40 protein-coding genes and 2 pseudogenes (1 of these 42 cut by a window edge) are annotated in these 45,464 nt (G+C 61.8%); 20 read left to right on the top strand and 22 right to left on the bottom strand.

Features of this window, described 5'->3' with window-relative positions:
* Nucleotides 1–93 (top strand): annotated as a pseudogene (locus AAFO90_RS06815) (IS5/IS1182 family transposase); the annotation flags it as partial.
* 33 nt (nucleotides 94–126) lie between these two features.
* Nucleotides 127–1,371: pseudogene (locus AAFO90_RS06810) on the top strand (IS66 family transposase); the annotation flags it as partial.
* 331 nt (nucleotides 1,372–1,702) lie between these two features.
* On the opposite strand, the gene AAFO90_RS06805 reads toward AAFO90_RS06810, so the two are convergent.
* The 4 genes from AAFO90_RS06805 to AAFO90_RS06790 all read right to left on the bottom strand — a co-directional run bounded on the left by AAFO90_RS06805 (nucleotide 1,703) and on the right by AAFO90_RS06790 (nucleotide 7,194).
* Nucleotides 1,703–2,506, bottom strand: coding sequence for an IclR family transcriptional regulator C-terminal domain-containing protein (locus AAFO90_RS06805; protein ID WP_027264361.1), 804 nt, complete (start codon nucleotides 2,504–2,506; stop codon nucleotides 1,703–1,705).
* Between the two features lie 144 nt (nucleotides 2,507–2,650).
* The gene (locus tag AAFO90_RS06800; protein WP_027264360.1) at nucleotides 2,651–4,765 is read right to left on the bottom strand and encodes an acetate--CoA ligase family protein; all 2,115 of its coding nucleotides are present in this window, start codon (nucleotides 4,763–4,765) and stop codon (nucleotides 2,651–2,653) included.
* Nucleotides 4,766–4,788: 23 nt separating this feature from the next.
* Nucleotides 4,789–5,955, bottom strand: a complete 1,167-nt coding sequence (locus AAFO90_RS06795) for an acyl-CoA dehydrogenase family protein (protein ID WP_027264359.1) — start codon at nucleotides 5,953–5,955, stop codon at nucleotides 4,789–4,791.
* Between the two features lie 30 nt (nucleotides 5,956–5,985).
* The gene (locus AAFO90_RS06790) at nucleotides 5,986–7,194 is read right to left on the bottom strand and encodes a CoA transferase (protein WP_027264358.1); all 1,209 of its coding nucleotides are present in this window, start codon (nucleotides 7,192–7,194) and stop codon (nucleotides 5,986–5,988) included.
* A gap of 162 nt (nucleotides 7,195–7,356) precedes the next feature.
* Here AAFO90_RS06790 and AAFO90_RS06785 point away from each other — a divergent pair, with 162 nt between their 5' ends.
* From AAFO90_RS06785 to AAFO90_RS06760, 6 genes are read left to right on the top strand one after another with little or no spacing between them, the layout of a single operon-like run.
* Nucleotides 7,357–8,772: an acetate--CoA ligase family protein gene (locus AAFO90_RS06785; RefSeq protein ID WP_223228102.1), complete on the top strand. Its 1,416-nt coding sequence runs from the start codon at nucleotides 7,357–7,359 to the stop codon at nucleotides 8,770–8,772.
* The gene (locus AAFO90_RS06780; RefSeq protein ID WP_027264356.1) at nucleotides 8,769–9,440 is read left to right on the top strand and encodes an acetate--CoA ligase family protein; all 672 of its coding nucleotides are present in this window, start codon (nucleotides 8,769–8,771) and stop codon (nucleotides 9,438–9,440) included. The genes AAFO90_RS06785 and AAFO90_RS06780 overlap by 4 nt, the downstream gene beginning before the upstream one ends.
* 59 nt (nucleotides 9,441–9,499) lie before the next feature.
* The gene (locus AAFO90_RS06775) at nucleotides 9,500–9,937 is read left to right on the top strand and encodes a MaoC/PaaZ C-terminal domain-containing protein (protein WP_051372686.1); all 438 of its coding nucleotides are present in this window, start codon (nucleotides 9,500–9,502) and stop codon (nucleotides 9,935–9,937) included.
* The gene (locus tag AAFO90_RS06770) at nucleotides 9,934–11,076 is read left to right on the top strand and encodes an acyl-CoA dehydrogenase family protein (protein WP_027264354.1); all 1,143 of its coding nucleotides are present in this window, start codon (nucleotides 9,934–9,936) and stop codon (nucleotides 11,074–11,076) included. Before AAFO90_RS06775 ends, AAFO90_RS06770 begins: the two co-directional genes overlap by 4 nt.
* A gap of 47 nt (nucleotides 11,077–11,123) precedes the next feature.
* Nucleotides 11,124–12,296 carry an acetyl-CoA acetyltransferase gene (locus AAFO90_RS06765; protein ID WP_027264353.1) on the top strand — a complete coding sequence of 391 codons (1,173 nt, stop codon included), beginning with the start codon at nucleotides 11,124–11,126 and terminating at the stop codon, nucleotides 12,294–12,296.
* A gap of 4 nt (nucleotides 12,297–12,300) precedes the next feature.
* The gene (locus tag AAFO90_RS06760; protein ID WP_027264352.1) at nucleotides 12,301–12,705 is read left to right on the top strand and encodes a Zn-ribbon domain-containing OB-fold protein; all 405 of its coding nucleotides are present in this window, start codon (nucleotides 12,301–12,303) and stop codon (nucleotides 12,703–12,705) included.
* Nucleotides 12,706–12,788: 83 nt separating this feature from the next.
* Here the strand turns inward: AAFO90_RS06760 and AAFO90_RS06755 are convergent, their stop codons facing one another.
* The 5 genes from AAFO90_RS06755 to AAFO90_RS06735 all read right to left on the bottom strand — a co-directional run bounded on the left by AAFO90_RS06755 (nucleotide 12,789) and on the right by AAFO90_RS06735 (nucleotide 19,115).
* Complete coding sequence (locus AAFO90_RS06755) at nucleotides 12,789–14,732, bottom strand: TRAP transporter fused permease subunit (RefSeq protein ID WP_223228103.1); 1,944 nt, start codon at nucleotides 14,730–14,732, stop codon at nucleotides 12,789–12,791.
* 89 nt (nucleotides 14,733–14,821) lie between these two features.
* Entirely contained in the window at nucleotides 14,822–15,793 is a 972-nt protein-coding gene (locus tag AAFO90_RS06750) for a TAXI family TRAP transporter solute-binding subunit (protein WP_027264350.1), read from the bottom strand.
* 45 nt (nucleotides 15,794–15,838) lie between these two features.
* The gene (locus AAFO90_RS06745) at nucleotides 15,839–16,567 is read right to left on the bottom strand and encodes a CoA-transferase (RefSeq protein WP_271109726.1); all 729 of its coding nucleotides are present in this window, start codon (nucleotides 16,565–16,567) and stop codon (nucleotides 15,839–15,841) included.
* Nucleotides 16,568–16,602: 35 nt separating this feature from the next.
* Nucleotides 16,603–17,541: a CoA-transferase gene (locus AAFO90_RS06740; protein ID WP_027264348.1), complete on the bottom strand. Its 939-nt coding sequence runs from the start codon at nucleotides 17,539–17,541 to the stop codon at nucleotides 16,603–16,605.
* A gap of 146 nt (nucleotides 17,542–17,687) precedes the next feature.
* On the bottom strand, nucleotides 17,688–19,115 hold the full coding sequence (locus AAFO90_RS06735) for a hypothetical protein (RefSeq protein WP_027264347.1): 1,428 nt from the start codon (nucleotides 19,113–19,115) through the stop codon (nucleotides 17,688–17,690).
* A 485-nt stretch (nucleotides 19,116–19,600) separates the two neighbouring features.
* Between AAFO90_RS06735 and AAFO90_RS06730 the strand changes: the two genes are divergently transcribed.
* From AAFO90_RS06730 to AAFO90_RS06720, 3 genes are read left to right on the top strand one after another with little or no spacing between them, the layout of a single operon-like run.
* Entirely contained in the window at nucleotides 19,601–21,055 is a 1,455-nt protein-coding gene (locus tag AAFO90_RS06730; protein ID WP_317512631.1) for an MmgE/PrpD family protein, read from the top strand.
* On the top strand, nucleotides 21,055–22,113 hold the full coding sequence (locus AAFO90_RS06725; protein WP_027264345.1) for an acyl-CoA dehydrogenase family protein: 1,059 nt from the start codon (nucleotides 21,055–21,057) through the stop codon (nucleotides 22,111–22,113). The genes AAFO90_RS06730 and AAFO90_RS06725 overlap by 1 nt, the downstream gene beginning before the upstream one ends.
* Nucleotides 22,110–23,258, top strand: a complete 1,149-nt coding sequence (locus AAFO90_RS06720) for an acyl-CoA dehydrogenase family protein (protein ID WP_027264344.1) — start codon at nucleotides 22,110–22,112, stop codon at nucleotides 23,256–23,258. Before AAFO90_RS06725 ends, AAFO90_RS06720 begins: the two co-directional genes overlap by 4 nt.
* 40 nt (nucleotides 23,259–23,298) lie before the next feature.
* Here the strand turns inward: AAFO90_RS06720 and AAFO90_RS06715 are convergent, their stop codons facing one another.
* Together AAFO90_RS06715 and AAFO90_RS06710 are read right to left on the bottom strand one after the other, a co-directional pair.
* Complete coding sequence (locus AAFO90_RS06715) at nucleotides 23,299–24,117, bottom strand: IclR family transcriptional regulator (protein WP_071974435.1); 819 nt, start codon at nucleotides 24,115–24,117, stop codon at nucleotides 23,299–23,301.
* A 34-nt stretch (nucleotides 24,118–24,151) separates the two neighbouring features.
* Nucleotides 24,152–24,634, bottom strand: coding sequence for a MaoC family dehydratase (locus AAFO90_RS06710; RefSeq protein WP_036051571.1), 483 nt, complete (start codon nucleotides 24,632–24,634; stop codon nucleotides 24,152–24,154).
* Between the two features lie 320 nt (nucleotides 24,635–24,954).
* Here AAFO90_RS06710 and AAFO90_RS06705 point away from each other — a divergent pair, with 320 nt between their 5' ends.
* The 8 genes from AAFO90_RS06705 (at nucleotide 24,955) to AAFO90_RS06670 (ending at nucleotide 33,332) form a co-directional block, all read left to right on the top strand.
* Nucleotides 24,955–26,067, top strand: a complete 1,113-nt coding sequence (locus AAFO90_RS06705; protein WP_027264341.1) for an acyl-CoA dehydrogenase family protein — start codon at nucleotides 24,955–24,957, stop codon at nucleotides 26,065–26,067.
* Between the two features lie 16 nt (nucleotides 26,068–26,083).
* On the top strand, nucleotides 26,084–27,310 hold the full coding sequence (locus AAFO90_RS06700) for an acyl-CoA dehydrogenase family protein (protein ID WP_027264340.1): 1,227 nt from the start codon (nucleotides 26,084–26,086) through the stop codon (nucleotides 27,308–27,310).
* 49 nt (nucleotides 27,311–27,359) lie between these two features.
* Nucleotides 27,360–28,505 carry a TAXI family TRAP transporter solute-binding subunit gene (locus AAFO90_RS06695; protein WP_027264339.1) on the top strand — a complete coding sequence of 382 codons (1,146 nt, stop codon included), beginning with the start codon at nucleotides 27,360–27,362 and terminating at the stop codon, nucleotides 28,503–28,505.
* A 68-nt stretch (nucleotides 28,506–28,573) separates the two neighbouring features.
* The gene (locus tag AAFO90_RS06690; RefSeq protein ID WP_027264338.1) at nucleotides 28,574–30,541 is read left to right on the top strand and encodes a TRAP transporter fused permease subunit; all 1,968 of its coding nucleotides are present in this window, start codon (nucleotides 28,574–28,576) and stop codon (nucleotides 30,539–30,541) included.
* A gap of 1 nt (nucleotide 30,542) precedes the next feature.
* A complete protein-coding gene (locus tag AAFO90_RS06685) occupies nucleotides 30,543–30,956 on the top strand; it encodes a PaaI family thioesterase (protein WP_036051569.1) in 414 nt (137 codons plus the stop codon).
* Nucleotides 30,957–31,016: 60 nt separating this feature from the next.
* Nucleotides 31,017–31,793 carry a 3-oxoacyl-ACP reductase family protein gene (locus AAFO90_RS06680; protein ID WP_027264336.1) on the top strand — a complete coding sequence of 259 codons (777 nt, stop codon included), beginning with the start codon at nucleotides 31,017–31,019 and terminating at the stop codon, nucleotides 31,791–31,793.
* Between the two features lies 1 nt (nucleotide 31,794).
* Nucleotides 31,795–32,190, top strand: a complete 396-nt coding sequence (locus tag AAFO90_RS06675) for an OB-fold domain-containing protein (protein WP_027264335.1) — start codon at nucleotides 31,795–31,797, stop codon at nucleotides 32,188–32,190.
* The gene (locus AAFO90_RS06670) at nucleotides 32,187–33,332 is read left to right on the top strand and encodes a thiolase (protein WP_027264334.1); all 1,146 of its coding nucleotides are present in this window, start codon (nucleotides 32,187–32,189) and stop codon (nucleotides 33,330–33,332) included. Before AAFO90_RS06675 ends, AAFO90_RS06670 begins: the two co-directional genes overlap by 4 nt.
* Before the next feature lie 68 nt (nucleotides 33,333–33,400).
* On the opposite strand, the gene AAFO90_RS06665 is transcribed toward AAFO90_RS06670, so the two are convergent.
* The 8 genes from AAFO90_RS06665 to AAFO90_RS06630 form a co-directional block, all read right to left on the bottom strand.
* Nucleotides 33,401–34,534 carry a C4-dicarboxylate TRAP transporter substrate-binding protein gene (locus AAFO90_RS06665; protein ID WP_027264333.1) on the bottom strand — a complete coding sequence of 378 codons (1,134 nt, stop codon included), beginning with the start codon at nucleotides 34,532–34,534 and terminating at the stop codon, nucleotides 33,401–33,403.
* 66 nt (nucleotides 34,535–34,600) lie between these two features.
* The gene (locus AAFO90_RS06660; protein ID WP_027264332.1) at nucleotides 34,601–35,908 is read right to left on the bottom strand and encodes a TRAP transporter large permease; all 1,308 of its coding nucleotides are present in this window, start codon (nucleotides 35,906–35,908) and stop codon (nucleotides 34,601–34,603) included.
* Between the two features lie 10 nt (nucleotides 35,909–35,918).
* A complete protein-coding gene (locus tag AAFO90_RS06655; RefSeq protein ID WP_027264331.1) occupies nucleotides 35,919–36,440 on the bottom strand; it encodes a TRAP transporter small permease in 522 nt (173 codons plus the stop codon).
* A 41-nt stretch (nucleotides 36,441–36,481) separates the two neighbouring features.
* Nucleotides 36,482–37,258 (bottom strand): enoyl-CoA hydratase, encoded by a 777-nt coding sequence (locus tag AAFO90_RS06650; protein ID WP_027264330.1) that lies wholly within the window; start codon nucleotides 37,256–37,258, stop codon nucleotides 36,482–36,484.
* Between the two features lie 28 nt (nucleotides 37,259–37,286).
* Nucleotides 37,287–38,441: an acyl-CoA dehydrogenase family protein gene (locus AAFO90_RS06645; RefSeq protein ID WP_036051565.1), complete on the bottom strand. Its 1,155-nt coding sequence runs from the start codon at nucleotides 38,439–38,441 to the stop codon at nucleotides 37,287–37,289.
* Between the two features lie 5 nt (nucleotides 38,442–38,446).
* Complete coding sequence (locus tag AAFO90_RS06640; RefSeq protein WP_027264328.1) at nucleotides 38,447–39,622, bottom strand: acyl-CoA dehydrogenase family protein; 1,176 nt, start codon at nucleotides 39,620–39,622, stop codon at nucleotides 38,447–38,449.
* Nucleotide 39,623: 1 nt separating this feature from the next.
* Complete coding sequence (locus AAFO90_RS06635; RefSeq protein WP_027264327.1) at nucleotides 39,624–40,814, bottom strand: CoA transferase; 1,191 nt, start codon at nucleotides 40,812–40,814, stop codon at nucleotides 39,624–39,626.
* Nucleotides 40,811–41,581, bottom strand: coding sequence for an enoyl-CoA hydratase-related protein (locus AAFO90_RS06630; protein ID WP_223228104.1), 771 nt, complete (start codon nucleotides 41,579–41,581; stop codon nucleotides 40,811–40,813). The genes AAFO90_RS06635 and AAFO90_RS06630 overlap by 4 nt, the downstream gene beginning before the upstream one ends.
* Before the next feature lie 223 nt (nucleotides 41,582–41,804).
* Here AAFO90_RS06630 and AAFO90_RS06625 point away from each other — a divergent pair, with 223 nt between their 5' ends.
* The gene (locus AAFO90_RS06625) at nucleotides 41,805–42,770 is read left to right on the top strand and encodes a nitronate monooxygenase family protein (RefSeq protein WP_027264325.1); all 966 of its coding nucleotides are present in this window, start codon (nucleotides 41,805–41,807) and stop codon (nucleotides 42,768–42,770) included.
* A 71-nt stretch (nucleotides 42,771–42,841) separates the two neighbouring features.
* On the opposite strand, the gene AAFO90_RS06620 is transcribed toward AAFO90_RS06625, so the two are convergent.
* The 3 genes in view from AAFO90_RS06620 to AAFO90_RS06610 are tightly spaced (at most 27 nt apart) and all read right to left on the bottom strand, a layout consistent with a single transcriptional unit that may run on beyond the window.
* Nucleotides 42,842–44,038: a phenylacetate--CoA ligase family protein gene (locus tag AAFO90_RS06620; protein WP_223228105.1), complete on the bottom strand. Its 1,197-nt coding sequence runs from the start codon at nucleotides 44,036–44,038 to the stop codon at nucleotides 42,842–42,844.
* Between the two features lie 27 nt (nucleotides 44,039–44,065).
* Complete coding sequence (locus AAFO90_RS06615; RefSeq protein WP_027264323.1) at nucleotides 44,066–44,875, bottom strand: enoyl-CoA hydratase/isomerase family protein; 810 nt, start codon at nucleotides 44,873–44,875, stop codon at nucleotides 44,066–44,068.
* 27 nt (nucleotides 44,876–44,902) lie between these two features.
* A protein-coding gene (locus AAFO90_RS06610; RefSeq protein WP_027264322.1) for an acyl-CoA dehydrogenase family protein crosses the window boundary here: on the bottom strand, nucleotides 44,903–45,464 show its 3' portion. It continues 590 nt past the right edge of the window; only the last 562 of its 1,152 coding nucleotides appear in the window; the start codon falls outside the window, past its right edge; its stop codon occupies nucleotides 44,903–44,905.

The raw sequence follows: 45,464 nt of genomic DNA, 5'->3' as shown, positions 1-45,464 counted from the left end.
TCGAAGGATTGGGAAAAATCCATCGCCAGCGCGGCAGCTTGGGTCACAATCGCACACATCCGCCGCGTCACGCGGATGCTCGCAAGACAATGAATTCACTCGAAAAGTTTTGAATCAGACTCTGAGAGCCTCCCCCGGATCGAGCAGATGATCGAGCCGGCCAGCCTGGAGTGTCCCTGCGGCTGCGGCACGATGCACCGGATCGGCGAGGACCGCAGCGAGCGGCTGGACATCGTGCCGGCCCAGCTCCGCGTCATCGTGACGGTTCGACCCAAGTATGCCTGCCGTGCCTACGCCGAAGGGGTCACCCAGGCGCCAGCCCCTGCCTTCCTGATCGAGGGCGGGCTGCCGACCGAGGGCGCCATTGCGTATGTGCTCGTCGCCAAGTTCGCCGACCATTTGCCTCTCTATCGCCAGAGCCAGATCCTCGCGCGTTCCGGGATCGACCTTCGGCGCAGCACGCCCGCCGATTGGGTCGGCACCGCGGCCTTCCACCTTGCCCCGGTGGTCGACCGGCTCGCCGAGCACCTGAAGGGCTCGGGCAAACTCTTCATGGACGAAACGACGGCGCCGGTTCTGGAGCCCGGGCGAGGCAGGACGAAGACTGGCTTCCTCTGGGCGCTGGCCCGAGATGATCGGGGCTGGGGCGGCGATGACCCGCCCGGCGTGGTCTTCACTTACCGCCCGAGCCGCGCCGGCGTGAACGCGGAGCAGATCCTGCAGGGCTTCGACGGCATCCTGCAGCTGGACGGCTATCCCGGCTACGATCGGCTGACGCGCCCCTCGCGCAAGGGCGGCGCGCCGATCACGGTTGCGCACTGCTGGGCACATGCCCGCCGGAAGCTGAAGGAAGTCTTCGACCGTGATGGATCGGAGATCGCCGCCGAGGGGCTGCGCCGGATCGCCGAGTTCTACCGGATCGAAACCGAGATCCGCGGCATGGGACCGGGACAGCGCCTGTCGGCGAGACAGACACGCACCGCGCCGCTGGTGGCCCAGTTCGGCGAATGGTTGCAGAGCCAGCGCCGCCGGATCTCCGCCAAGTCCCGCCTCGGAGAGAAACTCGCCTATATCCACCGGCAGTGGGACGGGCTACAGACCTTCCTGCAGGACGGACGCGTCGAGATCGACTCCAATGCCGTGGAGAATCTCATCAGGCCGATCGCCCTGACGCGGAAGAACGCACTCTTCGCCGGCCACGACGAAGGTGGTCGGACCTGGGGCCGCATCGCCTCGCTCATCGCCACAGCAAAGATCAACGAAATCGTACCCTTTGTCTATCTCAAGGCGACGCTCGAGGCGATCGCGGCAGGGCATCCCGCGAACCGGATCGACGAGTTGCTACCCTGGAACTTCAAGCCGTCGAGCTGAACTCCGGTGGGGCGTAGACGCCGCTTACGATCAACACGATGATGGTCGGCCTCTTTCGCGGCGCCTCTCTTCAAGCCGGTATTCTTGGGGCGGGCCGAAACCGTGGTCGCACTGCTCTGGGCAGCGCATCCTACACCGCCCGGCCTTCGGGGATGCCGGTGCTAACGACGCCCCGCCGGTCAGGCTCAACCTTGAGCCTGACGCGAAGAGGCTATTTCCGCCGCCTGAAAACGGACCCTGACATTGGCAAGTGGCGCGTTTCGTCCGCGCCCCCCAAGTCCCGTCTTCGTCAAGCCGGGCCATTTTTTACGGCGCTGGCTGATCCAGGCGGTCAGGCGGTCAGGGACTGTTGACCCATCTTCTTCAGATTTCGAACGATTTCTTCGTGCATGATCCCTACGATCTCTTTTTCGGATCTCAAGATAACATCAGTTGGAGCGCCAACCCCGACAGCGAAAAGCCGCGAGTTCAGATGGTTAGGAAACGGCATGGAAATCAAGCCGCTCCCTTGAACCACCTGATCGGTTGAGAGGTAATAGCCCTTGGCACGGGTTTCTGCCAACGAGGCCACGAAAGCTTTCACATCCACTGCCGGTTTGTCGGGCGCGCGATAGGCGTTGATCCTGCGGAACAGACTGCGCACTTCGTCGTCACTGAAACGACTCATCAGAACGCGCCCGACACCTGAGTTACCCAGCGGACGACGTGTCCCGAGCGATATGTGGTGGATCGGCGAATCTTTCGGGCGGACAACTTGCACGTACTCGGCTTCGTCCCCATTCTTGGTTGCCAGAACCACCACATGCCGTGTGCGTTCCGAAATTGCCTTGAGCAGCCGGTGGATGGTGCCTTCGCCGAACAGATCTGGATTCATCCACGACCCTAAAAGCGGAACGCGCTCGGTGGGAAAATAACTCTTCTTTCGGGCATCGTGGGTCAGAAATCCAAGCTTCACCAAGCTTTTGAGCAGCGCCGAGGTACTTGACTGCGGGTACCCCAGTTCCTTGGACACTTCCACGACCGAAAGCGGTCGCTGAACTTCATCGAAATACACCAAAGTCTGACAGGTGCGCGCCACCGATTTCACAATTTGATCGCCGCCTGTTCTTGCTGAAGTCTGATGCGCGGTTTCCATGATCTCCTCCCTTCGTGTGCAGTTATATGCACAGCGTTCCATACGGAAGGATGGCCGCGCTTGTAAATTCTGTCAACTGTTAGAAAACTGCCGGGGGCACGCCGCAAGCGGCTTGGGGATCAGGAAAGATTTCGGGTTCGGTTGTCAGTGGCCTCCTCGATTGGCGGGTATGATCACACCGTCAGCGGCGACGGCTCCCTGCCCGCTTGCTCCGACGATCAATGGATTGACATCAATGGTCTCAAGCGCGGCCCCGTGATGGGCGGCAAAAGCAGACAGTCGGGCAAGGGCGCCGGCGAGGGCGTCGATGTCGCGTTCGGGCGCGCCCCGGAATGCGTCCAGCAGTTTGCGGCTGCGGATTTCGTCAATCATACGGCGCGCTTCGACAGGTCCGAATGGTGCGACGCGGAAAGACACGTCTTCGAGGGCCTCGACAAACACCCCGCCCAGACCGAACATGACCACCGGGCCGAAAGCCGGGTCCTGGGTCACGCCGAGTATAGCCTCCAGTCCAGGTGCTGCCTGTTCCGCCACGACCAGCCCGTCGATCCGCGCACCGGGCATCTTCTCGGACGCCAATTCCAAGATTCGTGCCCCGGCAGAGCGGACATCTTCGGCCGAACGCAGATCAAGCGCGACGCCCCCGATGTCGGATTTGTGCAAGATGTCGGGCGAGGCAATCTTCAGCACGACCGGGAATCCCATTTCTTGCGCTGCCTGAGCTGCCGCTTCGGGGGTGGTGGCCAGGGTTTCGCGCACGATCCCGATTCCGGCCTCTGCAAGCAGGGCCTTGGCCTCGATCTCGTTCACAATTCCGTCCGGCAACGGCGACAGGTTGGAGAGTTCGGGTATCGGGTCCTTTTCGCCTGCCCGCGCGAAGGAACGGGCAAAATAGCGCAATGCGGCCATCGCCCGGACTGCACGGGTCGGTTCCTCGAACACGATGAACCCCGACTTTTCGTACGCGGCGCGCCCCTCTGGCTCTGTCAGCGAACAGAACAGCATTGGCCGATCGGGATATTTCTCGCGAATGCGCTCCAGTCCGCGCCGAATGGCTTCGTTCAGGTCGGCGACAAGTCCGACCGTCGACATGAAGATGATGGCCCCATCGATCTCGCCGTCACCAAACAACACATCCATGTTGGTTTCCAGAAGATCGATCTGGTTGACCAGCTGCGCCGTCACATCGACCGGGTTTCGGACACCGGCAAATGGCAGCACCTCTTTCAGCTTTTTCTGTGCATGATCGGGAAGCGCAGGCACGTCCAGTTTCAGCTTTTCGGCTTCGTCGGCCATCAGCACCCCGACCCCGCCCGAGACTGTCACAAGGCCCAGCCGGTCGCCCTGCATCATCGACGCGGATTCGGCACAGGCATAAGTCACATCGAACATTTCATCGACCGATTGCGCCCGGTAAACGCCGTACTGCCGGAACGCCGCGTCATAAACCGCGTCTGCCCCAGCCAATGAGGCGGTATGCGACTGCGCGGCCTCTGCTCCGACCGCGCTGCGCCCGACCTTCATCATGACCACCGGCTTTCCCCGGGCCCGCGCCAGCTCAAGTGCCTCGACCAGCCTGTCGCGATCGGTTGCCCCTTCGAGATATCCCATGATGACGCGGGTATCGTCATCCTGCGCGCAATAGGCCACGGCATCGGCAAAATCGACATCGCAGGAATTGCCCGTCGTCGCCCAGATATTGACCCCAAGTCCGCGCATTCGAACGAGCGTCATGCAATACGAGCCGAACGCGCCGCTTTGACTGACGATCGACACGCCGCCGGGTTTTGGCAGGTGTTTTTCGACCCCGGGCGTGAATGTCGCATAGAGGTTGTGGCGCACATTCGCGATGCCAAGGCAGTTCGGCCCCACAAGCCGCATGCCGCCCTCGCGCGCGATGTCGACCATGCGCGCCTGAAGGGCGGCCCCGTCGGCATCGACCTCCGAGAACCCCGAACTGAAGATCACCGCCCCCCGCACACCTTGGGCCGCGCACTGTTCGACCGCCTGAACGGCCAGCGGCGCGGGCAGCGCGATCACGGCCAGGTCCGGTGTCGTGGGTGCCTCCGAGATCGACGGATACGCCGTCAGGCCCTGCACCTCTGGCGATTTCGGGTTGATAGGCAGGATCGGGCCGTCGAAACCGTGCCGCTTGAGAAAATCCACCGGCCTTCCGCCGATGCGCTTGGGATCGCTTGAGGCGCCAATCACCGCTACCGAGCGAGGGTTGAAAATGGCATCCATTCCATGAATTCGCATGGGACTTCCTTTGATGTTCGTAACTAGTAGGATTTTGGCAGGCCGAGGGCATGTTCCGCGATAAACGAAAGCACCAGCTGCGGGGTGACCGGCGCGATGCGGAACAGGATGGCCTCGCGAACAAGACGCTCGACATGGTATTCCTTGGCGTATCCGAACCCCCCGAAGGTCAGCTGCGCGGTCTGTGTCGCCTTCACCGCCGCTTCGGCGGCCAGATATTTTCCTGCGTTGGCTTCATTTCCGCAGGGCTTGCCCGCGTCGTAGAGCGCGCCGGCGTGCATCGCCATCAGGTTGGCCGCCTCCAGTTCCGCCCAGCTGGCGGCCAGGGGGTGCTGTACACCCTGATTCTGACCGATTGGTCTGCCAAAAACGACGCGCTCATTGGCGTAATCCGCGGCGCGCCGAAGCGCATTCCGCCCGATTCCGACTGCTTCAGCGGCAATTAGAACCCGTTCGGGGTTCAGCCCGTGCAGGATCTGACGAAAGCCCTGGCCTTCTTCGCCGATCAGATCCCCGGCGGGGATCGGAAGCCCGTCGATGAACAGTTCGTTCGAGTCGACACATTTGCGGCCCATCTTTTCGATCTCGCGCACGGTGACGAAAGATCGGTCCAGATCGGTGTAAAAAAGGCTTAATCCTTCTGTCGGTTTCTTGACGTCCTCAAGCGGGGTCGTGCGCGCCAGCAACAGGATCTTGTCGGCCTCCTGGGCGGTTGAAATCCAGACCTTCTGGCCGTGCACCACATATCGGTCACCCTGTCGCACGGCGCGTGTTTTCAGTTTGGTGGTGTCCAGACCGGTTGTCGGCTCGGTCACCCCGAAACACGCACGTTCATCGCCTGCCACCAAAGGCGGAAGGTATTTCTTTTTCTGGTCATCGGTGCCGAATTTCACGACTGGGTTCAGACCGAAGATATTCATGTGAATCGCCGATGCGGCGCTGTTGCCGCCGCCGGATTCCGCAATGGCCTGCATCATGATCGCGGCATCGACGATGCCAAGACCGGCACCTCCGTACTCTTCGGGGATTGCAATCCCCAGCCAGCCATCGCGGGCCAGCTTTTGATGCAGCTCTCGCGGGAAACCGCCTACGCGATCGCGTGTCAGCCAGAATTCGTCGTCGAATTCTTCGCAGATCCGCAGGATCGCATCGCGGATTCCCTGCTGTTCGGATGTCATCTGATAGGTCATGATTTTCTCCTCACGTCTTGCAGACCCGGCTCAGCGGCCCGGTTCGGCCACAGTGCCTTGTTCGATTAGGGTGTCGATTTGCCCGGTGTCGTACGCGAGCTCTTGTAAAATCGCCCGGGTGTCAGCACCCAGTTCGCGGCGCCCAAGCCAGCGCAGCCGTCCCGGCGTCTTGTCCAGCTTTGGCACGGGTCCGACGACCTTGGTGTCGTCGCCCTCCACCCCAACAATGTCCCTTCGCGCGGCGATCTGCGGATCGGCCAGGATGTCATCGACGTCATAGACCATCGCAGCCACGGCATCGTGGGCCTGGAAGATGTCAATCGCCTTCTGCGCGTCATGCTGTGCCACAAATGCGCCGAGACGGTCCACAATCTCGTCCATGTGCTCCGCGAAGCCATCGAGGCTTTGGAATTGCGGCTGTTCCGCCCATTCCTTTCCGCCCGCGGCTTCCAGAAGCCGCCGCCCGGTCGCGGCACTGCCTGCGCTGATTGTGACCCATTTCCCGTCGCGGGCGCGAAACACCCCCGCCGGGGCGTAGGAATTGGGCGCCTGGAGCCCGTTTCGGTCAACCGGCAGCCCCGCGCCGGTTCGCGTCGGAACGTGATAGTCGATCAGGCGCAACAGCGGCTCGAAAATAGCCAGGTCCACCACTTGCCCCCGGGCGCGGCCGTTCTGCACCGCATGCAGCGCCATCATCGCGCCGTAGGCCGCCATCAGGCCTGTGGTCGAATCCGCAGCGGGAAAGCCGGGGTGCATCGGCGCGTTGTCGGCAAAGCCGGTGATGTGCGCCAGTCCGCTCATGGCCTCGCCGGCCCGACCGAAACCCGGCCACGAGGCGCGCGGCCCCGTCTGGCCATAGCCCGAGATCCGCACGATCACCAGATCGGGGTTCCACTCATGCAGGACCTCTGGGGCCAACCCTGCCCGTTCCAGAACACCGGGTCGAAAGTTCTCGATAAGCACATGGGCGTTTTCGACCAGCCGGCGCAGAATGGCGCGGCCGTCTTCACTCTTCCAATCCAGCGCCATCAGACGCTTGTTTCGTGCCAGGGTCTTCCACCAGGCGCCAACGCCATCACTGGCCCGCGCGCTCAGTACCCGCAGCATGTCACCCTGCCCCGGACGCTCGATCTTGACCACGTCGGCGCCAAAATCGGACAGCAATGCGCCGCACATCGGTGCTGCGATCACATGCCCCAGTTCAATCACCCTGACATCGCTCAGTGGCCCATTTTCCATTTTCACGTGTCTGCCTCGTTCTGCGAATTTTCCGACGTCAAGCCCTAGTTTGCGGCTCTGAAAGCCTCATTCTGCTCGGAACTAGAATCCATTGCGAGAACAATCGAACAACCGTTAGATCGCCGAAACGAGCCGATGTTTTTTCACTTGACGGAGGAAAGAATGGCAGAGCCAAACACGAATCGAATGACGGCATGCCGGCCCACGGTAGCCGACGCACTGGACGGGTTGTTCGACCCTCGCACCATTGCGGTGGTCGGCGCGTCCCGCACCAAGGGCAAGTTGGGGCAGGCCGTCATGGCCCTGCTGAAGAGCAACGGTTACAGCGGCACGATTATCCCCGTGAACCCTTCGGGCGGCGAGATCGAAGGCCTTCCGGCTGTGCGCAGTCTGGACGAGATTGACAGCCCGATCGACGTGGTTGTGCTGGCAACGCCGGTCGGGGTCGCGCTGGACGCTCTGGAGACCTGCACCAGGCTCGATGTAAAGGTCGTGGTCGGGGTCACCTCGGGCTTTTCCGAAGCCGGGGAAGAAGGGCATGACAACGAAGAGCGCTTGCGCCGGATCATGCAAGACGCGCCCTTCAGACTGGTCGGACCGAACTGCGAAGGCGTGGTGCGCCCCGCGGCGGACCTGCAACTGACCTTCAGCCCGATGTTCAACGATCTTCGGCCTGGTCCCGTGGCCATGATTTCCCAGTCCGGCGCGCTTGCGGGCCTTATGGCGTTGCGCCTGGGCGAACGCGGCGTGGGCATCAACGCCATCGTTTCCAGCGGCAACGAAACCGACCTGACCGCAGCGGACCTGCTGGATTATCTGGGCAACGACCCCCAGACGCGGGTGGTTCTTTGCTACGTCGAGGAACTGCGCGACGGACGCCGTTTTTCCGAAGCGGCCCAGCGGCTGACACAGGCGGGGAAGCATATTGTCGCGGTCAAGGGTGGGCGCAGCCGCGCCGGGTCACGCGCGGTCCAGTCGCATACCGGCGCCATGGCCGGGGACGACCGGGTGATCAGCGCGGTCTTTCGCGAAACCGGTGTCATCCGCGCCCGTGAATCCGTCGCCGCCGTCGATGCCGTGACGGCGCTCGCCGCGGGTCGACGACCTGCCGGAAACAGGGTCGGGATCATTTCTGTCACCGGCGGGCTTGGCGTCGAAATGACCGACTTGGCCGAAAGCGCCGGCTTCGAGGTTCCGGTGCTGGATGAAACGACGCAGACGGCGCTGTCGCGCTATGTGCCCTTTTATGGGTCGGTGACAAACCCGGTCGATCTGACCGGTGTGGTTTTGGCGAATCCCACATATGTCGGACGCTGTCTGGAGGCCGTTGCCGCCGATCCGGGCGTGGATATTGCCATCGCAATTATCACATTTGTGCCAGATCAGCAGTTCATCGAGGCCTTGGCCGAGGCGTTCGACAGCACAGACAAGCCGATTCTGATCGTCTGGACCGGTTCGGCACGCAGCAATGCCTCGGGCGAGGCGCTGCGCGAACGAGCCGTTCCTGTCTATGATTCGCCCGCTCGGGCGGCATCGGGCCTCGCCGCACTCGCGGTCGCGACAGGAGAAGTGGCATGACCCAAAGAGAAACGCTGGAAAACTGGCAGCGTGCCGGGCGCACGGTTATCCACGAGGCCGATGCGAAGGATCTGCTGCAACGGATTGGAATCCCGGTGCCCCGACGTGACCCCGACCACGGGCGCTGTGTCGCCAAGCTGTGTCACGATGACTATCCGCATAAGTCCGATCACGGGCTCGTCCGTTTGGGTCTTTCCCCCGACGAGGCGAAACAGGCCGCCGCGGAAATGGCGGAACGTTTTGCGGGCGGCACGGCGCTGATCGAGGAAATGGAAGAAGGGTCCGTGGCCGAATGGATTATCGGCTGCAAACGCGACGACACCTTTGGTCCGATCGTTCTGGCCGGTCCTGGCGGCATCCTTGTAGAACTGATTGATGCCGCCGAAATCAGGCTTGCGCCCGCCACCCCGCAAACTGCCGCGGCCATGCTGCGATCGGGTCCGGGGGCGCGGTTGCTGACTGGACTACGCGGCGCAGAACCGGCCGACAAAGATGCCCTGGCAGACCTGATTTCACGCATATCTGTTTTCTTTGCCGAGAACGCCGATCTGATCTCGGAAATTGAAATCAACCCTGTGATGGTTCGGGCCGACGGGAAGGGATTGGTCGCCGCCGATGCCTTGATCGTTTTGTCATCAAAGGCGGACGGACAGGAGAAATCAACGTGATACGTCACCCTTTTGGAGAGTTGTCACTTGGCCAGACCGGCATTTCGAGCGGTCGGACGATGACCGAAACCGATGTCGTCAATTTCTGCATGTTGACCGGGAACTGGCTGGAACTTCACTCCAACGTCGAGCACGCCAAATCGTCTCTGTATGGCCAGCGCCTCGTGCAGGGCAGCCTCGTGTTCTCGATCGTCAATGCGATGATCCCCTTCGACAGTTCCGTGCTGGCCGCTTTCTATGGCTGTGACAAGCTACGCTTTTTGCGGCCCACTTTTATCAACGACACCCTTTGGGCCCGCACCGAAATCATCGACCTGAAGGACCATGACGAAAGGCACGGCGTCGTGACCAGCAAACTGGAAGGCATCAACCAGCGGGACGAAACGGTCCTGCGCTGCGAGTTCAGCCTGCTGATCCGCAAGTCGCGTCTGGATCGCCCCGGAGAACCGGCCAAAATCCGTGCGGCGCACGACAAGACACAAGGACAGAGCGCATGAACTTTCTGACACCCGAGCAAGAGATGTGGCGCGCCACCGTCGAGCGTTTCGTCGACGAAGAGATCGGCCGCGATTATATCCGCAATTGCGACCGCGAGCGCAAATACCCCTACGAAGCCTATGAAAAAGTGGCCAAGCAGGGCTGGCTCGGCATCCTGTTTTCAGAAGAGAGCGGCGGTCTTGGCGGTGACATCATGGATTATGCCCTGATGTGCGAAGGGTTGGCCAAATACGGCTTTGACTTCTCGACCGGGTTGATGGTGGCGACGTTCACCGCGATGAATGTCGAGAAATTCGGCACGCCCGAGCAAAAAGAGCGGTACATCCAGCCCTTCCTCAATGGCGACATCCGCTTTTCGATCTCGATTTCCGAACCGGGCGCGGGGTCGGATGCGGCATCGACAAAGACCCGCGCGCGGCGCGACGGCAACGGCTGGGTCGTCAACGGGCAGAAACTGTGGTGCTCGGGCGCTGCGGCCGATAACGCAATCCTTGCAATGCTGACCCGGACCGACCCCGACGCGCCCAAACACAAGGGGCTGTCGGTTTTCCTGATCCCCAATGACACCGAAGGTCTGGACATCCGCAAGCTGCCGACCATGGCGCGCCGCGCAACCGGCACCACCGAGATTTTCGTGGACGACGTGAAACTGCCGGCCGATGCGCTGCTGGGCACGGAAAACGATGGCTGGAAGATCATCACCGACCATCTGGAACTGGAACGCGTGGCCGTGGCCGCCGCCTATGTGGGCAATGCCCAGACAGCCGTAGACGATGCTCTGCGCTACGCCCACGAACGGATTCAGTTCGACAAGCCGATCTTCGACTTTCAGGTGATCCGCCACATGCTGGCCGACATGCAGACCCAGGTCGATGCCGCCCGGCTGTTGGTTTATCGCGCCGCCAGCCTGGCCGCAGCCAAGACGCCCTGCACGCGAGAGGTCTCGATGGCAAAGCTCTATGCCTCCGAGACGCTGCAGACGGTGACGCGCAACGGAATGCAGATCCTGGGTGGCCACTCGATGCTGCCCGAAGCAGATATGGAGCGGTATTTCCGCGAAGGGATGCAAAGCACCATCGGCGGCGGAACCTCGCAGATTCAGCGTACGCTCATCGCCAAGACCATGCGCCCGGGCTAACAGTTCGGGGCGCACCGGGACAGCCCGACAAGAAGGAGAAAGAGCATATGAAGAACGGACGAGAACCGGTGGTCGTCGGCATCGCCGACGCGCCGCTGAAGGACGGCAAGTTCGTCACCAAGGCTTCGGTCCTTGGTCATGCCGCATTTGTGGCAAAAGCCGCCGTCGAAGAAGCAGGACTGAAGTTGAGCGATGTCGACGGTCTTCTGACGGCCGGCATGTGGGGGGTCCCCGGCCCCGGCCAACTGGCCACGGTGACGCTGGGCGAATATCTGGGCATCATGCCGACATTCGTCGATGGCACGAATATTGGCGGTTCGGCATTCGAGGCCCATATCGCACATGCCGCCATGGCTCTTCGCGAAGGCTATTGCGAGGTTGCGCTGATTGTCTACAGCTCGGACCAGAAATCCCTGCGCAGCCGCAATCTAGGGGGTCGGCCTTCAGTCCTGTCCATGCAGCATGAAACGCCTTACGGAATGCCCACGCCTGTGGGCGGCTATGCGATGGCCGCACAGCGCCATATGCATGAATTTGGCACCACGTCCGAGAATCTGGCCGAAATCGCCGTCGCGACGCGGAAATGGGCACAGTTGAACCCCGAGGCGACGCGTCGCGATCCGCTGTCCATTGACGACGTGCTGTCCAGCACGATGATCTCGGAGCCGCTGCATCTGCTCGATTGCTGTCTCGTCACCGACGGGGCCGGCGCCCTCGTCATGACCACCGCCGAGCGGGCCAAGGACCTCAACACCCGTCCCGTCGCGGTCAAGGGCTATGGCGAGGCGCATACCCACTGGGCCATCGGCGAAATGCCGGACCTCGCCCGCCTGCTTCCCGCGCAAAAGGCCGGGGAACGCGCAATAAAAATGGCCGGGGTGAGCCATTCGGATATCGACCTGGTCGAGATCTATGACAGCTTTACCATCACCGTGCTGCTCTCGCTCGAGGCTCTCGGCTTCTGCAAGATCGGCGAAGGCGGGGATTTCGTGTCGGGCCAGCGCACGGCACCAGGCGGGGCGTTCCCAATGAACACCAGCGGCGGCGGCCTCTCGGCGCTGCATCCGGGCATGTTCGGAATGTTCCTGCTGATCGAGGCCGTCCGGCAGCTTCGCGGCGAAGGCGGCGAGCGCCAGGTCAAGGGCGCCGAGACCGCTCTGGTGCATGGTACCGGGGGTACGCTTTCCTCAGGTGCGACCGTGATTTTGCAGAAGGGCTAAGACGATGAGCATTGAAAAACCGCTTCCGGTGATCGACCATGACAGTGCCCCCTATTGGGAGGCCACGCGCGAGGGCCGCCTCGACATCCCGCTTTGCGGCGATTGCGGCAAACATCATTTCTATCCCCGCTCTATTTGCCCGTATTGCCATTCCGACAATCTGCGCTTCAACACCGTGAGCGGACGCGGCAAGGTGCATACCTTCACCATCGCGCGCCGTCCGGCAGGGCCGACTTTCGCGGATGACGTGCCATATGTCGTGGCATTGATCGAGCTGGAGGAAGGCCCCCGGATGATGAGCCGGATCCAGACCGGCGACCCCGAGAAGGTTCATATCGGGGCCAAGGTGGAAGTGACGTTCGTCAAGGCAACCGACGAAGTGACTTTTCCCTACTTCAAAATGACCTGAGGCCAGAGGCACCGCCACTTCGGGGCCGAATGTGGAAGAGCCGTCGCAGAGGTTGTCTGCGGTGGCTCTTCGCTTTTCGGAGGTCACCCGGCGCGGCCGGGCTGCGGTGCTCCGCGCAAAAACCGCCACGCCAAGAGCCCGGCCAGCGCCAGCCCACCAACGATGTCGGCCGCAGGCGCGGCGTAAAACAGCAAGCCGGCAGCCGACAGGAACAGCAACCGGCCGATGACCGGCACCTTTCCACGAAACCAGCCGCTTGTGCCGACGCTGACGGCAAAAACCGCGGCGCAGGCCACGCCCATATCCAGTAGGATTTGCACCGTGCCGCCCTGGGCCAGTATGCCCGGCCGGAACACAAAGAGAAACGGCACCACATAGATCGCTCCGGCCAACATCAGCGCGCGACCCGCCACCCGCCAGAAATTGGCCCCTGCCAGGGCGGCGGCGGCATAGACACTGGCGCAGACCGGTGGCGTGATGGCCGACAGGATCGCATAGTAGAAGACAAAAAGATGAGCCGTCAGTTCGGGTAGGCCAAGCCGCACGAGACTGGGCGCGGCGATTGCCGCCGCCAGCACATAGGAGGCCGTCGTCGGCACGTCCATACCCAGCAAGATCGCCAGCACCGCCGCCAGCAACAGGGCCACGATCAACCCCTGACCGGACACAGAGAACAACAGGTTCGAGACTTTGACCCCGGCACCCGTCGCCGTCAGAACCTTGACGACGATGGCGGCGCAGGCTAGCAGCGCGGCGATCATCACCAACGCCCGCCCTGCTTCGATCATCCCCTCATAGAGGTCGCGCGCCAGCTTGGCCCAAGAGGCCAGCACGCCCTGCTCTCTTCCGTCACGCGCGAACGGGCGCACCACCACACAGGCCAAAACCAGTATGATAACAGCACCGGCACCTGCAAAGCTCGGCGTGTAGCCGTTGAACAGGAAGTAGACCATCGCCGCGATGGGAAGAAACAAGGGAATTGACTTGTCCGGTGCGAGGAATTCCGCCGGTTCGGGCATTTCGCTCCTCGGTGTCGGTTGCAACCCTGTGCGACGCGCATAGAGATCCACCCCGAGCCATACCGCCAGGTAGTAGAGAAATGCCGGACCGATCGCCGCAACGACAATGTCGGTATAGGGAATGTTCAGGAACTCAGCCATGATGAAGGCCGCTGCCCCCATCACCGGCGGCGTAAGCTGGCCGGCGGAGGAGGCAACGGCCTCGACCGCCCCGGCAAAGGCCGGTGGATAGCGCAGCCGCTTCATCGTGGGAATGGTGATCGAGCCGGTCGCCATGACGTTGGCCACTGCCGAACCGGTCACCGTCCCGAACATCGCCGAAGACAGGGCACAGACCTTTGCCGGGCCGCCATACGTTCGACCGGCGATCCACGTTGCCATTTTCATGAAAGCATCCGTTGCCCCGGTCGACAGCAGGAGCGCCCCCAGAAGCACATAGATCACGATGACCCGTGCCCCGATATCCGCAAGGTAGCCGAACAGGCCGGTGGTCGAGCTGTAAAATGTCTCGACAGCGGTACGTGCCGAAACGCGCGGCGGGCGCCAGGCGCCGTCGATCAGGTCATAGCCGAAATAGAAATAGATCACGGTGCAAAGGGCCAGCAGCGGCAGGAACCATCCGATCACCCGGCGCGCGGCCTCGAGGGTCAGCAGAACAGCTATCAGACCTGCCGCCTTGTCGATCGGCCCATAGCGCACCATGATATCCGAAAAGCGATCCCGGTTCAGGATCACGTAGAGGCAAACCGCGAACGCCAGTAGTCCCAGCATGATGTCCACAGCCCGTTCAATCCCGCTTCGCGCACCGGTCCGCGAGGCGCGTGCCGCATAAAGAAAGAACGCGCCGCCGATACCGAAACCGATAAAGATCGGCCGCTGAACCAGCGGTTCGAACTGCCCGAATAAGGCATTGTAGAAATGCAGAGCGACGAATGCCGCCAACAATACTCCAAGCGCCTGCCCTCCGCGCCGTTCCCAATTGGGTATTGCGGTCGATGTCTGCGTCATGTTCTCTCCGAGAGCGGTAACGGCGGGGTGCCCGCAGCACCCCGTCTGGATCAGCCTATGGCCGCCGTCGTGACGGCCCGCGATTCCGGTCAGCTTCCGGCCGCCTCTCTCCAGTAACGTTCCGCACCTGGATGATAGGGTATACCGGTCTCGATTGTGGCGACGGCATCGGCGGCGATGTCGTAATCCGCAAGCTGCGGCCAGGCTTCGACCAGCAGGTCCATGTTCTGGTGGATGCTGCGAGCGATGTCATAGGCGCTCTGGTCATCCATGACGCCGGTGCGGGTCAGGAAGAAGACGTTGAGCTTGGGTACCCGCATTTCCTCGGATCCCGGAATAAGCCCTGCGGGAAGAGTCGTGAAACCGACGCCCTCCATGGCTTCTGTCGCCGCTTTCTCCTGCTCTTCGGTGAAGCCGATCAACCGCATCTTGGTGCTTGTCATCAACTCTTGCAGGGTTGCATCGACAGAGTTTGCGGCCCCGTATTTGCTATAACCGATGATCTGGCGGTTCTTGATGCCTTCCACCGCGTCGCCAACGGCGCCATGCACCAGGTCCGCGTTGATATCGAACATGGACAGGACACCGGTCGTCAACGTCTCGGCCGCCGATCCGCGGATGCCGGGATTGAACTTCTTTCCGTCCAGTTCGTCCAGCGTCGTCACACCAGACTCTTCGGTGACCGCGATCAGCAGGATCGAGGCGCTGTAAGGATAAAGCGCAACCGTATCTGGGATTGCGTTACCTTCGAACTTGCCGGTCCCGTTTCTGGCGGAGATCAGAATGTCGGTGGTGGCAAGCCCAAGGTCGATCTCGTCGCGCGCCAGCCGCAGCACATTGTCCACGCTGGCCCCGGTTTCGATCACGCTGACATTGGTGCCTTCCATGCCGGTCTCGATCGCCTTGCTCATCGCAACCGAAATGGTGAAATGGCTCGACGTCGGGCTGGTCGTGCCCATCGTGAGATCCTTGGCAGATGCCGCGCCGCCAAGGGCTATCGCGCCCATGGCCGCGATAGCACCCACCGCCGCCCGGTATCCGGTCAACTTGCGTTGGATCATTTTATCCTCCCGTTTTTGCCTTTAAAGTAACGTCAGCCCGGTCGCTTAAGCACGCAGGGCCCCCGATGTATCGATCCGCTCTCTCAGAACGCGCAATTCTTCCTCCGTTGGTGGCCGCGTTTGCGGCACCTCGCCTCTGATCGCCAGATCGAACCCCGTATGACGCTGGACCTCTTCGGGCGTATTTCCCGCATGCACCGATTTCAGTCGCATTCGCAGCGTCGTCTTGTCGAAATCCATAACCGCTCGCGGTGTCACCACCAGGCGCGGTCCTTCATTGACCAGCCCGGCGTCGCGTTTCGCGGCAGGCCCGGACAGATGTCCGGGTATTGTGATGAAATCGACCGTTTCCACAAAGTTTCGCGCCGTATGCACGGTGGGGCAAATGTAATACCGCGACGAGGTGTGGCAGTATGACAGGTTTGCTGCCCCCGGCCCGCGCATCTTTGGTGCGTGCAGCGTGCCGCCGACGTGGTGCAGGTTGATGTTGCCGTACACATCGTGCTGCAAGCCACTGTGAAAGAAAAAATCCAGCCCGTGATGGCTGTGGCCGAACAACTCGATAAAGGTCTCGGCGGCCTCGCAGCGGCCGAGCGCACGATCGTCCAGCATCGACGGATACAAACGCCCCGGCTCGGGGTTGAAGAACATCTCGCCGCCGACCGTCAGGTTCGGTGCATGCAGCTCGCGGGCTAGCGCAATGGCCGCCATCGGCACCAACGCGGCTGCACCCGCCGCACCCAGTTCTCCGTCGGCCAGATCGCGGGCCAACACGACGACCATCTGTTCAATTGGGGAAACCGCTGCACTCATTCGTTCCGTGCCTCGGCTTCGAGCACGGCGAAATACCCGGCTCCCCCGACCGCTTCGATGTAGTCGCTCTGGTTTTTCGGTCCGGTCACATGGCGGGCGATATAGGTGTCCAGCCCCGTGCTGTCGCCGGTCCGGGCGGCATCCCCCAGATCGGCGTAGGCGTCGATATGGTCCTCGTCCATCGCATAGTTGGGAAAGCTCGCGGTTGGGTGCGCGCCATAGGGCACCTCGACCACGGCATCGACATAATAAGACGGCACGGTAACCCGCGAGGGATCGTCCAGAACGACCTCGTCCGGCACGATCCGGTCCACGCTGGCAATGACCATGTCAGACGCGCGTGCCATCAGCTGATCGGCGTAGACCATCGTGCTGAGATGGCGCAGGTTTCCCCAACGGTCGGCTTCCTGCGCGTGCAAGAACGTCACTCTGGGGCGGATCGGCCCGACGGCGTGAATACGGCGGCCGGAGAACGGGCAGTCGATTTCGTGCAAAAGCGGGTTGTGCTTCAGAACGTCCGATCCGCGCAGCGCGTCGATTGGCTGGAACGGCACGCCATGAGCCGACGCCATCAGCCCGCCCACCACGGTCAGCGCATCCAGCGCGTGCGCGGTCACCTGCCCTGCCTCGACCGCGCGGCGGAAATTGGGGCAAAGCCGGTTTTCCAGCGTAACGCCGGGAATAAAGACCTGTGCGACCGCGCCTGCCGCAATCATCAGGTCGACATCATACCCCGCGCCCGGCGAGGAATACACATGCAGACCATCTGCGCCCGCGGCCAGCAACGCGCGCACCAGTGCGACAGGGCGGCTTTGCTTGAACAGACCACCGAGACAAAGCTCGGGGCGTTCTTCCAAAGCGCCTCGTGCCAGCCGGGCTGCGTCTTGCAGGCCTGTGACCTTGCTGCGACGTGTGGGTTTCGCTTGGCCTTCCATCGTTGGGCGTGCCACTCCGATAGTGATTGCGCTGACCCATCCTAGTTGACGCTATGGGGTCCATCACCTTCCGACTAGCGCAAAGCCTGATCGAACACATATGTGGAAATGCTTGCGCCCGGTTCCTGACAGGCAATTGAGACCGGTCAGAACCACCCTGCCGCGACACCGCCGCCAACGATGAGCGTGATGAGGAGGATGCTCGCAACACCGAAGATCCCGTTCCACCGCAAGCCGATGGTCAGCGGCCGCTCGCCCACGATGGAGGAGGCGTAGACCACCGCCGTGATGGCCGGTCCCATGCAGATGATGCTGCTCCAGCCACCAGCCAGTGCAAGGCCCAGAGCAAGCGGCGACAAACCTTCCACGCCGACGCGGTTGACCACCTCTGCCAGCAGGACCACCGAGATCATCGGATGCACGCCCAGCAGCCCCGTCAGAAACACCGTCATGATCAACAGCACGACGGTCAGCACAGGCCGCGTTGCGATCCAGCCAAGATGGTCGGCAATCCATTCGACCGGAACGACCTCCAGCGCGACGAGGCCGATGAACCCCGCCGACGCGATGACGCTCATTTCGGTCGCGAAACCCGGTGCCTGGGTCACAAACCGGCGCGATATACCGGCAAGGCTGCCACTGCCGCTGCGCATAACCGACCAGAGCAGCGCATAGATCGGCACGATGGTGATCAGGACGGTCTGGAAACTGTACTGGGTCAACCGGTCCAGCGTGACCACGGCGGCGCCCAAAAAAAGCACATGCCCGGACACGATCAGGACGGCCCAGGGGCTCCAGTCCGGCAAGTCACCGCTCAGGGCCGGTGCCCGGCCGCGCGCCGAGGGCGGGCGCCACCATTCCACCGTGTCGAACAGCCATCCCAGAAGAAACAGAATCCCGGCCAGAGCAATCCCGTAAGGCGCCAGGGTCGTCCATTCGAGCCCCGGTATTGTGAGAATCATCAGATTGAGAGCGATTCCGAACGGCGTCCAGAACGCGATCGAGGAAAACCCCCGCATACAGGCGCTCACCATCCTGCGCTTGCGAGCCTGGAACACGAATTCGTCCATCTCGTGCCGATGCGCCGCCAGCCCTTTCATTATGATCTCCAGCATCACCCCAAGCCCGCCGAGATTTAGAAGCACCCCGAACAGATGCCCGCCCGCACCCAGAGAGGCGTAGCGACGGGTCGGCGGCTGCAGTGTCAGGAATTCACCGGCAACCTCGACAATCGGGTCTTGGGTGGCCGCGATGCGCAGGAAGGCGACAGCCGTCAGCAGAGCGGACAGGAACACGACGCGCCCCGCCGCCTGGACGAAGATGCCGGGGTCGATTCCATTGGCCAGCGCCAGAAGGGCGATCGCGAGCGAGAAGAAAAGCAGCACCCATCCGACACGGGCGATGTAGCGGGACGAAATGGCAAGATAGATGCAGAAAAACGGCGCGGCAGCGATGGACGCGACGGCGGAGGGCAAGACACCCTGAATGATGGCAGCGCCAAGACAAATCAGCAGACAAATGGCCGTAAACCTGTTGCGCTTGCCGGAACGTTTCAGGCGCTCGACAGGCGACATCTGCCCCCCCTTTTCCGAAGGCGCTCGTTGTGTCTGTGACGCAACGGCAGATGCGGTCTTTCATGGCACGACGGCGGAAATGCGATGCCGACAATTTCCCATTCACAGGCAAGGACACACAAGGTGCTCATCTTGTCGGCGCAGGGCGGACTAGCCCGGATTTGTGGTGGCACTGACCGCCTTGGTTCCGGGCCTCCGAGGATACATCGTCTGGCGGTCAATGACACAACGATGCCTCGAAATGTCTCTCCGCACATGCGTGCTTGTCTGCCCGACTTTTCACGCCGATACCCTCAACCACGTCTGTTCTTCTTTCCGAAGTTCTACGGTCACGTCCAACGCCCGATCCTGCACGGAAACAGAGGAAGGATGAGCACCCAGAATATCCAACGGCAGCAAGGATCACAACGCAAGCATCCCGCTCCAACACATATGTGCGAAAGAGTGGGGCCGAGAGTTGATAGCGCCCGCCTTGATGAGGCAATATGCAGTGTCAGAGAAAGAAGTGGATGATCAGCGATTTCACCATCCGTTTGTCGCGGTTCGTCGCCGCGCCGCACCGGCTGAGCGTTGCAGACGCCGAGCAGGCCGCGCTTTGCGTTGAGGATACCATAGCCGCCATCTATGGCGGGTGGCATGAACCGGTGGTTCGCCGGCTGGCGGCGCTTGACGCGGGCGGACCGGCAGTCCCGGCAGGAGCTGCTGAAGGTGGCAGTCCCGAACAGGCCGCGTTCCTGAACGCGGTTGCCGGTCATGCGCTCGATTTCGACGATGTCCATACGGTCAGCGTCACCCATCCCAGTGTTGTAATCGTGTCGGCGCTGCTGGCCACCGTGGATGTCCGGCCGGACACGGCCGGCCGCATTGCCCCCGCGCTTGCGGTCGGAACAGCCGTCAATGTCGCGCTCGGTCAGATCCTGGGTTTTGGCCACTACAACAAGGGCTGGCACGCAACGTCGACCATCGGGGTTCTGGCATCGGCGGCAGCGGTCGCGCATCAGCTTGGGCTCGACGACGACGCAGTCCGCAACGCCCTGTCCCTGGCCGCGTCGCTGGCCGGGGGAATGCAGATCAATTTCGGCGCCATGGCGAAACCGATCCAGGCCGGAAACGCCGCCCTTGTCGGATTGCGGGCCACCCGGATGGCCGAGGCCGGCATCACGGGCGCCCCGGACATCTTCGCGGCGCGCGGCTTCTTCGACCTTTATGCCGGCCCGGACGGGATTGCGGCCGACCCCGCAGCGGTGGAACCGCGGATCGATCTGGGCACGGTGTCCCGCAAGCTGTATCCCTGCTGCTACCTCACCCACAGGATGATCGCCGCCGGGCGGCACCTTCACGCCGAACGCGGCGGCGAGGCGGTGCCCGAAGGATCGGTGATTGAAATGACAGTGCCCGAAAGCGTCATGGTCCCGTTGCATGTCACCGACCCCAAAGATGGAATGCAGGCCAAGTTCTGTGCCGCCTATACGCTCGCCGTGGCCCTGCAGCAGGGCCAGGTCGGGCTGGTGGATTTCGAAGGGGACAGCCCCCATCGCCCCGCGGTGCGCCGGCTTATGGACATGGTGCATATCCAAACCATGCCGGAAGCGGGGCGGGATCACGCTGGCGTGGACCATGGGACGGTCCATGTCCGCCTGCGCAAAGGGAACGTAACCCTGGCCGAAACCTCGGTCGCGGCGCACCCCGGCTCTCCCTCGGATCCGGCAACCCCTGCCGCGATCGGCGACAAAATCGCCGATTGCCTCGGAAAATATCGCAGGGACGGGGGCGCGGCGCCCTCTGCCAGTGCGTTCCGCCGGGATCTGCGCACGCGGCTGCATCTGCCGCCACTGCGAGAGGCGTCGGCCCCCGACGGGCAAAAAAACCATGCGCGGCAGGACAAGCCCGTGAAGGAAATGTCCAGCGCCGATCAAACACCGTCTGAAAGGACCGTCTGATGGAATCGATGATTCATGACATGGCAGAGCGACTGTTCCGCGACCATGTCACCCACCGCATGCGCGAAGACGCCGCCTCGGGACAATGCCCCGAGGCGCTCTGGACGCAGATCGAGGAGGCAGGGTTAACCATGGCGCTGGTGCCAGAGGACGCAGGCGGTTTCGGCGTGCCACCGGCCGAGGCGCTCGGTCTTGTGCGTATTGTCGGGGCGCATGGCCTGCCCTTGCCTCTGGCTGAAACCCTGATCGCAAACGCCGTTCTGGCGGCCGCGAATATGGCCCTTCCCGGTGGCAGGCTGACCATCGCCGAAGGCGAAGCGCTGCGGTTGGAACGGCGCGGCAAGAAGATCCATGCGAGCGGGCATCTGACACTGGTGCCCTTTGCCCGCTGGGCGAACCGGATCGTGACCATTGGCGTCCTGGACGGTGTCGATCACGTCCTGTCCCTGCCGGTGAAGGATCTGATCGTTGACCCGGCGCAGGATTTTGCCGGGATGCCACGCGACGACATCGAACTCGATTATACCCTGACAGAGACCGATGTCACCCCCTTGCCACGACCCGTGGGAGGGATGCGCGGGCTTGGTGCACTTATCCGCAGTCTTGCCACCACCGGGGCGATGGAGACCATCCTGAAGATGAGCGTTCAATACGCCAACGACCGGGTGCAGTTCGGACGGCCAATCGGCAGGTTCCAGGCGATCCAGCACAATCTTGCGACAATGGCCGGAGAAACCGCAGCCTCGCGCACGGCCGCCGAGATGGCGGCCGGCAGCTATGACACACCGGCCTTTGCGCTGGCCGTTGCCGCCGCCAAGGCCCGCGCCGGAGAAGCGGCCGAGAAGGTCGGGGCCCTGGCCCACCAGATTCACGGGGCCATCGGTTATACCCAGGAACACGCGCTTCACCATTTCACCAAACGGATTTGGGGCTGGCGTGACGAGTTCGGCACCGAGCTTGACTGGACCAGGGAACTTGGGCGGGCCGCCCTGTCGAGCCCCCACGACACCTTCTGGCATTTCATCACAGACAGCGCTGCAAAAGGGACCCAGGCATGACCCTCACCGCTTTTTCTCCCCCCCCGCCCGGCGCCGACTATGACGACCTCCGGCAAGAGGTCCGCGCGTTCCTGGCCGACGAACTGGCCGATTTCCCGCCCATAAAACGCGCGCAGTCGTGGAATGGGTTCAGCCGTGATTTTTCACGAAAGCTGGCGCAGCGCGGCTGGGTCGGCATGACCTTCCCAAAGGAATACGGCGGCCACGCGCGCAGCGCGCTTGAGCGGTATGTCGTGTCCGAAGAGCTACTGGCCGCCGGTGCCCCGGTGATTTCGCACTGGATCGCAGATCGGCAGAGCGGTCCGCTCATACTTGCCAAGGGCACCGACGATCAGAAACGCCGGATCGTGCCGCGCATCGCCGCGGGCGAACTGTGTTTCTGCATCGGGATGAGCGAGCCGGATTCCGGCTCGGACCTGGCGGCGACGCGCACGATGGCCACCGAGGTCGACGGGGGGTTCCGGATCAACGGCACGAAGGTCTGGACGACCTATGCGCATGTCGCCGATTACATGATCCTGTTCTGCCGCACCGGCAAGAGCGACGACCGCCACGGCGGGATGAGCCAATTTCTGGTCGATCTCAAGGCCACCGACAACATTCAGATCACCCCGATCATCGACTTGGGCGGTGAGCATCATTTCAACCAGGTGGTATTCGACGATACCTTTTTGCCCTCCGATGCGCTGCTGGGCGAAAAGGGCGAGGGCTGGTCGCAGGTCATGAGCGAACTGGCGTTCGAGCGCAGCGGCCCCGAGCGGTTCCTGTCGTCGTTTGCCCTGATCGAGGAACTGATCCGATTGCTGCGCGACGACGCAACCGAAGCGCAGCAGGCCGAGATTGGCCGTTTGTCCGCGCATCTGATGGTGCTGCGGCAGATGTCACGATCGGTGGCCGGAATGTTGAACGAAGGAGAGAACCCGTCACTTCAGGCTGCCATTGTCAAGGATCTGGGAGCGCTTTTCGAACAGGACATTCCGCGCCTGGCCCGAAGTCTTGTGTCGCGCCCGGCGGTGCCTGGCGGGAGCGATAGCTATGCGGCTGTTCTGGCGTATACCGAACTCGCCGTTCCGTCGTTTTCGTTGCGCGGCGGCACACGCGAAATTCTTCGCGGTATCATTGCGCGGGGACTCGGACTGAGATGATCCCGCCTGCGGAATGACAACAACGGCGGGCGGCACACGTCTAGTGCCGGCCGGTTTCCCCAACCTCCGAACGATAGCCGAGTGCTCGGGAGAGCTGTTCAGCGGCCGTTTTGGCAGCGGCAACATATCGCTTCTTGTTACGCTTGGCGCGCTCCAGAGGAGCACCAATCACCAATGCTCCTGCCAAGTGTCCGTCGGCGCGAAAGACCGGAACCCCGAACCCCGCTGCATCTACATGCGCGGTTCCAGCTGTACTGGAATACCCGGTTTTGCGAATCTCCGAAATTAACCCGCGCAGTTCATTTTCATCGGTGATCGAATTAGGCGTCAGCGGCTTTAATTCAGTGCGCCGAAAATAATCGTCCAGTTCCTGCTGCGTGTCAAAGGCCAGCATGACCAGCCCCGATGCCGAACAGAACAATGGCCGGTTGATCCCCTGTTGGGCGACATACCGAACGGGCTGGGGGCTTTCGATGACCGACGAATAAATGACTTTCTCGCCGTCCCGGACAGCAAACAGGATGGTTTCACCGGTCTGGTTAACCACATCATTCATCACCCCGCGCAGGACCGATTCGAACGGGTGGTTGGTCAGAATTGACTGGGCGAACTGAAAAATCCTCGGACCCAGAAAGTAATTGTCTTCCTCGCGCATCAGATACCCCTTCTCGGTGAGGGGCCGAAGCAGCACCAGCAAACTGCTCTTGGGGCAATCAATCGCGATGCTGAGTTCCGAAAGAGACATGTGACGTTTGCAGCGCGCCAAAAGATCGAACAACGCAAGGATACGCGTCAAGGACCGGGGCCCTTCCGATGTGCGCCCGGCGGCTTCGGCTGGGCCAGATTGCGCGGTTTTCATAGTCATGTCTCCAGTGCCGCTATCCGGAACAGGCCTATGCCTTTCCTGGCTCTTTATCCGTCATGCGGGCCTTGATCATCCGCAACGGCGTATACTCCAATACCTGTTCTCCGGTTTGCTTGAACACCTTGTTTCGCGTCCGCACCAATCCGCGGTTCGGACGGCTCTTCGACCGGCGCGATTCTGTTACCTCGACCTCACAATGGATGGTGTCCCCGGCAAATGTGGGCCCCATGACCTTCAGTTCCATGTCCAGAAAGGCAAAGCCGGTATGTTGCATTGTGGATTGGGTCAAGAGCCCTTCCATAAAGGTATAGACCAGCGCACCGGGCGCGGCGAAACCGGGGATATTGGATTCCTTCTCTCGGAAGTCACGATTGATGAACAAGACCTCAAGCATGCCGGTAACACTTACAAAATTCGTGATATCGGTTTCGGTGACGGTGCGGCCAATGGTCCGAAACCTGCGCCCCACTGGCAAATCTTCATAACAAAACCCGAGTCCTACAGTTTCCATTTCGCACAATTCCCTTGATCAGTTCCATTTTCTGAGAGGGTTCGGCCACATCTGTCCTGCGCCCGGAACACGCCCCGGTTCCTTCACGTTAGGCGGCAAGCTCCGCAGCAATCAATCGACTGCCTCGTTTTTGCGGCTTTCACGTCGATTGAGCACATTCTTGATGAATCGCATTCTTCGCTCCAGTGGCCCCTTTTTCCACGCCACAGCACATATGTGGTTTTACGCGGCTGGTGCCGGATAGCGTTTGGGACATACCGAACGCGTACCTTACCTTTTTGTGAACAGGCGCCAAATGCCATGACCCGAAGAGGACCAGCATGAATTTCGGCTTTTCCGACGAACACGATGCCATACGCGACACGCTGGCACGAATGCTGAGCGATCACGCCACTCTCGCGGTGGCGCATGACTGTCTTGAGGCTGCCGACGGGTTCGATTCCGCAACCTGGACCGCCTTGGCGGACGGCGGATGGCTGGGCCTTGCAATTGCCGAAGACTACGGGGGGGCGGCGATGGGGGCGATCGAACTGGCCATTGTCGCCGAAGAGATCGGCCGTAGCCTGGCCGCCATACCTTTTGGCCCGGTTCTTGGCCTGGCGATCCCCGCGATTCAGGACTTGGGCACGCAAAGCCAAAGGGAAAATCTGCTTCCCCGGATCGCCGAAGGCCGCATGATCGTTACCGTCGCGCTTGCCGAGGATGGAGGGTCTGCACCGGAACGGGTCTCGGCAAAAGTGCTGCAGGATCGCCTTTCGGGACGGAAATCGCCAGTTTCGTTCGCATCCGATGCGTCATTCGCGATCGTCGCCGCCCTGGACGAAGGCGGCACCGCGCGCCTTTATCTGGCGGATCTTTCGGACCCCTCGGTGTCGATCAGCGCGCTGGATGCGATCGACCGCACCCGTCCGACGTCCGAGATCGTCTTTCACGACACGCCGGTTGAACTGCTTCCCGGGTCCGATCCCGCAGCGATCCGGACTCTTCTGGACGGCGCCGCAGTGTTGGCCGCCTTCGAACAGATCGGCCTGGCCGAGCGGGCGCTTTTCCTGACCAGAGACTATGCCTGCGAGCGGCAGGCGTTCGGACGCCAGATCGGCAGTTTTCAGGCGGTCAAGCACCGGCTCGCGGACATGTTCGCCAAGATCGAGCTGGCACGGTCCAATGCTTTTTTCGGCGCCTGGGCGCTGGCGAGCGGGGATGAACGGCTGTCCGAAGCGGCGGCGGTAGCACGCCTCGCGGCTCTCGATGCAGTGCAATTCACCACTGAGGAATCGGTGCAGCTTCACGGTGGGATCGGGTTCACCTGGGCGGCCGACCCGCATTTGTTTCTGCGGCGAGGATGGCAGTTGAAGGCCGAACTCGGCCTGGCCGATTTGTGGCGCGAGCGGCTGCTTTGCAATCTGGCGGACGGCCAAAGGGCCGCGAACTGACAAGGACAAAGTGCAGATGGATTTCAGCGACAGCCCGGAAGAAGCCGCGTTCCGCGCCAAGGCGCGCGACTGGCTTGATGCCACCGCGACCCGCCGCAATGGAAGCGAAAAGGCCCAGGACCATTTCATGGCCCGCGACGCCGACGAAGTTGCCCGTGCGCGCGACTGGCAGGCACGAAAGGCCGACGCAGGCTGGGCGGGGCTGACATGGCCCCGTGCTTTCGGTGGGCGTGACGCCACTCCGATCGAGCAAGTGATCTGGAATCAAGAGGAAGGGCGCTACGCCGTCCCGCCCAACGTCTTTCTGATCGGGATCGGGCTGGTCGGGCCTACGGTCATGATCCACGGCACCGAAGACCAGAAAACAAGATTCCTGCCCCGGGCTCTCACGGGCGAAGACATCTGGTGCCAACTTTTTTCCGAACCCGCCGCCGGGTCCGATTTGGCCGGTATCCGCACCCGTGCACGCCGCGAAGACGACGAATGGGTGATCTCCGGTCAGAAGGTTTGGACCTCGGGGGCGCATTATTCCACTCACGGCATCCTGCTGGCGCGCACCGATCCACAGGTGCCCAAGCACAAGGGAATGACCATGTTCCTTGTGGACATGTCCGACCCGGCCATCGAAACCCGTCCTATTCGCCAGATTTCGGGCAGCTCCAGTTTCAACGAAGTGTTCATCGACAACCTGCGCGTGCCAGACAGCGCCCGCTTGGGCGGTGTATCCGAAGGGTGGAAAGTGGCGCTGACCACACTCATGAACGAACGGTTCAGTATTTCCGTCGGCCGGGCCAGTGGCGGTGCGCGGGCCGAGGAATTGATTGATCTGGCTACCCGTGTCGAACGGAACGGTCGCCCGGCCATCGAGGACGACGAGGTGCGCGCGCGCATTGCCGATTTCATCGCGCGTCAACGCGGACTGGAATTCACCTCTTACCGGGTCATGACGTCGCTTTCGCGCGGCCAGGCACCGGGTGAAGAGGGCTCGATCGGCAAGCTGTTGCTGGGCAAGCTGCGGCAGGAAATGGGCGCTTTCGGGATGGATCTGGCGGGAACTTCGGCGGGCATATCAGCCAAGGTCGGGGATGACGTGGCGCGCTGGCGAAACGAATACCTGACCGCGCCGGGCAACCGGATCGCGGGGGGATCGGACGAGATCCAGCGCACGATCATTGGCGAACGCATTCTCGGGCTGCCGCCTGAAATACGCGTCGACAAGGATGTCGCGTTTTCAGAGCTTTGATCTGAATGGGCGCCACCCGGGACCAACGACCAACAAGGAGGAGAATATCATGAAGTTCAAGATAACCGGGATCGCTGCCGCATGCCTGGCAATGGCCACCTCGGCTGGCGCGCAAGACATCGATCTGCCTGACGTGATCGCTTGGTCGGCCTATGACACGGGATCGGCCGGTCATGCGCATTCCATAGCCATCGGCAACATGATGCGCAGCAAATACGGATCGACGGTCCGCGTGCTTCCGGGGCGAAACGACGTCTCGCGGATGACGCCGCTCAAAAACGGGACGGTCGATTATTGCCTGTGCGGCATCGCCTCCTATTTCGCTGCCGAAGGGGTTTTCCTTTTTGCTGCGCCTGAATGGGGCCCGCAGCCGATCCGCGCGGTGCTTCAGGCTGTCGGCGACTACGGTCTGGGTGTCGCCGTCGCGGCCGATGCCGGCATCGAGACGATTACGGACCTCAAGGGCAAACGGGTCGGTCGCGCCGTCAGTTCGCCGGCGATCGATGTCAACATGGAGGGGCTGCTGGCCTTTGCGGACCTGACATGGGACGACGTGGAGGCAGTGGAATTCTCGGGCTATGTGAACACGCTCCAGGGCATTCTCGAAGACCGTGTGGATGCCGCCTTTGCACTGACGACGACCACCGTAAACTACCAGATCGAGTCAAGCCCGCGCGGCCTGAAATGGCTTGAAACACCCGCGGACCAGACAGAAGCATGGGAACGCTACACCAGCGTAACGCCCTTCGTGACACCGCATATGGTGTCTGTGGGGCCGGGCATCGACCCTGCCTCCCCACTGCCCATGGCGCAGTACCCCTATCCGATCCTGGTCACTAACTCCGATCAGGATTCCACCGAGGTGCGCAACATCGTAGCCGCGCTTGACGCAGGGTTCGACGATTACAAGGATGCCGCCCCCGGTGCCAATGCGTATGCGATTGATCGCCAGATCCTGTCTTGGGTGATGCCATGGAGCGATGGCAGCGTTGCCTACTTCAAGGAAAAGGGTCTGTGGACACCGGAAGCCCAGGCAAACCAGGACAAATTGGTGGAACGGCAAGAGGTGCTCTTGCGGGCCTGGGGCACATTTGTCGGGGACGCTCCAGAGGGTGAAGAAGAATTTGCCGCTGCATGGATGAAAGCCCGTGCCGACGCACTGGAAGCGGCCGGCCACGAAGTCTTTTTCCGCTGATGCGACACAGCGCGGCGCCCCACAGGCGCCTTGCACAAAGCAACGCAGCACAAAACTGGAATACGGGCATGGCACAGGAAACACAGGAAGCGCCGGCGCAACCGACCGGTATGGGCACCCTGCCCGCGTTTGTTCGCTGGTCGCTCGTCGTCTCGGCGCTGCTTTTGACCGCGGCGTCGGTCAACCATCTGTTCAATCTGGGCTTCTTCATGAACGTCCGGTTGCTTGAAATTCACTACCTCTACGTGATGCTTCTGCTGACGCTGCCACTGGTGTTCCTTGTCTTTCCCTGTTCAAAGTCAGATCCTTACGGATCGACGCGATGGTGGGATTACTTTCTGGCCCTGCTGGCCCTGATCACCTGCGCCTTCTTTGCCTACTACGGGCGCAGCGTGGTGAACAAAGGGTGGGATTTCGCCGCTCCTCTTAATGCCGTGATCGCCAGCTTCGCCTTCTGGTTCCTGCTGCTCGTGGCCGCGCGCCGCACCGGCGGCTGGACGCTGTTCGCGGTAATCCTGGTATTTTCCATCTACCCCATGATCGCCAACTATGCGCCCGGCCCGATCCAGGGCTTCCAGCGCTCGCCCGTCGAAACGGCGATCTTCCACGCGATGAGCGGCGAAAGTGTGCTGGGCATACCGATGCGCAGCTTTGTCAATCTTGTCGTGGGGTTCATGATCTTCGGCGTTGCGATGCAACATACCGGCGCAGGTCCGTTTTTTATCGACATCGCCTTTGCCGCGCTCGGAAATGTCCGGGGCGGGCCGGCCAAGGTAGGAGTTCTGACCAGCGGGCTGACCGGTTCGATGAGCGGCAGCGTGATCACCAATGTGCTGACGACCGGATCAATTACCATTCCAGCGATGAAAAAGGTGGGGTTCAGGCCCACTTATGCGGCGGGGATCGAAGCGGCGGCGTCGACGGGGGCGGTGCTGATGCCCCCTATCATGGGCGCCACGGCCTTTGTCATGGCGACATTCCTGGCGACCGACTACACCAACATCGTTGTGGCGGCGGTGCTTCCTTCGCTGTTCTACTTTTTCGGCCTGTTCGCACAAATCGACGCATACTCGGCGCGCAACGGACTGAAAGGCGTTCCGCGCGCCGACCTTCCCAGGATCGGCAAGGTGCTGCGCGAAGGCTGGTACTTTCTCGCCGTCTTCGGGCTGCTGATCTGGATGTTGCTCTACCTCAAGCGCGAGGCGATCGCTCCATTCTATGCGACCGCGCTGCTTCTTGTCCTGAACCAGCTGCTCTCAAAATCACGCTGGGGGCGAAAGGAGCTGATGAATTTTCTGATCGCCACGGGACAGTTGTTCGTCGAACTTGTTGCCATTCTTGCGGCGGTCGGGCTGATCGTCGGCGGACTGGCGGTGACCGGGATGTCCGGGACGATCTCGAACGATCTGCTGTTCATCGCGGGCGGCAACATCTTTCTGCTTCTGCTGCTGGGGGCTTTGACCAGTTTCATTCTTGGAATGGGCATGACCGTGACCGCCGCCTATGTGATTCTGGCGGTGTCGCTGGCACCCGCCCTGGTCGCCGGCGGGCTCGATCCGATCGGCGTCCATTTATTTATCCTTTACTGGAGCATGCTGAGCTATATCACCCCCCCCGTCGCGCTCGCGGCTTTCGCCGCGGCGGCCATCGCCCAGGCCAAACCCTTTGCGACGGCCTTCGAAGCGATGAAGCTTGGAAGCATCGTCTATATAATTCCCTTCTTCTTCGTCCTTGATCCGGCGTTCATCCTGCAAGCCGGTCCACTCGAAAGCCTGCTTACGGTTCTGCGCGCCGGTCTCGGCATTCTGCTGATCTGCGCCGGTATTCAGGGGTATCTGTTTGGCGTCGGGCGGATCGAAACCGGACTGCCAGGAACAATCGCCCGCGTCCTTCTTGGTATTGCCGGTCTGGCCTTCGCCTTTCCCTCGAACGCGGGTCTGGCGGTTCCGATCCTCGGCGCGGTGGGCGCAGGTGCCGCTATGGCGGCAGTGGCTGTCGCTTTGGTGATGGTCTCGGCCAAGCAGGAGACAGCGTAATATGAGCGCACAAGACGGCAGACCGGACATCCCCGCCCCGTTCAACGCATTGCTCGGCGTGCGCTTCGTCTCGTGGTCCGATGGCAAAGCCGAGCTGCGGTTGGCCATCGGACGCGATCACCTGAACGGCGCTTTTTCGGTGCATGGCGGTGTCTACGCGACCATGCTGGACAACGCGGTCACCTTTTGCGCGGCCTACGCGGGGGATGGCCGCCCAGGTCATCGCTGCCTTACGCTTTCGCTTACCACCAGTTTCGTCGCCCCGGCGACCGAAGGAGACACGCTGACGGCCCGCGCGCGCATTGTCGGGGGCGGACGCAAACTGGTTTTTGTACAGGGCGAGATCTTCAATCAGGACGGGCACCATCTGGCCCATGGCGATGCCGTGATCAAGCGGCTCGCACCACCGTCGTGACCACCTGAGTGAACCGATGGTGAGCGAGACCAAACAAACGAAGGACAAAAGGAGACAGAAATGATCAACCCGATGGCATTGGACAATCAAGTGGTTATCGTCACAGGCGCCGGACAGGGTATCGGCCGCGGTGTGGCGGCGCTGTCGGCAGAGCTGGGCGCCAAGGTCGTGGTGAACGATCTGAACGAGGACGGCGTCAAGGAAACCGCCGAACAGATCGGTGGCAATGCCCGCGCCATCGTGGGGAATGTGGCCGACCCGGACTTTCCCGGGAAGCTCGTGAAATTCGCCTTCGACGAATTCGGCGACATCAACGGGCTTGTGAACAACGCCGGGATCGTGCGCGCCGCGATGATCCACAAGATGGACCGGGCCACCTGGCAACAGGTCATCGACGTGAACCTCACCGGTGTCTTCGCCTGCCTTCAGGCCGTGGGGACCTATTACAAGGACCGGGTCGAAAAAGACCCCGAAAGCGCCGCGCGCCGTGCCATCGTGAATATCTCATCCGATGCCGGGCGTCGCGGCACCATCGGTCAGATCAATTATGGCGCGGCAAAATCCGGGGTTCTGGGCCTGACAATGAGCGCCGCGCGTGAATGGGGCCGTTACCGCATCAACGTCAATTCAGTCTGTTTCGGAATGGTCGAGACACCAATGACTGAGACCATCCGCTCTGAAAAATTCGCCGACAGGTATATGGCGCAGATTCCGATGGGACGGATGAGCACCCCTGAAGAAGTCGCGCAGCCCGTCTGTTTCCTGTTGTCCAACGCGGCATCCTATATCACCGGCCAGCACCTGAGCGTGAACGGTGGCTTCCACATCGGGTTCTGAGATGGCCGGCATTGGACAAGGCCCAGGGCCGGACGCCGTCTTCGCCGCGAAGCTGGCCGAGGGCGTCTTCGAGATTCAGAAATGTGGCGGCTGCGGCACCCATGTATTCCATCCGCGCGTGATCTGTCCGGCCTGCGGCAGCGCGGATCTGGGATGGTTCGCGCCAACCGGGAGGGGCACCGTCTATGCGCGAACGGTCGTGCGCCGAAAACCGGAACGAGGCGGCGATTACAACGTGGTTCTGGTGGACCTGGAGGAAGGGGTACGAATGATGTCGCGCATCGACGGTATCGCGCATGACCAGATTGTCGCCGGGCTGAAAGTAACCGCGTCGATCGGCGAAGGCGCCGAAGGTGACCCCGCCGTGGTTTTCCGGCCAGAAGGAGAAGCAAATTGAGTTTACGGGGAAAAGCCGCCATCGTCGGTGCAGCGCTGGCAGGCTGCGGCGAGGCCCATGGCAAAAGCTCGATGGAGATCACAATCGAGGGGGTGCACGGCGCGCTTGCCGATGCGGGGATCGCACTTGGCGAGGTCGATGCCGTTGCCACCTGCCAGCCGCTGGATATGCTGTCGGGTCTTACACTGGCGCAGGAATTGGGCTTGAACCCCAGGTTCACGATGAACAACCGCATGGGCGGCTCGTCGTTCCTGTCGCACACGCTCTGGGCCGCGATGCTGCTCGAATTGCGGCTCGCTGATACCGTGTTGATCTGCTACGGATCGAACCAGCGCACCGCCTCGGGCAAGCTGATGACTGCGCTTGGCCTGCCGACCTACGAGGCCCCCTACCGACCGTTGTTCCCGCTGTCGTCCTATGCGCTGGCCACAGACCGTCACATGACGCAATTCGGCACAACGCGCGAACAGCTGGCCGACGTGGCGGTGGCGGCCCGGGCCTGGGCCCAAAAGAACCCCGACGCTTTCATGCGCGATCCTCTGACGCGCGAGGATGTCATCGCCTCGCGGCCGGTTTCCGACCCTCTGCGGGTGCGCGACTGCTGCCTTGTGACCGATGGCGGTGGCGCGATTGTGATGCGCCGGGCCGAGACGGCCAAGGATCACCCCAGACCTCCGGTGTATTTGCTGGGCGGCGGCGAGGGCACGACGCACCGCGACATCTCCGAAATGGCGGACCTGACCGTGACCGGCGCTGCGCAATCAGGGCGAACGGCCATGGACATGGCGGGTGTCAAACCCGCGGACATCGACGTGGTCCAGCTCTACGACGCGTTCACCATCAATGTGATCCTTTTTCTAGAAGATCTGGGCTTTTGCAAGAAAGGCGAAGGCGGTGCGTTTGTGGCGAACGGCGGCATCGCGCCTGGCGGCCACCTGCCGGTCAATACCAATGGTGGCGGCCTGTCATGCGTGCATCCCGGGATGTACGGCATCTTCACGCTGGTCGAGGCGGTGCGGCAACTGCGCGGCGATGCTGGCGATCGCCAGATCGGCAGTGCCGAACTGGCCCTGGCCCACGGCAACGGCGGTGTCCTGTCCAGCCAGGTGACGAATATCCTGGGCACCGAAGCCACCCTCTGAACAGACGAAGGAAGCAATGAAGCGGCCCTTCTTGCGAAGGGCCGCTGTGTATTCAGGCCTGAAACGGCTCAGTTCGGGTAGGTTGCGAAGTCGATCTTGGAATAAATCTCCTGACGCAGAAGGTCTGCATAAGGCTGATGATTGTCCCGGATCGGTTGCAGCGGCTCAACCAGACCGTGCCATTTCTCGATCAGCTCGCGATAGGTTGCGATCAGCGGTTCCGGATCTTCGATGCCGCGTTCCTCGCGCGAGATGCGGGCGATCTCTTCAAGATCGGCGGTGCGGAAATCAATGAGATCCTGAAGAAACTCAGGCGACGGCTGGTGTACCTGCAGGCCAAGCCCACCCGCCTCTTTCAGCACGTCGAGATCGTCGGTTTCGTAGTACACCTCGGTCTGCGCCACGGCCTCGGGTATGTTCTTGACGAATTGCTCGCGTTGCTCCGGCGAAAGTGAGATCCAGAATTTCGGGCCGGCGGCAAAGATCGAACCGGAATGATAGGTGCCCAACGGCAACTCCGTCAGGTGCTTGGCAACCTCGATCAGACTGTGCCCCTTGAGCGCACCGACCGGCTGCACCGCAGCGGTGACGACACCGTGGCTCATCGTGTCGTACATCTCGCTCGACGGCACGTTTACCGGCTCTGCCCCAAGGCGTGTCGCCCAGCGGTCCCAGACCGACCCGCCCGTGCGCAGCTTGACCCCTTGCATATCGCTGATTTCGACGATCGGCTTGGTGGTCAGCAATACATAAGGCGCAGTGCTGATCCCGCTCAGCGCCACCATGCCGTTCTTTGCGAACTCGTCCTTGCACGGCTGGCAGTGCAGCATCACGAATTCGCTGGTCGCGCCGGCCATGGCATAGTGGTCCTCGCCCAAAAGAGCGAGATCGGCGACGAGCTGCGCATAGGGCATTTCCGACCTGAAATAGGTCAACGCCAGCAGACCTACATCGGCGACGCCGTCGCGCAGGCCGGACAGTGTTGGCTTGGGGCCAAGCAAGGCGCCGCCGGCAAACAGCTTGAAGTCGAAGGCATCCGGAAATTCAGATTCGGTCATTTCGGCAAAGGCGGCATGGCCACGCGATGTCGCGTGATTGGGTGACGTCCAGTTGGATATAGTCACCCGCTTTTCGGCCAGGGCCGGTGTCGCCGCTAGAACGGTCGTCGCCGCCAGCGCGGCAAACGCATTGGTCAGTTTCATGTGGTCTCCTCCTCTTTTTCAAGACCCCGCTATTGCGCGGGGTTCGTCACGGCCGGGATGGCCAAATCAGTTGCCGAGCTCTGGCAGGAACATGATCAGTTCGGGAAAGGCGACCATGATGATCAGGACCACCACATCCGCAGCCAAAAACCACAAAACACCCTTGAAAATCAGTGAAATCGGGACCGCATCACCGACGATGCCCTTGATCACGAACACGTTCAGCCCCACCGGTGGGGTGATCAGAGCCATCTCGACCAGCTTGGTTGCAAGCACGCCCAGCCAGATCAGGCTGATATGGTTCGCCTCGTAGATCGGCAGAAGGATCGGCAGCGTCAGCAGCAGGATGCCCAGCGGATCGAGGATCATGCCCAGCAGACAAAAGATCACGGCCGTGCCGAAAACCAGCATCACATAGCTGGCCCCCATATCAATCACCAGGTCGGTCATCGCTTCGGGGATACCGCTGATCGCCAGAAACCTCGAAAACAGGTTGGCACCGACCGCGATGATGAAGATCGCCGCAGTCATTTTTGCAGTGTCCATCAGCGCGATCCTGGAAACTTTCCAGTTCAGGGTGCCGCGCGCCGCCGCAATCACGAAGGACAACGCCGCCCCGACAGCCCCGGCCTGCGTGGGTGTGAATATCCCGGTGAACAGACCGCCGAAAACGCCCACCACCAGCAAGATCACGGGCCATGTCTCGCTCAGGGCCTCCAGCCGTTCGGACCATGTCGCGCTTTCGTCGAGCGACGGCGCGAGCGCGGGATTGATCCACACACGAACGATGATCACGGCCCAGTACCCCAGCATCGTCAGTACGCCCGGCACGATCGCGGCCAGAAACAGCTTGCTGATCGCGACCTCGGCAAAAATACCGTAGATGATCAGAAGGATGCTCGGCGGGATGAGCGACCCCATGGTGCCGGCTGCGGCAACCACGGCGGTACTCAGCCCGGGATCGTAGTCGCGCTTCAGCATTTCCGGCACCGCGATCCGGCCCATTGCCGCGGCGCAGGCCAGGCTGGAGCCGGCCGCCGCCGAAAACAGCGCCGCGCCGCCCACGCTGGCGACCGCCAGCCCGCCCGGCAGGAATGACAGCCAGACCCGGGCGGCCTTGAAGATCCCGCGCGTGATGTCGGTCTGGTAACAGACGTATCCCATCAACAGGAACATCGGGATCGAACTGAGGGTCCAGTGCGCGGCAAAATCATAGGGCACCGCCGTCAGCAGGCCGAAAGCCGCGCCGCTTCCCAGCATCGCCCAGAACCCGAAGAAGGACACGATACCCAGCGCGACCGCGATCGGAACGCGCAGCAAGACCAGCAGGATGACAGAAACGATGCCGCAAAGGCCGATCTGGAAAAAGCTCACCGTTCCACTCCTATTCGTACATGTCGTGATTGGGGCCGGCCATGCCAGCGTCGGTGAAAGGCCTCTGGATCAGCTTGGCCAGCAAGAGCAGAACCATCAGCCCCGCACCAAGAGGCAGACAGAAGCGACCGGGCCAGACGGTCACCGCCGCCATGCCCATGGATTGCTCGCCGATGAGGTATTTTTCGACGGCATCGATCCAGGTCTGCCAGGTGAGCAGCCCGTAGAACACCGCAGACAGCGCCAGAGCCAGCATGTCGAGAGCGGTCCTCGCCCCCGTCGGGAGCAGATCGTGGATCAGGTCGACCTTGATGTGCTCGTTGGTGTATTCGACGAAGGGAAGCGGCAGAAAGACCAGCCCGACCATGTAATAATACGACACGTAATCCACCGTGCCCGGCAGGGGCTCGGCGATGAACTGGCTCAGGATGACATCGAGCGTGACGTGGACCATCATCAGGGCCGCCAGGGCAGTCGCAATATAGGTGATAATCCGCGACACCCTGCCAAGTCGTGCAATGACTGTTTCCATCACTATCTCTTCCCTGTCGTAAAAAGGGCCAATCCGCTTGGTCATACGCCACGGAAAACCGGTTTTCTCTTGCTCAGAAAGGCGTCGATGCCTTCGGCGTGATCCGCGCTCTTGATGATTTGCCCCTGAATGATGGCTTCTGTTTCAAGAAAGCTCTCCAGAGACGGTTGCATCGCGGCGCGCATCAGCCGCTTGGTACCGGCCAGGGCAAAGGTTGGCCCCGCGGCCAGGTCTGTCGCATAGTCCAGGGCCGCCCGGTCGAGGGCATCATCGGGATGAACCTGGCTTGCCAATCCCAGGCTCAGGGCTTCATCCGCCGGCACCATCCGCGCTGAGAAGGCAAGGTCCGTCGCACGTTGCCGACCGATCAGATTCTGAAGGAAAAACGCCGCGCCGCCATCGGGGGCCAGCCCGATCTTGCGAAAAACCTGACCGAATCTTGCCGTCTCGGAGAGCAGGATAACGTCGCAGGCGAGCGCCATGCTCAGACCGATCCCGACCGCCGGACCGCGCACCGCGGCAACCACAGGCTTCTCGCAATTGAATATGGAAAGGATCATCTGGTGCGCCCTGTACAAGCGCGCCCGATCACCCCAGACATCGTCCTTGCCCATGGTCGAAATATCCGCACCCGCACAAAAAGCGCGGCCCTCGGCCCGCAGTAATACGGCGCGAATCCGCGGGTCAGTTTGGATATCGCGAAACGCGTCCAGGAGTTCGACGCGCATGTCGAGGGTCAGCGCATTCAGCTTGTCGGGCCGGTTCAACGACACGACGGCCAGACCTTCTGAGTGTTCCACAGTGATATCGCTTGTCATGACCACCCCTCCCTTTGGCGAAGATTCGTCAGTCAGTGAACAGCGCCCGAGCAATCCCGTTCTTATGTATCTGGGTCGTTCCCCCGGTGATCGTCAGCATCCGCACATCCCTCACCATCCGCTCCAACGGAAGCGAACCGAAATAGCCGTAGCCACCGAACATCTGCATGGCGTCATGGGTGACGCGCTGTGCCATTTCGGTGGCCTGAACCTTGGCGATCGAAGACAATGTTGGATCGGGCTGGCCGCGGTCGATCAGCGACAGCGCCGTATAACACAACGACCGCGCGGCCTCGATCTGCACCTTCATGTCCGACATCATCCATTGCAGCCCCTGCATCTCGGACAGCGCCTTGCCGAATTGCCGGCGGGTCTTCATGTAGTCGCGTGCAAGGTCGAACGCCCCCTCGGCGACACCAAGCGCCAGTATCCCCATGCCGACGCGCGTGGCGTTATAGACACCCAGCGGGCGGACAAAGCCGCTGGAGTTGCCGGCCAGCCCTTCGGTCACGACGTTTTCGGACGGCACCCGCACATCGTCGAAATGGATCTCGCATTCGTTGCAGCCGCGCGCGCCCATCTTCTGTTCAAGAATATGGACCGAAACGCCGGGGCTTTTGCGGTGCACCAAAACGGTTCCGATGCCTCGCGCGCCTTTGCTTTCGCAGAACCGAGCATAGACCAGAAGGTAATCGGCCCTGTCGCCGAAAGTGGTAAAGATCTTGCCGCCGTTCAGCACAAACCCGTCCCCGTCCGGGCGCAGCGATGTCGTCACCGCGGTGGCGTCCGACCCGGCCTCGGGCTCGGACCAGGAGATCGCGCATTCGATCTCGCCCGCGGCGAAGCGGGGCAGGAAAGCCTGCTTCAACGCCTCGCTGCCGCAGGTGGCGATGATCCGGGGCGAGACGTTCTGATCGTGAACGATCAGCGCGGTATTGAAATCCACCTTGGCCAGTTCTTCGATCACGAGATAGCAATCCACCAGCGGCGTACCGCCACCGCCGTATTCTTCGGGAATGGTCATGCCCAGATAGCCAAGCGCGCCCAGGCGATGGTGGTTTTCCTCGGGGTAGATGCCGTCGCGGTCCCAGCGTGCGGCGCGGTCCCGGAATTCCCCGAGCGCCAGTTTGCGCGCGGCATCCTTGAGAGCGACCTGTTCTGTCGTTAGCAACGAGGGATGCATCCGCCCTACCCCCGCCGCTGGTCGAAGCTGTGGCCGTAGACCATGGCGGCGATCGTATTGCGCAGGATTTCGACGGTGCCACCGCCAAGCGCGAAGCCGCGCGCGTCACGCACCATACGTTCCAGCGGGTATTCGCGCGTGTAACCATTGTGACCGTGGATCTGCAGCGCTTCGTTCGTGACCCTCTGCGCCATTTCGTTGGCGTAAAGCTTGGCCATGGTCGCATCCATCGGATCGGGAAAGCCGTTCGGCGCGGGGTTGGTCGCGGCCCGATAGACCATCAGACGCGCAGCATGGATCTGTGTGGCCATGTCGGCGATTTTCCATTGCAGGCCCTGGAATTCCTTGATCGGGCGCCCGAACTGATGGCGAATCTCGGAATACGACTTTGCAGCATCGAAAGCGCCCTGCGCCAGCCCCACGCACATCGCTGCGTTGCCCACCCGCTCGGGTCCGAAACTGCTCATCAACAGCGCGAAGGAGCGCGAGCTTTCCGGGTCCCCTTCGACCAGCACATCCTCGGGACCGGCCTTGTAGTTTTCAAGGATAATCTCGGCCTCGGTCAGCCCCCGGCCACCCATCTTCAGCGATATGTGGCCGATCCGCGCGCCCGGCTTCTTCAGATCGACGACAAAGGCACCAATCCCCTTCGCCCCGCTGGCCTTGCCGAAACGGCAGAAGACCAGCGCATAATCGGCCACATGGGCGCCCGTGGACCAGCATTTGTTGCCATTCAGCACCCATCCGTCGCCGTCCCTTGTGGCCGTGGTGCGCAGGTCTGTCACCGCCGACCCCGCCTCTGGCTCGCTGATGGCGATTGCGATGAATTTCTTGCCGGCCGCCATGTCTGGCAGGAACCGCTTTTTCTGCTCGTCGCTGCCCAGAACGCTGATTGCCCGGGATGGGCCGTTCAGGTAGAGTTGCGAGACCAGCGCCGTGTTGAAACAGACCCGCGCCATTTCTTCCAGAAACACCGTGCCCTGGATCACTGGCGCGCCGGAGCCGCCGTATTCTTCAGGGATGAACATTCCCAGATAGCCAAGTTCGGCCAGCTTGTCGCGGTTCGCGGCTGGAAACTCTTCGGCTTCGTCCCAATGGGCGGCCCTGGGAGCAAACTCGCGCTCAGCCAGCTTGCGTGCCTCGTTGCGAAAATCCTCCAATTCCGGATCGAGCTTGAACATGTCAGTAGGTGTCCTTTGATTGAGCAGAGGGCAGGTCCTGTTCCAGCGCGGCCAGGATGCGCGCCGTATCGGCGCCTACGGTTGGTGCGGGGATAGGGGCGACCTGTGGGTGAGCCGCGAAACGCATCGGCAGCCCTGGAACAGGGACCGTGCCCAGGTCTGGATGCGGAAGGTCATGGATCATGCCGCGGGCGCGCATGTCATCGTCCGACACCACCTCAGCGAGCGTGCGCACCGGGGCGCCCGGCACATGTGCGCTGCTCAGGGCCGCGAAAATCTCGGCGCGGGTCTGACTTGAGGTCCACGCCGTCACCCAGCCATCGACTTGGGCACGCCGCGCGCAGCGCGCGGGTCCCGCGGCCAGTTCGGGATCTTCGGCCAGATCAGGGCGACCCATGGCCCGGGTCAGCTGCTGCCAGTGGCGATCATTCAGGCACATGATGGCCACCTGCCCGTCGCGCGCCGGAAACAGGTCGTAGGGTGCGACCTTGAGCACGGCCTGACTGTTGCCGGCCCGGTCGGCGAACCCGTCAGGCGCCAGCAGATAGCTTGCGATATTCGACGCCAGCGCGTGGTGCGTGACGTCCTGCATCGCGATCTGGACAAAGTCCCCGCGCCCTGTCGCGCCGCGCGCATGCAACGCCGCCATAATGCCACCAAAAAGGTGGATACCGCCCAGAAAATCGGTGATCGCTGCGCCGCATTTCACCGGCGGACCATCGGGAAACCCGGTCACCGACATCAGCCCGGTCAGGGCCTGAATAGGAAAATCCATCGCCGGCGCATCGCGATAGACGGAATCGGCCGCGTAACCCTTTCCTGACCCCATGACCAGGCGCGGATTGCGGGCACAGAGTGTTTCCCACCCCAGCCCCAGTTTCTCCATCGTACCGGGACGGAAATTCTCGATTAGAACATCGGCCGAATCTGCCAGCGCCAGCAGGGCGCTGCGCCCGCCCTCGGACCCCAGATCAAGCGTCACGCTCTGTTTGCTGGAATTGAGCATCATCGCTGCGGGGTTCTCGCGCCCGCCCGCGATGCCGCGGATACTGTCGCCGCCGGGCGGCTCGACCTTGATGACCTCGGCCCCCATGAGCGCGAACATCAGACCGCAATAGGGCCCAAGGTAGACCTGCCCGAGGTCGATCACCCGAAGACCGGCCAGCGGGCCACAATCGGGCGCCGCGTTCATGATCCGACAAAGCCCGGCGGGCGCTTTTCCTTGAAAGAGGCGACCGCCTCGCGGTGATCTGCGGTCTGCATGATATGGGCTTCGGCGGTTGCCTCGATCTCGAGATAGGTCGCGAAATCGCAATCCATGCCACGGTTCAGCATCGACTTGCCCAGCCCAAAGGCTCGGGTCGGCCCTTCGGCCAGACGCACGGCCAGCGCATCGGCCTCTGCGTCGAGCGCGTCTTCTTCGTGGATTGCGTGGACGATCCCAAGGTCGTGCGCCTCTTGGGCATCGATCACCTGGGCCGTCAGGAACATCGCCTTCGCCCGCTGCGTCCCGACCGTCCGCGCCAGCAAGTAAAGCCCGCCACCGTCGGGCACGATCGCCACGCGCGCATAGGCCTGGCAAAAGCGGGCCGAGGGCGCGGCCAGGATCACGTCAGCCAGAAGCGCAATGTTGAACCCCACGCCAAAGGCCGGCCCGGCAACCGCCGCGACGACCGGCTTTTCAAGATCATATAGCATCCGGGTTACGCGGTGCTGTTGTTTCATGCGGTCCCGCATGGCCACAGGCGAAGAACCGGCGAAGGTGCTGATATCGCCTCCGGCGCAAAACGCGCCCCCGGCACCCGTGATCAACAGCGCGCGCACGCGGTCATCGTCGCGCACCTGGGTGACGATGCGTTCCATCTCTTTGCGTGCGTCTTGATCAAGGGCATTCTTCTTCTCGGGAAAATCGAAAGTCATCCGACCAACGCTTTCCGAGCGGCTGTAGAGCAATGGCACCGCTTCCTCCTCCCAGGAATGGGCTAGCATGGAACACGATAGGAGTGGCATTGAGCGACGGGCAATAGTCCGGTGCGGAAAATCAGACATGTGTAAAATTCACCCGTTCTGTGTATTTCCTTGCGGTCTGCTGGCACGTTTTTTCGGCTTCCCTTCCCATGCGCGCCCGTCACGGCTACGGGCCTCGGCACCCCCTGTTGAAACAGCAAAGAAGAAATAGACAATGTACTCCGACACCCCTCTCGGCCGCTTGCGCCTGCCTGTGATCTGCTCGCCCATGTTCCTGGTGTCCGGGCCGGATCTTGTCGTCGCCCAGTGCAAAGCCGGCGTCATCGGCAGCTTTCCGGCGCTGAACGCACGCGAGTCCGAAGGTGAACCGCCGCTGCTTGAAGCCTGGCTCAAGCGCATCACTGAAGAGCTTGACGCGCACAATCAGGCCAATCCCGATCGGCCCGCCGCGCCATTCGCGGTCAACCAGATCGTCCATCGATCGAATGATCGGATTGAGCGGGACGTCGAAATATGTGCGCGCTGGAAAGTGCCTGTCTGGATCACATCAATGGGCGCACGGGAAGACGTCAACCAGGCGGCACATGAGTGCGGCGGCACTGTACTGCACGATGTAATCAACAACAAATACGCCAGGAAAGCGATCGACAAGGGCGCCGACGGCCTGATCGCGGTCTGCGCCGGCGCTGGCGGCCACGCCGGGGCCTTGTCACCCTTTGCGCTGGTTCAGGAAATCCGGGAATGGTTCGATGGTCCGCTTGCCCTGTCCGGGTCCATCGCGACCGGGCGCTCAATTCTGGCGGCGCAGGCCATGGGTGCGGATTTTGGGTATATCGGATCCCCCTTCATTGCCATGACCGAGGCGGTCGCGTCGGAGGAGTACAAGCAAATGATCGTCGAAGGCGGGGCCGATGATATTGTCTATACCGACTATTTCAGCGGCGTGCATGCCAACTATCTGAAACCGTCGGTGCGGGCGGTCGGTCTCGATCCGGACAACCTGGCCGGGATCGGCAACAAACTCGATCTGGCCACCGGCGACATTCGCCCCAAGGCCTGGCGTGACATCTGGGGCAGCGGTCAGGGGATCGGAGCGGTGAAAGAGGTGATGACCACGGCGGACTACGTCGACCGTCTCGACCGGGAATACCAGGTCGCCAAAGATGCGCTCTGTTCCTGACGAAAGAGGGCGGCCGGTTGCCCGGCCGCCCATCTGTTTCTGCGGTTGTCGCGAATGATCGAGACCCGATCTTAGCGGTCCTTTTGGTTGACGATCAGTTCTGCATTTTCGGGTAGTTCCGAAACAATGTTCACTTCGTCGACACGAATTCGTGTATGCAGTTTGAAGTTTTTGGCGGCGGCTGCTTCCGCAGCAGAAGCGTCGGCACCGTCTTCCAGCACAAGCGAGAGGCGGATCATGTCGCGATCGTTCTCGCGCGTTACCACGGCCTGCGCGGCCTTTGCGCCCGGCGTGCCGATGACAACTTCTTCAACCACGCGCGGATAAACGAAAATCTCGCGCACTTTGACCGCTGCCCCGACCCGTCCCTGCAATGCTGAAATCCGGCTGACGGTGCCATCCGCGTTGCTTTCCAGGGCAAAGGCGCTGTCGCCGGTGCCGAACCGGATCATCGGCCAGGTGGCATCGCGCGCGGTCACGACAACCTCGCCCGGTTCGCCATGGGCGACCTGTTCGCCGCTGACCGGATCGCAGATCTGCACCACGCGGTCGGGATGAACCAGATAGCCTTCGCCGCCATCCTCATAGGCGACAAGGCCTAGATCGGCGGTGGCATAGGCGGCCCAGGTGGACACGCCGTATTCGGCCTCGATCCGGCGGCGCTTGGCCATCCAGTCGCCCATCTCACCGCCGAGGAAGGCTGTCTTCACCTTCCATGCGTCGCGGCCATAGGTTTCGATCACCTTGTCCGCCAGCGTCAGGAAAAACGCGGTCGAGGCGCAGATCGAAGTCACGCCGGTTTCGACGATGATCTGCGCCTGAAGCTCGGTATTGCCCACGCCGCCGGGAATCACCGTGGCACCTGCGGCCTGTGCCGCTTCGTCGAACAGCAAGCCTGCGGGCACAAGATGATACATCCAGGTGTTCAGGATGATATCCCCCGGCCCCACGCCTGCCGCCTTGAAAAGCAGGTCCAGGCCATGACCTCCCTCGCCCGAAAGGGCCGGCTCGAAAATTGGGCCAGGGGACACGTAGATCCGTCCAATATCCTTCAGATCCGAGGCAAGGAATCCGCCGAAAGGCGGGTTCTCGCGCTGGATCTTCAGAAGCTCTTCTTTTTTCATCACTGGAAGTCGCGAGAGGTCCGCCACCGATGTGACGGCTGCCGGATCGAATCCGGCAGCCGTAAATCGCGATTTCAGGCCAGGAGCTTTTTCGGCCGCAGCGGCATAGGCTTGCGCTATATCTTTGTAGATATCATCAGACATTTCCATGCCTCCTCGTCCAATCGGGCGTTAAAGCGGGCAGTCCTTGCGGAAGTTTGGCGCGCGCTTCTCGCGGTGCGACAACACACCTTCCTTGACGTCCTCGCTCATAAAACCAAGCATCTCCAGCGCGGTCGACGCATCAAAGATCGGCCCGGCCTGGCGCAGCCAGTTGTTCAGCGAATACTTGGTCCAGCGGATCGCGCTTTGCGAGCCGTTGGCCAGTTCGACAGCCGTGTCCAAAGCGATCTGCTGAAGCTCGTCATCCTCGACGCACATTGACACCAGACCGATGCGCTCGGCCTCTTCGCCCGACACCGGCTTGCAGGTCATCAGATAGTATTTCGCCTTGGCCATCGAGGTCAGCAGCGGCCAGATAATCGCCGCGACATCGCCAGCGGCAACGCCCAGACGCGGATGACCATCGACAATCTTTGCCCGTTTCCCGGCGATCGAGATGTCGGCCAGGATGGCAACCACAAGGCCCGCGCCTGCCGCAGGGCCATTGATCGCGGAAATGATCGGCTTGTTGCAGTTGATGATGTTGTAGACGAGATCCTTGGCTTCTTTCCACGTCTTCATGATCTCGTGCGAGTCGCCGATCATCTTCTCAATCAGGCTGAAATCGCCGCCCGCCGAAAACGCCTTGCCCGCGCCGGTCACGATGACCGCGTTGATGTCGGGGTCGCGGTCGATGTCGATCCACATGTCCGTCATCTGGGTGTGGGTTTCGGCATCGACCGAGTTGAATGTCTCGGGCCGGTCGAACGTGATGCGCAGGACGCGATCCGCCGGGTAGTCAAATTTCAGTTTGTCGTACTTTGCGTAACGCTCCGACATAGGTCTTTTCCTCCTCAGGGTATGGGTTCAGCCAGGCAGTCCCAGGACGGCCTTGGACAGGATGTTTCTTTGGATTTCGTTCGATCCACCGTAGATCGTGGTAGGTCTGGCCTTGTAGAAGCTCGACAAAACGTCGACGCTAACATTGCCAACCTGAAGCGGCCCGATGGAGCCGCCATCGGGACCGGCTGCTTCGATCATCAGCTCGGTGATGCGCTGGAAGCATTCAGTCACCCAGATCTTCAGCATGGACACATCCGCACCGAGCGTCTCGCCACGTTTGAGCTGATCTGCAAAACGGGCATAAAGCGCGGCATGATCTTCCACATCCAGTGCCGCTTGGGCAAAGCGGTCACGGAACACCGGATCGTCAAACGCGCCACGGCCACGGGCAAAGCTTTCAAGCTGTCCCAGAGCGTTCTGGGCCAGACTTGGCGAGCCGATGAAGATGCGCTCGAAGCTCAAAAGCGCCTTGGCCATCGTCCAGCCCTTGTTCAGTTCGCCGACCAGGTTTTCCCGGGGAGTGCGGGCATTGTCGAAGAACACCTCGCAAAATTCGGTCTCACCCGAAAGGGTGGTGATCGTGCGC

It is taken from the genome of Phaeobacter sp. CAU 1743 (genome assembly GCF_039839315.1).
In the GTDB taxonomy this organism is placed as follows: domain Bacteria; phylum Pseudomonadota; class Alphaproteobacteria; order Rhodobacterales; family Rhodobacteraceae; genus Phycobacter; species Phycobacter gallaeciensis_A.
This window is presented reverse-complemented; position numbering and strand designations above follow the sequence as displayed.

Coding starts and splice junctions, on each gene's coding strand:
- AAFO90_RS06805 (WP_027264361.1), bottom strand. CDS start 2,506: ATGGAAACCGCGCATCAGACTTCAGCAAGAACAGGCGGCGATCAAATT.
- AAFO90_RS06800 (WP_027264360.1), bottom strand. CDS start 4,765: ATGCGAATTCATGGAATGGATGCCATTTTCAACCCTCGCTCGGTAGCG.
- AAFO90_RS06795 (WP_027264359.1), bottom strand. CDS start 5,955: ATGACCTATCAGATGACATCCGAACAGCAGGGAATCCGCGATGCGATC.
- AAFO90_RS06790 (WP_027264358.1), bottom strand. CDS start 7,194: ATGGAAAATGGGCCACTGAGCGATGTCAGGGTGATTGAACTGGGGCAT.
- AAFO90_RS06785 (WP_223228102.1), top strand. CDS start 7,357: ATGGCAGAGCCAAACACGAATCGAATGACGGCATGCCGGCCCACGGTA.
- AAFO90_RS06780 (WP_027264356.1), top strand. CDS start 8,769: ATGACCCAAAGAGAAACGCTGGAAAACTGGCAGCGTGCCGGGCGCACG.
- AAFO90_RS06775 (WP_051372686.1), top strand. CDS start 9,500: ATGACCGAAACCGATGTCGTCAATTTCTGCATGTTGACCGGGAACTGG.
- AAFO90_RS06770 (WP_027264354.1), top strand. CDS start 9,934: ATGAACTTTCTGACACCCGAGCAAGAGATGTGGCGCGCCACCGTCGAG.
- AAFO90_RS06765 (WP_027264353.1), top strand. CDS start 11,124: ATGAAGAACGGACGAGAACCGGTGGTCGTCGGCATCGCCGACGCGCCG.
- AAFO90_RS06760 (WP_027264352.1), top strand. CDS start 12,301: ATGAGCATTGAAAAACCGCTTCCGGTGATCGACCATGACAGTGCCCCC.
- AAFO90_RS06755 (WP_223228103.1), bottom strand. CDS start 14,732: ATGACGCAGACATCGACCGCAATACCCAATTGGGAACGGCGCGGAGGG.
- AAFO90_RS06750 (WP_027264350.1), bottom strand. CDS start 15,793: ATGATCCAACGCAAGTTGACCGGATACCGGGCGGCGGTGGGTGCTATC.
- AAFO90_RS06740 (WP_027264348.1), bottom strand. CDS start 17,541: ATGGAAGGCCAAGCGAAACCCACACGTCGCAGCAAGGTCACAGGCCTG.
- AAFO90_RS06735 (WP_027264347.1), bottom strand. CDS start 19,115: ATGTCGCCTGTCGAGCGCCTGAAACGTTCCGGCAAGCGCAACAGGTTT.
- AAFO90_RS06730 (WP_317512631.1), top strand. CDS start 19,601: ATGCAGTGTCAGAGAAAGAAGTGGATGATCAGCGATTTCACCATCCGT.
- AAFO90_RS06725 (WP_027264345.1), top strand. CDS start 21,055: ATGGAATCGATGATTCATGACATGGCAGAGCGACTGTTCCGCGACCAT.
- AAFO90_RS06720 (WP_027264344.1), top strand. CDS start 22,110: ATGACCCTCACCGCTTTTTCTCCCCCCCCGCCCGGCGCCGACTATGAC.
- AAFO90_RS06715 (WP_071974435.1), bottom strand. CDS start 24,117: ATGAAAACCGCGCAATCTGGCCCAGCCGAAGCCGCCGGGCGCACATCG.
- AAFO90_RS06710 (WP_036051571.1), bottom strand. CDS start 24,634: ATGGAAACTGTAGGACTCGGGTTTTGTTATGAAGATTTGCCAGTGGGG.
- AAFO90_RS06705 (WP_027264341.1), top strand. CDS start 24,955: ATGAATTTCGGCTTTTCCGACGAACACGATGCCATACGCGACACGCTG.
- AAFO90_RS06700 (WP_027264340.1), top strand. CDS start 26,084: ATGGATTTCAGCGACAGCCCGGAAGAAGCCGCGTTCCGCGCCAAGGCG.
- AAFO90_RS06695 (WP_027264339.1), top strand. CDS start 27,360: ATGAAGTTCAAGATAACCGGGATCGCTGCCGCATGCCTGGCAATGGCC.
- AAFO90_RS06690 (WP_027264338.1), top strand. CDS start 28,574: ATGGCACAGGAAACACAGGAAGCGCCGGCGCAACCGACCGGTATGGGC.
- AAFO90_RS06685 (WP_036051569.1), top strand. CDS start 30,543: ATGAGCGCACAAGACGGCAGACCGGACATCCCCGCCCCGTTCAACGCA.
- AAFO90_RS06680 (WP_027264336.1), top strand. CDS start 31,017: ATGATCAACCCGATGGCATTGGACAATCAAGTGGTTATCGTCACAGGC.
- AAFO90_RS06675 (WP_027264335.1), top strand. CDS start 31,795: ATGGCCGGCATTGGACAAGGCCCAGGGCCGGACGCCGTCTTCGCCGCG.
- AAFO90_RS06665 (WP_027264333.1), bottom strand. CDS start 34,534: ATGAAACTGACCAATGCGTTTGCCGCGCTGGCGGCGACGACCGTTCTA.
- AAFO90_RS06655 (WP_027264331.1), bottom strand. CDS start 36,440: ATGGAAACAGTCATTGCACGACTTGGCAGGGTGTCGCGGATTATCACC.
- AAFO90_RS06650 (WP_027264330.1), bottom strand. CDS start 37,258: ATGACAAGCGATATCACTGTGGAACACTCAGAAGGTCTGGCCGTCGTG.
- AAFO90_RS06645 (WP_036051565.1), bottom strand. CDS start 38,441: ATGCATCCCTCGTTGCTAACGACAGAACAGGTCGCTCTCAAGGATGCC.
- AAFO90_RS06640 (WP_027264328.1), bottom strand. CDS start 39,622: ATGTTCAAGCTCGATCCGGAATTGGAGGATTTTCGCAACGAGGCACGC.
- AAFO90_RS06635 (WP_027264327.1), bottom strand. CDS start 40,814: ATGAACGCGGCGCCCGATTGTGGCCCGCTGGCCGGTCTTCGGGTGATC.
- AAFO90_RS06625 (WP_027264325.1), top strand. CDS start 41,805: ATGTACTCCGACACCCCTCTCGGCCGCTTGCGCCTGCCTGTGATCTGC.
- AAFO90_RS06620 (WP_223228105.1), bottom strand. CDS start 44,038: ATGTCTGATGATATCTACAAAGATATAGCGCAAGCCTATGCCGCTGCG.
- AAFO90_RS06615 (WP_027264323.1), bottom strand. CDS start 44,875: ATGTCGGAGCGTTACGCAAAGTACGACAAACTGAAATTTGACTACCCG.